The sequence below is a fragment of the Photorhabdus africana genome (genome assembly GCF_035181445.1).
GTDB lineage: Bacteria > Pseudomonadota > Gammaproteobacteria > Enterobacterales > Enterobacteriaceae > Photorhabdus > Photorhabdus laumondii.
The window spans coordinates 1-41,690 of record NZ_JAXBVE010000039.1; the positions used below are offsets into that span (position 1 = coordinate 1).

Genomic DNA, 41,690 nt, shown 5'->3' on the forward strand with positions numbered 1-41,690 from the left:
TGGCGCTTTAACCTTAAAAAAACATTCGAACAGCTTATTTATTCATGTATCCGGGCAGCACCTATACCTGAGTATTTACTCAAGCTAGCTGAGATTCGATGGTAATCAGGTTATATTTTACCTGCATTAAGTTACAAAAACGCTATCCATTTGTTATACATCGGCAATAAATTAATGTCATTAAAGATTACCAAGCGCTTGACAAGTTGTGGATAATTCCATCACCGGTATAAAAAAATGATTAACAACACTAACCCTATCAACGAGTCATACAAGTGGCATCCTCTTGGTGAGTGATGCGTCCGCGAATGACATCACGATAAAAGGAGAAATAAGAAGTCTCCACCACTTCCAGTTGAGGTTTAATCAGCTCATTCAGCTTTTTTACGTTGCACATCGGTACCCCCTGATGGAAATGATGTGCGGTATGAATATGGTTACCGTTGACGTACCAAGCAACGATTGGATTGGTTCGAATAGTACGGGTGTTGGCCATGACATCCGGCATGGTTTGGGTGTTAAGGCCGTAATGTTCCGGCATTTCGATCATGAAGTGAGCTCCTTCAGCAATGATTAGTGTCGGTAGCCACCATGCCAGCGCAAATAACCAAGTATCGAAATATACAGATGCCGCTATACTTAACAGAAATACCAACGCGTATAACAGATATTCTCGTTTAATCTGACGTTGTGTATGTTCCTTACTAACTCCACTAATTGGTTTACCGTTTAATGCAGAACCCAGAATGGTAAAAACTCGGCGGTAGCGATTGAGATCGAAAAAGGCGATAAAAAAGCCTTTCAATGAATCAAGATTGTTAAAGCGATAATCAAAATGCTCTAAATTACGTTCCGTACCGAGATAAGCATGATGGCGAAGGTGATCATAACGATAATGAGAATGCGAGCTGAACATAAACAAGCCGACCAGCACTCCGAACAGGCGATTTAGTTTTGCTGATTTGAATGCGTGAAAATGTAAACATTCATGCTGCAATTCGATCAGATGAGCGTAAATCAGCCCATTGAGCAGCATGCCCCCAGCTGCCGCCAACTGTCACGGGAGTCAACAGTGCATATCCTACGCTGCACCATCCTAGAGCGATTAACGTCATGGCAAAAACAAACTTGCTGACAAACAGAGCGGGTTTTTTGACGAAATACTTGCGCGGCAGACTGCGACGTAAATCCTTACCTTTGACCGGTGCGAGCTGAACATTAGTACTACCTTCCAGGTCGCCAGCCAATAAGTCGGGAACAATCATCTCATGTAAGCTCATAGTGTTTCCTTAATCCTTAAGGTCTAGTTGATAGTGCAGCTTAGTGCTATAGCGTGTTTGCCGAATATGTACACAATCAGGGTGCTTTCCTAGAAAGGGAAAACACCAAATGAAGGGTACATGAAGCTGCTGCACATTAAGACAGAGAGATAATGTCAAATGCAATCGAAGTTATTTAAGGAGCAAATTGCGCTCGTTTTGTGTGATTTGCTCCAATGTTTGCCTTTCACGAATCAGGCGATAATTATTTTTCGCGATGCGGCATACTTCTGCCGCTTCCGGGTAGGAGTTGAAGTTTTTCACGTTCATGCTGGAAGCATAACCACCTGTACGTTCCACGATCAGATAATCGTTAATTTCAGCACGAGCCAGCAACACCGGAGCAAAATCCTCGGTATTGTCGGCAGTTGGTGTTAGGTTGTCACCAGCAATGCAGCAATGACCACACACCATCTGTTCGCAAATGTCATGAGTTTCCGCTACTCCGCTTTGCTTAATCACCACCAGAGGATGTAACATACCATAGAAGGATGGGCGCATTATCTCGGTTAGGCCGCCGTCAATTTTAATAAAGCGGTAACCATCTGAACCGGTGCTAACAACGTCAATAACGCGTGTAATCAAGGAACCAGCTAGTGCTATCAAAAAAGTGCCAGGTTCGACTTCCAAATGTAGTTCTCGGCCTGTTTTGTCGTAAAATTTTTCTAGTGCAGTGCCAATACGGGCACCAACTGCGTGGTGATCGTAATACGGATCGCTGTTGAGAGCTGTTACCTTATAGCCACCCCCTAGATTCAAGTGAGTGACAGTAGGTACTTTAGTGCACAAATCTAGCGCATAATTAACTGTTTTTTCCAAGACTTCGGAATCGTGTCCAGACCCTATGTGTAAGTGAATACGTTTAATAGTAAGTGAATATCGTTCGGCTAAGGTAACAGCTTCGTCCAATTGTGAGTACCATAAACCAAAACTGGAATGGGCACCACCACTGGTCAGCTTTTTCACCAAGCCGGAGCCAAAACCTGGGTTAATACGTACAGAGACTTCGGTATCCGGAAATTTTTCACCATACATCTTCAATTGCTGGAGTGAACCGGCATCGAATTTCATTCCGGCTTCACACAATGTCTCCCATCCCGCAGAAATTTCTTGCGCGGTAAGCAGAATCTTTTTTGCATCAATGCCAGCATTAATGCAGCGATGGGCTTCCCAGACAGAGCTGACATCAAAGGAAGCACCCAGCTGATTGAAATACGCCAAAATAGCACGTGTTGGGTTGGCCTTGACTGAATATCGAACGGTAAGACCATAAGCATTAGGTATACTGCTAAAGTATTCGTAATTCTTTTTAATAGTGGAAAGGTCGTACACAAACAATGGTGTACCGTATTTTTTAGCCAGTACAGGGATTTCACTATATTCTAAAAATTTTAAATATTCTATTGTTTTCATCTATATTTATCTTTTATTAGTATATTAAATGCATTTTCTACAAAAATTTACACTAGCAATATGTTGTGAGATGGGCAATATAGATATGATAATTATTTAAATTTTTTAATGTATTTCATAAAACAAATTTGAGCCTGTACATAAGTTTGTGTAATTACTTGTTTTTGGTATGTTTGATCTATCAACTAAGATAGATGAAAAATAGTTGCAAATTTTGACTACTGAGTTGACCTCTCATCTGGGCCATGAAAACATCAGCCTAAATCTGGTTCTTAATTCCCTCAATATCATAAAACACTTTCTTAACATCAGCTTATCCCACAGTGATAACGCTTTGGCTTTCATATTTTTGCGCACATTCGAGATCAACTTGATTCCCTCCATAGCCAACTCTTCACATAGTGCCTATGATAGATAGCCTTTATCTCTATACACATGCCCACTCACTCCTTTCATTAACTGTTTGACCGGCTGACGCTCATCTGTATTACCGGATGTCAACTTGACCGTTAAAAGCTCCCCACAATTATTAATAACCAAATGAAGCTTAAAACCATAAAACCACCCTGTACTGGTTTTCCCTCGCTGTGTCATACCTTCAAATACCCGATGCAGGGGAATACCGAAGATTGTGACAAACCACAATTTTGGTTGAGTCAATAAAAGCGATCCCGGGAATTTTAGCCTTACGAGTGGAAAGAAAGGCACACAAAGGAATAAGAGCCCTTCTTTTCAATGTTAATATCCGTGTATAACTGACCAGTCTAGGAAAATCTTGATGGAGATATTTTTTAACCTATTGAAGATAAAACGTGTTGAAATCCCGATAGTGGCTCATATGAAATAAAATCAGGAGAGTCATTACTTCACTGAGTGAAAGGGAGACCTGGCGATGACGTTTAAGTAATCCGTTTTCAATTAACTGTTGATGCCAAAGCAGCATTAATTTTTGGCAAAAATCATCGACGCAACAGTAAAGTTCTTCTAAATTAATCATGCCTGAGACTCTCCACTATCGTGTTTTCTTTGTCAAAAACTTTGATTGTGCCTCAGTCACTTAGTTCCCTTCTTAAGCGAAGCTCTCGTTATTTACTGCCGATAAAGAAACGATTTGCCGATGTTAAGAGCATCGCAGGTACTGCTATGCCCATTTTCGGGGATTTAGTGCAAGTCTGGATGCAATGTCGGTTGGTCACAGCAGCCAAAAACGTGGGGTGGCAAAACATCTAATGTACTATTTAAAGGAATACGAATCTGTTTAATAGCTGAATAACGTATGTTCCACTTACTATACAAAATCGGGTATAAAAACAAATAATTGTGTTTTATGAATGTGTAAATTACTATTTTGATCACACAAATGTGAATTAATTGTTAATAAATCCTAAAGGATTGTATATTTTAACTGTCACTGCTTTTCGCCATTCTTGGTTTCCTTAATATTGGAGGAAACGAACATAAAAAATACAGGTTCAGAGAGCCGTTAATAAAATGGATCAGCTATGGAAAAACAAAAAAGTGGCTTAGTTTATTACATTGTACAAGGAAGCTTAGTTAAACAAATTTTGATAGGCTTCATTGCAGGGATACTGTTAGCGTGGTTGGCACCTTCGGTTGCCAAATCAGTCAGTTTGTTTGGAGCATTGTTTGTTGGTGCCCTGAAAGCAGTGGCTCCGGTATTAGTATGGATTCTGGTCATGTCTTCTATTGCTAACCACAAAGAAGGCCAGAAAACCAATATTCGTCCAATTCTTATACTTTATATTCTGGGTACTTTTTTTGCTGCGCTAGTTGCTGTAGTTGGTAGCTTTATATTTCCATCGCAGCTAGTACTAGTTGTCAATGATGTTCAAATGTCTTCTCATAAAAATATTATGGAGGTGATTAAAGGAGTACTGGTTAATGTTATCGCTAATCCAGTAAACGCGTTACTGAATGGTAACTATATCGGTATTCTTGCCTGGGCTATTGGTTAGGTATCGCACTGCGTTATGCAACGGATTCAACTAAGCTCCTGATTCAGGATATGTCTAAAGCGGTTACTCAGATTGTTCAAGTAGTTATTCGTTTTGCACCGATTGGTATTTTTGGTCTGGTGTCTGCAACAATTGCAGAAACGGGGTTTAATACCTTACTGGGATATGTCCAATTGTTGGTTGTATTACTGGGTTGTATGCTAGTTGTCGCACTTATTGTAAATCCTCTGATTGTTTACTGGAAAATTCGTCGTAATCCTTATCCACTGGTATTTGCCTGCCTGCGTGAAAGTGGCGTAACGGCATTTTTCACCCGCAGTTCAGCTGCAAATATTCCGGTGAATATGGCGATGTGCCGCCGTATGAATCTACATGAAGATACTTATTCAGTTTCTATTCCGTTGGGAGCGACAATCAATACGGGAGGGGCTGCTGTAACTATCACGGTATTGACTCTGGCTGCGGTCAATACACTTGGCATGTCGGTTGATCTACCTATGGCATTGTTACTGAGTGTGGTTTCTGCCATTTGTGCCTGTGGCGCTTCTGGTGTAGCTGGAGGTTCCTTACTGTTGATCCCTCTGGCATGTAGCGTATTTGGGATTTCTAATGAAATTGCTATGCAGGTTGTAGCAGTCGGTTTGATTATTGGTGTATTACAGGATTCTGCGGAAACAAGTCTGAACTCTTCTACCGATGTATTGTTCACTGCCGCTGTTTGTCAGGCTGAGGGTGACCGTCTGGCGTCAAATCAACTAGCTCAACGTAATTGATTAATTGAAGTATTTGGGTTTAAAAAACATAAATAGGTAAGAAAAAGTAAAATGCTCGCGCCAAGAATGGCGCGAGTTGAAGATTTATTAAGTCTTTGCGGGGTTGTTTGTGAACACCATTATCACCATCAAATTTTAAGGCCTAACCGTAAACCTCGATTAGTGGTCGGGCAAGATAATGATTGAAATTTAGATGGAATAAGGTTAATTAGAAAAAATGTCAAACGAATGTGATAAAGGTCATGCAATCAGACTCTGCCATAGCCATAGATTTGGAGTTCAAACGTTGCTGGCGTACTCCTTGTTGATTGATTGGTACTAAACACCTAGTACTACAACCGTACTTCTTTTTTTCAATAGAATTTTCAATAGAAAGAAATGCTCATAGGAAAGCTAAAATCATGCGGTTTCTCTGCATGTAAAAATCAGAAAAAACACGGATTTTGGGTTTCTACGGCTGTAGTACTAGGCTGTGCCCCACAATAGATTGAGATAGGATAATCACCTAGCTCAGACTTTCGGATAAATCATGTTATGGCTCGTTATGATCTGCCTGATGCAACATGGTAATTACTGTACCCTTAATTACCTTCTGAGCATGCTCAACAGGTGGGACATCCTTACGTTAAACACCGTCTGGTTATCAACGACATGTTTTGGGTTTTATGTTCCGGTTCCCCCCCCTTTGCGAAATTTACCCGAACGTTATGATTCCTAGAAAACCATCTACAACCATTTTAATCGGTGGTCAAAATCAGGAATAATTAATCTAATTTTCAATAAATTACTGTCGATTCTGGATGAGCAGGATTGAGTCGACTGATCAGCCATCTAACTGAATGGCAGCAACATTCGTACGGCTGGCGCTCAAAAAAACATCCCGATGTCGCCGGAGATAATGGCTTGGATCGCTCTCAAGGTGGTTACGGCTCCAAAATCCATCTGGCTGTCGGCAGAAAAGGACTCCCACTGAATCTGGAGCTCAGTGCAAATCAGTAGCAAGAGAGCCAATATGCATTACGCTTGCTGGATGGTCTTGGCATTCAGCGTAAACATGGTTTTATGAAACGTCGTTCAAAAGCGATTATTGCGGATAAAGGTTACTCCAGCCAATCATTACGTAACCTGTTAAAAAGCCAAGGAATAAAAGTGATAATTCCGTATAAATCAAACGAAAAAACCCGGTCAGATAATGGGGTCAAATTCGACCTATGAAACTTATCGAAGACAAAATGTTGTGGAAAAATGTTTTGGTCGACTGAAAAAGCATCGCCGCATTGCCACGCGTTATGAAAAAACAGCAAGAAACCTTATAGCGATGGTGAAATTAGGTATATTAGGTTGTATCCGTTTATTTCTTAAAATGATTATTTAATTGAGGAACACAACCTAGTCCCAACCAACAAGGAGTACATCAACAACTTTTGCATTCAGATTCTTTTCACTAACTCGATGAAAGAACCTGATTTCATGACCTTCATCACATTCATTTAACATTTTTTTCCCAATCAACCTTATTCCATCTAAATTTGAACCATCACTCATCCGACCACTTTGAGTTTTGACTGGTGGTTTAGGACACAATAATAATCTGGTTATGATTGACAAACACCCGATGGAGATTGCAATGAGCCATTATCCTCACCTGTTCACCCCTCTAGACTTAGGGTTCACTACATTGAAAAACCGCATTTTGATGGGATCAATGCACACTGGGCTGGAGGAACATCCCGATCGCGCCCAAAGGCTTGCCCGCTTTTACGCTGAACGGGCAGCCGGAGGCGTGGCATTGATTGTCACAGGCGGCATTTCGCCAAATAAACAAGGTGTTATAGGGAAAGGCACTGCATTTCTGGTAGATGAAAAAGATCTTATTCACCATAAAGTTATTACAGACGCAGTTCATCAGGCTGGTGGAAAAATTGCAATGCAAATCTTACATACCGGCCGTTACAGCTATCAACCTCACCTTGTCGCCCCCACAGCCATTCAAGCACCAATTAATCCATTCATGCCTCGTGAAATGACAGAAGAGGACATCCAGCAAACCATTGCTGACTTCGCTCATTGTGCACAACTGGCGCAACAAGCGGGTTATGATGGCGTAGAAATCATGGGTTCTGAAGGTTATCTGATTAACCAGTTCCTGACTACTCGCACCAACCACCGCCAAGATAAATGGGGCGGAAGTTTTGAAAATCGAATGCGCTTTGCCGTGGAGGTTGTTAAAGCTGTCCGTCAAGCAACTGGGCGAGAATTTATTCTAATCTACCGGCTTTCGATGTTGGATTTAGTCGAAGAGGGTTCTAATTGGCTGGAAATCGAGCAACTAGCCGTTGCTATTGAGCAAGCGGGGGCATCTATCATCAATACCGGTATCGGCTGGCATGAAGCTCGAATCCCAACGATTGCCACCATGGTTCCCCGTGCCGGATTCAGTTGGGTAACGCAAAAGCTGATGGGAAAAGTTTCTATCCCATTGATCACAACAAACAGAATTAATGATCCCAACATTGCAGAACAAGTGCTGGCTCAAGGTTGTGCCGATATGGTTTCTATGGCACGACCTTTTCTGGCTGATGCTGAATTCGTTATGAAAGCCCAACAGGGGCAAGCTGATGAGATTAACACTTGTATTGGCTGTAATCAGGCATGTCTGGATCAGATTTTTGTCGGTGAAATAGCCTCTTGTTTAGTTAATCCCCGCGCCTGTCACGAAACAGAAATGACTGCCGAACCAGCCACCACACCGAAAAAACTGGCGGTTGTCGGTGCCGGACCTGCCGGGTTGTCATTTGCAGTGACCGCTGCCCGTCGTGGTCATCATGTCACTCTGTTTGAACGTGACGGACAGATTGGCGGACAATTTAATATTGCCAAACAGATCCCAGGTAAAGAAGAATTCCATGAAACATTACGTTATTTTCAGCGCCAGTTAGCAATCCATCATGTTGATGTACGGTTGAACCAAACCGCAACACCAGAAGCACTTTCTGATTTTGATGAGGTGATTATCGCCAGCGGCATTGTGCCTCGCCAACTCACAATTGATGGTATTCATCATGAAAAGGTACTGAGCTACTTAGATGTATTAAGAGATAAGAAAAATGTCGGTCAACGTGTCGCTATCATTGGCGCAGGTGGTATCGGTTTTGATACCGCAGAATATCTGAGTCAACCAGGAAAAAGTACTAGCCTTGATAGCACCACTTTCAGCGAAAAATGGGGCATTGACCATAATCTGACACATCGTGGTGGTTTATCTCCTGAAGGCCCTAAGCCAAAACCTTCTCCCCGAAAAATTTATCTATTACAACGTAAACCGACAAAAGTTGGTGAAGGATTAGGTAAAACAACAGGTTGGGTACACCGAACCAATCTACACCTGCGTGGTGTGAAAATGCTCAACAATATGCAATATTTGAAAATAGATGATCAGGGATTACATATTAGCAGCAATGGGGAACAACGCTGTCTTGCCGTAGATAATATTGTTATTTGTGCCGGACAAGAGCCACTGAGAGAACTATATCAACCGCTACAGCAAGCGGGAAAAACCGTGCATCTTATTGGTGGAGCAGATGTTGCAACAGAATTGGATGCCCGACGGGCTATCGATCAAGGTACTCGGTTAGGTCTTAAAATTTGATGATAAATAATGACGGTCATAGACAGACCGTAAAACAGGGTAAATCCTCAAACCGCGCCATTGCTGGCGCGGATATTTTACTCTTTCTTACCTAATTTTATTAAACCAGAATACTTCAATTAATTACGTTGAGTTAACTGATCCGATGACAGACGGTCATCCTCAGCCTGACAAACAGCGGCAGTGAACAATACATCGGTAGAAGAGTTCAGACTGGTTTCCGCGGAATCCTGTAATACGCCAATAATCAAACCAACTGCTACAACTTGCATCGCAATCTCATTGGAAATCCCAAACATGCTACACGCTAAAGGGATCAACAATAACGATCCCCCAGCTACACCAGAAGCACCACAGGCACAAATGGCAGAAACCACGCTTAACAACAATGCTGTAGGCACGTCAACAGGTATCCCAAGCGTATTTACCGCAGCCAGAGTCAATACCGGGATAGTCACCGCAGCGCCTTCCATATTGATCGTTGCGCCTAATGGAATAGAAACTGAATAAGTATCTTCATGCAGATTCATACGACGGCACATCGCCATATTCACTGGAATATTTGCAGCCGAACTGCGAGTGAAAAATGCCGTTACGCCACTTTCACGCAGGCAAGCAAATACCAGTGGATAAGGATTACGACGAATTTTCCAGTAAACAATCAACGGATTTACAACAAGTGCCATAACCAACATACAACTCAGTAATACAACCAGTAGTTGGACATATCCCAGTAAGGCATGAAACCCCGTTTCTGCAATTGTTGCAGACACCAAACCGAAAATACCAACCGGTGCAAAACGAATGACCACCCGAACAACCTGAGTAACCGCCTCAGACATGTCATGAATTAGAGACTTAGTTGAATCCGTCGCATGACGCAGGGCGATACCCAAACCAATAGCCCAGGCAAGGATACCGATATAGTTACCGTTCAGTAATGCGTTCACTGGATTAGCAACAACATTAACCAGCACCCCTTTAATCACTGCCATAATGTTTTCAGGCGGAGACATCTGGGCATCATTGACAGCTAGCACCAGTTGTAACGGGAACATAAAGCTACCGACCACGGCAACCAGCGCAGCAAAAAATGTACCCAAGATATAGAGGATAAGGATTGGACGAATATTGGTTTTTTGGCCTTTTTTATGGTTAGCAATAGAAGACATGACCAGAACCCATACCAATATCGGGGCTACTGCTTTCAGGGCACCAACAAACAACGTCCCAAACAAACTGACTGATTTGGCAACCGAAGGCACCCACCACGCTAACAGTATCCCTGCAATTAAACCTACCAAAATTTGTTTAACCAGGCTCCCTTGCACAATGTAATGCACGAAGCCACGTTTTTGTTTTTCCATAGCTGATCCATTTTATTAACAGTTCTGTTAAACCTATATTTTTTGTGTTTGCTTCCTCAGTATAGGGAAACCAAGAGTAGAGAAAAGCAGCGATAGTTAAAATATACAACCTCGCCAGCACTTATTAACAACACATTCACATTTGTGTGATCAAAACGGCAATTTATACATTTACAAAATACAATTATTTGTTTTTATGTTTAACCATTTCGCAGCAATTTAAGACAAGAAGAAACCATATCTCCCCATTCAAAAAAGATATGGTTATCTGTTAAAAAATAGTTACCTAATTACTGGTTCTCTGTCGCTTTGTATTTATTTACCCAAACATTAATAATCATTGTTACTGCCAAAATACTTGCTACAGCGCCCAAAGACCCCCCTATAGGAATATGATAAAAATCCATTATCAGCATTTTAATACCGATAAATGCCAGAATGACTGATAAACCATATTTCAGCATTGTAAATTTCTCTGCTACCCCAGCCAGCAGAAAATACATCGCACGTAATCCTAAGATAGCGAAAAGATTAGAAGTCAAAACAATAAAAGGATCTGTAGTGACTGCAAAAATAGCAGGAATACTGTCTACCGCAAAAATAACGTCACTAATTTCAACCATAATCAGGACCAAGATGAGTGGCGTCGCATATAACAAACCCTTTTCTTTCACAAAGAAACGTTCTCCGTGAAGATTATCAGTGATACGAATATGCGCTCTTAGCCAACGGACAAAAGGTTTATCGCCTATTGGGGAATTATCCTCTTTCACCAACGCCATCTTAACGCCGGTAACCAGCAAAAAGAGGCCAAACAGATAGAGTATCCAACTGAATTGAGAAACCAGCCAGCTCCCTGCAAAGATCATCACGGTACGCAACACAATTGCGCCTAAGACACCGTAAATAAGCACCCGACGTTGTAAATTTGCCGGAATGGCAAAATAGCTAAATAACATCAGCCATACAAACACATTATCAACAGCAAGTGCTTTCTCAAGTAAATACCCGGTAAGAAAAGCCATTACCTGACTATTAGCAACAGCTCCCCCTACAGTTTCCGTACAATACCACCATAATCCTAATGCAAATAAGAGCGACAAACTTACCCAAATTACACTCCAGACAGCAGCTTGACAAAATGACATTGCTTGCTCTTTCTTACGCCCCTGTAAGGATAGATCCAGCAGCAACATAATCGTAATTAAAACAGCGAAACTTCCCCATAAGAGAGGACTACCCACAGAGTTCATTTTCTTTTTCTCATAAACAAAAACGGCTGAAGTCTCAGAAGACGCCAGCCGCTGCTATATTTTTTCCCCATATCGTGGATATGGATGTATTGCAAGCAACCCTCGCCTTCTGGCAAGGTCTCACTTACAACACAGAAAATGTACCATCAGGTATAAGTTCAAGGTTGCCCGGCTACCGGATGCTGTTGCATCGTAATGACGATAAACCGGCTAAGGAAGTTACTCCCCTTTGCTGCGATGAAAAATAAATCAAATTCAGACAAGAATCAATCTACCACTGAAAAAATATTGACTCATAGTCAGCGGTCAGTAAACCATAAGTGAATAAAATGGTAACAAAAACAGATTAAAATAGTAGGACAAATAGCAATTCATTTAAATGCAAGAAACCTAACAAGCCCGCCTCATAGACCCATTTCTTATCCTATTTTAATGAACGTTCAATTGATCACCAAAATTTTCTGTTTAGTCACCCCTGATTTTGTTACAGTGGCACAGGCTGCGTCATTTGCCTTTTTCAACGGTGAAAAGGCATGAAAACCAACCAAATAGCGTAAAATAGGATGTAATTTAATCGGTTTAGCCTCATGCTTTCAGGATGAACGAACAAAGGCATTTTAGGAACACCTGATGGAAATAGTAAAAGAACTTATATATGCACTTTGGTACCAGGATTATGAAACTCTGGCCAACCCATCCCTATTATGGGCCATTTACATCATGCTATTCTTGATTCTCTTCCTTGAAAATGGCCTCCTTCCTGCTGCATTTTTACCAGGAGATAGCCTGCTTATACTAGTTGGCGTATTGATTGCCAAAGGTGCAATGAGTTTCCCACTAACGATTGTAGTATTAACTGCCGGAGCAAGCTTAGGTTGTTGGATTGGTTATCTCCAGGGAAAATGGTTAGGAAATACTAAGACAGTACAAGGATGGCTCTCTCACCTTCCAGCTTATTATCATCAAAGAGCTTACAATCTTTTTCACCGCCACGGCCTATCAGCTTTACTTCTTGGCCGCTTCCTCGCATTTGTCAGAACCCTCTTACCAACACTTGCAGGACTGACAGGTCTACAAAACAGTCGTTTCCAGTTTTTTAACTGGCTCAGTGGCTTCCTGTGGGTCATTATCCTTACCTCTCTGGGTTATGCATTTGGTAAGACCCCCATTTTCCGTCAACATGAAGACTTGGTAATGAATTTCCTGATATTACTACCACTTGCTTTACTCATTATTGGTTTTAGCGGCAGTTTGTTAGTTGTATGGCGTAAAAAAACTTGCCAATCCCCTCAAAAAAAGTAATTAATTCCAATAAAATCTAATATCCCTCCCTGCTGCAGATAAAAGTATCGTTTGCAGCAGAATAGTGAAATAACACTAATGTTTTTTATTCACCTTCCAAAATATAAGCTATATTTAATGATAGTCTTTTCCGGCATCAGGAAAAGCAACTGACTAAGTCAAATACACACACCTTACATTGAGGAAGAATTTACATGTCAAAGATCAAAACTAATGAAGATCTACACGTTGAACTAAAATCACTCGCAGATACACTGGAAGAAGTGATCAAAAGCTCTGGTGATAAATCCAAAGTCGAGCTGGAAGAACTTCGCGGCAAAGTAGAGGAAGTCATCAAAGATACTCGTTCTAAACTCAGTAATGCCAGTGATATGGTTGTTAAGAAAACAAAAGATATGGCAGGCCGTGCTGATGTCTACGTTCACGATAAACCTTGGGTAAGCATCGGTATTGGTGCTGTTGTCGGTGCCGTATTAGGTGTAGTGTTAGCTAAACGCTAATATGATCAACTCATCCAAATCTCAAGGCCCCGGTAAAGGGGTCCTTGACATTCTCCAACGCATTGCCTCTGTTGTTATCGAGATAATAGAAACTCGTTTACAACTCATCGTTGTAGAGTTGGAAAAAGAAAAAGCCACTTTGATACAGCTGGTAGTCATAGCCAGCCTGACATTACTGCTCACCGCTTTCGGCCTCATGTGCTTACTTGTTATGATTTTTTGGGCTATCGATCCCAGTTGGCGTTTTACCGTATTAGCAAGTACCACTGGCACGCTACTCGTTCTGGCGCTTATTGGCCTGATATGGACCATTAGGAAAGCGCGAAATTCAACATTACTTAGTGCAACTCGCGAGCAATTAAAGATAGACAGAGAAATGTTGGAAGATCACAGTAATGAGTAAACAACGTCAGAAAAAAAAGCTGAAAGAACAGCAGTTAATGAGAAATATCCAACTACAACGCCTCGAACTCACCAACAATACACAGCTCTGGAAGAACCTCACTGAACCTTATGACAAAAGCTGGCAAAAGCTTTTGTCATTAAAACCCTATCTGCGGCCTGCAATCCATGCTATCTCTTTATATAGCCTCCATCATCCTGTGAAATTTTATCATCTGTCGCGTCATATCATTCGACTATTGAAATGGAAATAGTAATAATTCTTCATAATATCTCTCATTGATGATCACTCTAGTTGCTTACATTCAAAAACTTTGTATAAAATTGTTAATAATCCTTGCTTACAACTAAGTTCACCAACCTTTAGTATACATTCCATCCGTTAATGATTAGCAAATTGTGCTATTTCGAGTGAGTACAAGTTAATCATCAAACAAACTATTATTATTTTCCCTGTGTCTTAGGAGTTGTTAATGAAAAAATTTGAAGATAGTGCCCTGTTACTGGCTCGCATTTTGATGCCGATTCTATTTATCGTTGCAGGTTATGGAAAATTAGGTGATTCCTACGCGGGTACCCAGCAATATATGAATGCTATGGGCGTCCCTAGTTTTCTATTACCACTGACGATCTTACTTGAATTAGGTGGTGGTCTGGCAGTTCTGTTTGGTTTGTTAACCCGTACCACCGCGTTATTTACCTTTGGCTTCTGTATTTTGACTGCCATCCTCTTCCACAGCAATTTTGCTGAAGGCATGAACCAAACTATGTTTCTCAAGAACCTGACTATCGGTGGCGGTTATCTGTTACTGGCTATCATCGGCCCAGGTAAATTCAGTATCGACCGCCTGATAAAAAGAAACTGGTAATATCTTGCTATGGCTGTTCTGAATCTGAAAAATAACCGCTCACAGGTAAAAGGTGAAACGATCAAAAGCTCAAAGATTTTATCAGCCAACTATCCAATATTGAGTCTAAAGATAAATAGTAATCCGGGGGATCTAGAAGATCTTTCGGCTTACTTTAGCCAATAGATCCAACTTTTATTAAATCATAGTGACTTTGGTAAGATATACCCATTATCTTTCAAATTGCCTCTTTGTTGGCTGCGCTCGTTCACCCCGGTCACATAGTTTACTATTGCTCCCGGGGATTCGTTCCCTTGCCGTCGCGATACATCTTGAAATCTTTAGGGTATATATTGACATCAGGACAACCATTCTGACTTAGGGAAAAACCATTGGTGTTATTGATAAATTCGAAAGTCTCCCTGTTTTCATCACTGTCTGATACCCAAAAAATAGAACCATCAATACTCAGAGAATAGAAATCACAAAATTTAGGTTAAGACAAATTACACCTACCAATGATGTCAGCTCTGCTCAAAAAGATTAACATAGCCAACCAGACAGTCTGCTGTACTGGCTGGCGCCATTTACGAATGTTAGATTCGTTGTGCCATAATTTCATATTTCGCTAAGCAATCATCGAATCATGTTTTTTTACAGCCTGTCTTCTAATTTGATTGCTCACATCGCTTCTACTTACCGACTAACAAACAATTTAGGGATTTCCCGCAAACACCAAGATTTAGCTTCCCCCATACTGTCTCGTCGCCATGCCATAATGACATTTGTCTCATGGCTGTATTCAGAGCTAATCACCCGCAAACGCCCCTCAGTAATATCTTGTTCCACCATAGGATAAGGCATGGTAGCAACGCCCAACCCAGCCAAGAGAGCACGGCGTTTATCTTCCAGAGAACTTACTGTTAAACGCTGTTGCTTATCTAACAACTGAACCGTTAATACCGGGCGCTCCCTCGCTGTATCTGCCACAGCAATACCACGATACTTCACCCTCGTGACATCAGACAAAGGCTCCGGTTCTTGGTGTATAGGATGATCAGGGCTAGCGACATAGACATTGGTAATGCTGTAAAGCTGACGTGAATTAATTTCTGCCGATGCGCGAAAATGCATATCTGGTGCAATAACAATATCCGCCCGACCAGTTTCCAGCCTCTCCCATGCACCCGCCAAAACTTCTGTCAATAAAGAGAGCTGAGTGTTCGATTTTTGAGCAAGCTTTCCCACTAATGGGAATAATGAAGAAGCTGGAACCAACGCTTCACAAACAATCGTCAGGTGAGTTTCCCAACCTCTCGCCAATGCTTCTGCATCAGCCGTTAATTTATCAGCAGCTTCAAGCAATTGACGTCCACGCTCAAGCAACATACGACCAACATTGGTGAATTTAGTTCTGTGACCCGAACGGTCAAACAGCACTACATCCAGCTCCTCTTCTAATTTTTGCATCGTATAGCTAAGTGCAGAAGGAACACGACCAAGCTCATCAGCGGCCGCAGCAAAACTTCCCCGCCGGTCAATCGCATCCATGACCCGGAGAGATTCCAGTGTAAGCGCTCGTTCTTTGCTCATATTTTTCTCAATCAGGAAATTTGAATATGCTGACCAGATTAACTGGCTAACATTTCGCCGTCCAGATAATTACTATTGTTTGTGTGTGTTTTTGTAAGGTAACCGCCATTATGATTATAAATAGAACAGCAAAACAATGTGGGAAAGCTGACTATGGTTGGCTACAAGCTCGTTATACATTTTCATTTGGTCACTATTTTGACCCCAAGTTTTTAGGTTATGGCGCGCTACGTGTACTCAATCAGGAAGTCATCGCCCCCAAAGCCGCTTTCCAACCTAAATCCTATCCACATGTGGATATATTAAATATTATTCTACAAGGTGAAGCAGAATACCGTGACAGCGAAGGCAACTATATCAGAGCCCGTAAAGGAGAATGTTTACTATTTTCTACCCGTCAAGGTATCAGCTACAGTGAACATAATGCCAGTATTAATAAGCCACTGACGCGCTTGCAGCTTTGGCTGAATGCCTTTCCTCAGCAGGAAAGCTTACCATTGCAACGAATGGAGCTACCAGAACAACCATTGGCTATGCTAGCTTCTCCAACCGCAGAAGATGGCAGTATGCAATTACGTCAGCAAGTGTGGGTAAATCATATTTTCCTTAATAAAAATCAATCTCATCATCTGCAATTGAAAGGAAAAAATGCCTATCTGCAATCCCTAAACGGAAATATAAAAATAAGAGGCAATTCTAAAGATAACAATTTGATTAAATGCGGAGATGGCGCTTTTATTCATGAAGAAAGTCGTCTGGTTTTAAAAGCAGATACGGAATTCCAGGGGCTGTTAATTGATCTGGCTGCTTAAAAAAGTGAAAGCCCCGTCAGATTCCAATCTAACGGGGCTAAATTTGCGGAGTTGACCGATAAGCCGGGTTCTGTCGTGGACAATCATTCATCTAGGCCAGCACTTACGCACTGGCTCAAGCAGCCTACCCGGGTTCGATACGGGCCGTACCTAATGAACCCCTATTTGGCCTTGCTCCGGGTGGAGTTTACCGTGCCACGGACCGTTACCAGCCGTGCGGTGCGCTCTTACCGCACCCTTTCACCCTTACCTGATCCTACATTAAGTAAGCCATCGGCGGTTTGCTCTCTGTTGCACTGGTCGTGGGCTTTCACCCCCCAGACGTTATCTGGCACCCTGCCCTGTGGAGCCCGGACTTTCCTCTCCTCCATCTATCATCCAAAGGATTAATGATAAAGCAGCGACTGTCTAGTCAACTCCGCGGCGGATTATAAGAGGTTTACCCAATAATGTATAGGCATTTACCGATTATCTGCCCTAATTTAGCAATTGCTATTATTCTTCATTCTGTCCCAATCCATGACGATAAAGTGCATTTTTCTTCACACCATGAATCTCTGCTGCCAATGCAGCGGCTTTTTTCAAGGGCAGTTCTTGTTGAAGAAGCGCCAGCGTTCTTAATGCCTCTGGAGGTAAAACATCGTCATCCAGTTTTTTATAGCCTTCAACGATCAATACCATTTCACCACGGCGACGGGTTTCCTCTTCCTTCACCCACGCCAAAAGTTCACCTACTGGCATCCCTTGAATGGATTCCCAAGTCTTTGTCAATTCCCGCGCCAGAACGACGTAACGTTCAGTTCCCCACACCTCAACCATATTTTCTAAACTTTCGATCAGACGATGAGTGGATTCATAAAAAATTAATGTGCGTGGCTCCTGTTGCAAAGCCCGTAAAGTATCTGTCCGACTTTTACGCTTTGCGGGCAGAAATCCTTCATAACAGAAACGATCTGATGGCAGACCAGCAGCAGACAAGGCGGTTATCGCCGCACAAGGCCCTGGAAGTGGGACAACATGAATACCGGCTTCACGACAACGGCGAACCACATGATAACCAGGATCATTAATCAGCGGCGTTCCTGCATCAGAGACTAATGCAATACTTTGCCCTTGTTGGAGTTTTGTAATTAATTGATCTGCTTTCTGCTGTTCATTATGATCATGAAGTGCGAACATGCGTGCATTAATGGCAAAATGTTGAAGCAACAAGCCAGTATGTCGCGTATCTTCGGCTGCAATCAGATCGACATGCTCAAGAACTTCAAGCGCACGCTGAGTGATATCACCCAAGTTTCCAATGGGGGTTGGCACAACATATAGCGTGGATGTCGTAACCACTGCTCGATTAGGTTGATTCATTGTTTCATCCGAATGGCCGATTTAAAATTGAGCATCTTTGAAAAAAACATCGCTGGATACAGTATGCTTTCCTCAATTTTTGTGCGTATCAAAACTGGTTTAGTCTGTTCAGCTATGCTGGCAGTCATGATCATCGCAGGATGTACCGTACCTGACCAACAGGGACAACAACCTTCGCAAACTCAGGACAAAATCAGTACAGAAATCGCCCGTTATCAATCTATCATTGATGCCGCTCATGGCGAACCTTCTCTTGATGTCATCCGTGCTTATATCGCTCAGGAACCCCTTGTGAAAGAGAGTGCGGCTCATCAAAAAAATATTGATGATACTTGGCAAATACTGACCCGTCTTTCACCACAAGAGCGCCGTGGATTGGTCATCAACGCTGATGAAAATGTTCTGCAAGGCTGGCTGGACTTACTCAGTGCCTATCAGGATAACAAACAGGACTCCGACAAACTACAAGCAGCTATCCGTGACTGGAAAATTCGTTATCCACAAAACCCTGCCGCACAGTCACTCCCAACTCAGTTACAACAGGCGGCCATCCAACAGCAAGATACGAATATCCGTATTGCTCTGTTCCTGCCATTAAGTGGTCAAGCAAAAGTATTCGGTGAAGCCATTCGCCAAGGTTTTCTTGATGCTCAGGCCGGTTTACCAAGTCCATCATTGCCAACAGAAAACCCGGAAAATTTATCTATAGCAGACAGCGATAGTGCGTCAGATAGCGTGGTTTCTACCGATATGTCCCCTAATGAAGTGGCGATCATAGACTCAACAATACCAACCACTCAAACAACACCTGTCATAGCCAATACACCGATTAACACCCAACAGGTCAAAATCTATGACACAGCAAGTCAGCCATTGGAAAACCTATTCATTCAGGCTAAGCAGGATGGGGTAAATTTAGTTGTCGGGCCGTTACTTAAGCCAGATGTGGTTAAACTCGTTCAGATAAACACTGCATTAAACATGCTAGTACTAAACGAGTTGGACAATGCTCAACCACACTCTAACATCTGCTATTTTTCTTTGTCACCAGAAGATGAAGCGAAAAATGCTGCGGAACATATTTGGCAGCAACAGAAACAGAATCCTCTGATTTTGGTCCCCAGAGGAACTTTTGGTGATCGCATTGCCAAAGCCTTTGCACAGGAATGGCAAAAACAAGGGGGACATACTGTTCTGCAACAAACTTTTGGCTCTTCCGCCGAACTGAAACAATTAATTAATAGAGGTACCGGTATTCGCTTGACCGGAACAGCCATCAATGTCACAAACAATCAACCTACATCAATCGCTATTGGTGATCTGGAAATCCCCCAGATAAACACCGATGTCGTTCCTATTTCTACTGGCGGCTCAGTGGATGCGGTTTATATTGTTTCTACCCTGGATGAATTGACGCTAATTAAGACAATGATTGATATGGCAATCAGTTCCCGCGATAAGCCCGCCCTTTACGCAAGTTCCCGCAGTAATCAGGCTGGCGTCGGTCCCGATTTCCGCCTAGAGATGGAAGGAATGCAATTCAGTGACATTCCCTTAATCGCTGGTGCTAACTTGCCACTGATGCAGCAAGCAGCCAGTAAATTTACAAATGATTACTCTCTGATGCGCCTTTACGCTATGGGTATTGATGCCTGGTCATTAGCAAATCAATTCAGTCAAGTTCAGCTTCAAAGTGATTTCCATCTCAATGGTGCTTCCGGGATGCTGTCTGTTCAAGAAAACTGCACCATTTTCCGACAGCTCTCATGGATGCAATATCATCAAGGCCAAATCACTGCGATTTAATTAACTTGCCGCTTGTCACCAAGCGGCCTTTCAATTCAAATGACTCATTTCAGAATGAGAATAAAAAGTAGGATGAAAATAAAAAAGCTGACAAGTCATTTGCTGGGGCGCAACTATGAAGCGCAGGCAAAGTTGTTTTTACAAAAACAAGGATTATCTTTTATCGCCGCAAATGTGAAAGTTCACGGTGGTGAAATTGACCTGATTATGAAAGACAAGCAAACTTGGGTCTTTATTGAAGTCCGTTTTCGCAAATCAGGACAATATGGAGATGCATTGGCGACAATCACTCGTAGCAAGCGTAAAAAATTATTACACGCTGCCGCAGTTTGGCTGTTTCAACGAGGTGAATGTTTTGAAACCTCTTCTTGTCGCTTTGATATTTGTGCTATTACTGGTCAACAATTTGAATGGTTGCAAAATGCCTTCAATCAAAATGAGTTCACTCGTTAAAATGATACTGAGTAGGTTATAAACGTGCTGGATAGAATTAAAGTCTGTTTTACAGAAAGTATTCAAACTCAGATTGCAGCCGCAGAAGCATTACCTGATGCTATCTCGCGAGCGGCAATAATGATGGTTCAGTCATTACTGAATGGTAACAAAATCCTTTGCTGTGGTAATGGAGGCTCAGCAGCGACTGCCCAACGGTTTGCTGCCAATATGATTAACCGGTTTGAAACTGAGCGCCCAAGCCTGCCCGCATTGTCACTTAACGCAGACAATGTGGTCATCACTGCGATTTCAAGCAATAAACAGCATGATGAAATTTATGCTAAACAGGTACGGGCATTAGGTCAGCCAGGCGATGTGTTATTAGCGATTTCCACACATGGTAATAGCCGTGACATTGTCAAAGCCGTTGAAGCCGCCGTAACCCGCGATATGACAATTGTCGCCCTTACTGGCTATGACGGTGGTGAGCTTGCCGGCTTACTCGGGCCACAAGACGTAGAGATTCGTATTCCATCTCATCGCAGTACCAGAATTCAAGAAGTTCATATGCTAACAGTTAACTGCTTATGTGACTTAATCGATAATACACTCTTTCCCCATCAGGATGACTAAGGAGCCAATAATGCGATTTTTCTCCCTATTAGCTACGATTTGTACTGCTGTAATGTTACAAGGATGTATTGGTGCGGTCGTGGTCAGTTCTGCTGCCGTAGCGACTAAAACCGCAACCGATCCCCGCACTATTGGTCAACAGGTTGACGATGGTACTCTCGAAGCCCGTGTCAGTAATGCGCTTAACAAAGATAAGCAGCTCAAAGAGCAAACCCGTATTATTACCACTGCCTATCAAGGAAAAGTTTTACTGACAGGTCAGAGCCCAGACTCAAGCCTTTCAGACCGTGCTAAACAGATAGCATCACGTGTTGATGGAGCACACACCGTTTACAATGAAATTCGTCAGGGGAAACCTGTTGAATTAGGTACTGCTTCTAAAGATACCTGGGTTACAACTAAAGTACGCTCAAAAATCCTAGCTAGTGACTCGGTTAAGTCTTCTAACATAAAAGTCGTTACGGAAAACGGTGAAGTCTTTCTACTAGGCATTCTGACCAAACAAGAGGGTAACGCCGCAGCGAAAATTGCCAGCGAAACTAACGGTGTTAAGCGGGTAACAACCGCATTTACTTATTTAAATTAAATATATTGATTGAAAGTGATGACACGATAAATCTGTCAAACATTCAGGTATTAGGCCGCGTCATTTTTTGGCGCTGGCGTTTTACCCTTTTCATCATCCCTCGTCAAACTGAATACCCTCTCATTCTTCCTTCAATCATTTTTCATTAACCCATTTTTCTCAAGATAACTCACCCCGCCCAGCAAGCGCATTTGCCGCAAAATCCATTGCTGACGCTGTAAGACATAAGCCGAAGGTGAGTTAACTTTATAGCGGTGTGGATTAGGCAATACAGCTGCAAGTAAAGCCGCTTCTGATGCCGTCAATTTACTGGCTGATTTATGAAAATAGCGTTTAGCTGCCTCTTCAACACCAAAAATGCCATCACCAAATTCTGCTATGTTCAGGTAAACAGTCAGAATTCTACTTTTTGACCATCCCAGTTCAATAGCAAAGGTCATCCCGGCTTCCAACCCTTTTCTTAACCAGCTACGCCCGTCCCACAAAAATAAATTTTTGGCCGTTTGCTGAGAAATCGTTGAAGCCCCTCTAAGTCTTCCTGAGTTATTTTGATTACGCTCAAGTACATTTCCGATAGCATCAAAGTCAAATCCCCAATGCTGCGGGAATTTCTGATCTTCCGCCGCAATAACAGCCAATGCGATATTTGGCGATATTTGTCCTTGCCCTACCCAGTCAGAATGAGATACATAAGAAAAGTTAACTGATAACCAAGCGCTAATCTGGCGCTCAACCATAACCATGGAAAACGGCACTGGCAAAAATGAAAATGCAACAACAGAAACTATCCATAAGATAATAACTGAGATTACGATTTTTTTAAGCCAGTACCATAAAAATTGAAAAGGGTTTCGCATCCAGTTACTCAGTCATTTCCAATACTTTTCTGACAAGTTTATCAATTCCCTCTTCCGCCTGATAAATAGATTCAGCAAGCATGTAGGCTGGTGTCGTCACAATTTTGTTTTCTAAATCAACAACAACATCATTTACCCCACAAACGATATGAACTCCTCCCATTGCCTCTACTTGAGCAACCGTTTCAGGATCATTGCCGACTGTTAGTTTCACCGGTTTATTAAGTAATTTTGGCAACATAACAGGTGCAATGCACATAAATCCCATTGGTTTATGTTGCTTATGCATAGCCCTTACCAAACTTAATAAATCCTTATTTATTTCGCAATCAACTGTCTTAACAGCAAAGTCACATAAATTCTTCGCAACACCAAATCCCCCAGGAATTATCAGGGCATCAAATTCATCGGCATTTGCTTGTGATAAAGGCTTAATTTTTCCCCTTGAAATACGGGCAGATTCCTGTAGGACGTTACGTTCTTCGCCAGTTTCTTCACCGTTAATATGATTAATAACATGAAGTTGTGGTTCGTCAGGCGCAAGAAAGCTCGTTTTAACACCTAAACGGTCTAAAGAAAGCAGAGTTAATACTGACTCATGAATTTCGCTACCATCGAATACACCACATCCACTTAAGACAACCGCAACTGATTTCATACCTCACTCCATTTGTAGTAGATTATTGCTTAACCCTTTAGGGGGTTAAACACCAATCTTCATCACAGATTTTAATGAATCTTGTAACAAAAAATCTTATCTTTGCTATGTTGGTACTTGTATGATGTACGGAGAATTCCTCATTTACTCGCCGCAACCCAAGATATATTAGATAGGCGTGTAAAAAGTTTTCCCTGGTGTTGGCGCAGTATTCGCGCACCCCAACCTCGGTTGGGGTTATTTTTTTTCAGCGTCCGTCAACCATTCCCCCAAAATTTCCGTATCGTTTCTCCATTCTTGCTTTAACTCATCAACCCACTCCTGAACATTATCCCACCATGCAGGTAAATCAGGTGATTGAATCTGCTGAGCCAATTGTTGTAAATGACGCAATCCAACCGATCCCGCAGCACCTTTTATCTTATGCGCTTCCTCCGTAATGCCTTTCTGGTCTTTAGCTGTCATGTTTGAGTCCAGAACAGATAAGTAACCCGGCATCATCTTTTCAAACACACTCAGACTATTGCGAATCAATTGAGGCCCAACGAGCTCGATGTATTGGTTAAGCATTTCCGTATCAAGTAAATCTTCACCTTTTTTCATCAATCCTGACTCCTCTTCTTTCGGTTGCATATGATGCACAGACTGTTCCCCCCAATATTGTTCAATAATGGCGGTTAACGCATTCACAGAAAGCGGCTTACTCAACACACCATTCATACCTGCATCCAGATACTCTTTTTTGTCTTTTAAGACATTTGCTGTCAGTGCAATCAGTGGGGGCAGATCCTTTTTGGCATATCGCTGACTTAACTCCCGGGAGATATCTAACCCGGTCATATCGGGTAGCTGAATATCAAGCAGGACCAGATCGAACTCTCCTGGCTTAAACACTTCTAGCGCATCTTTACCATTCATAGCGACTTCTACGCTGTTACCCAACTTCTCCAATACCGAGCGAGCAACAATTACATTCAGCTCAATATCTTCTACCAATAAGATATGCAACGCTGGCAGTGGATAATCTTCTGTATCCTCTTTGCATAAAAGATTCTCCTCCATAGCAGGTGCAATGATAGACAGAGTAAATCGAGAACCTTGTCCCGGTTCACTTTCCACCACAATATCCCCTCCCATACTTTGAGCCAAACGTTTGGATACCGCCAATCCAATACCGGTTCCCGTTGCTGGACAACCACCATGACTGCCTTTCACTTGATAATACATCGCAAAAATCTTCTCCAGCTCATCATGTGGGATACCAATCCCCGTATCTGTGACTTCAAACAGCAAACGTTCTCCCTCTTCGTACCAGATTCGAACAGTAATCTCACCTTTTTGCGTAAATTTCACCGCATTACCAATCAAGTTCCACAGAATTTGGCGCAAGCGAGTACCATCTGTCATGATTCTGGCAGGCAGTGGCAGTTCTGGGCTCATTACAAATTTAATATCTTTCGGTTGCACCAGCAGCCCAGAGAGGTTTTCCAGATCGGACATAAAACCGGTAAAATCAATTGGCTGATTATCAATTTGCACTTTACGCCGTTCAATTTTATCCATTTCAATAATGTCATTGAAAATATTACCCAGCGTGATAGCACTGACATGAATCGTTTTCAGATAGTTATTTTGCTCAGACGTCAACTCAGTATCGAGCAAAATACGGCTCAAACCAACAATGCCATTTAAAGGCGTACGAAGCTCATGGCTAATCGTTGAGATAAAAGTGGTCTTATCCCTACTTGCATTCTCCAAAGCGTCCTGATAGCGCTTACGTTCCGTTATATCGCGCCCAAATCCCATAAGCCCATGTCTTTTTCCTACCCGATCATAAAAAGGGACTTTCCGAAGCTCAAAACAGGCTTTTCGACCATCGGGATAAACTAGCCATTGTTCATAAGTGAGTGCAACATTATGACGGAACACTTTTTCATCGGTTTTCATTACCTTGCGAGCAACCTCTTTGTCATAAACATCGTTTGGTGTCAGCCCGACAAGTTGTTTCTGGCTTTTACCCGTCAGCAATTCCATCGCCCGGTTACAACCAGAAAATTCATTATTTTCATTACGGTAATAGACCAAATCAGGAGAAGCATCGAGAAAAGATTTCAACAATACAGATTGTTGTTCCAATTCAATCTGCGTCTGCTCACGGTGTTTCATCTCTTCTTTGAGTTTATCCAATAATATCAGATGCGCCTGCTCAGCTTTTTCTCTTTCCGAGATCTCCTGATTAAGCTTAATAATGTTGTCTTTTAATTGCTGATTGAGCTCCCGATCACGCTGACGCATAACTTCCAACTTTTCAACTAATTTAGATAATCGCTGACGGGACTCTTCGAGCTGTTCAACAACAACCGAAAGAAAGTAGACAGCCCAAGGTGTAATCAACAAACCAAAAAAGATTGAGCGAACTAAATCAATACTTTGCACGCCTCCCTGAAGCAGAAAAGTGACTACCATCTGTACACCCATAGCAAGAATGACCAGTGCAGATGCAAGCAGTAATGAGAAGCGCACTAACCCCAATTTCATCATTAAATCAACATAATATTGGGCCAGGCCCCTGAGCAGCTTCATTTCATAAAAACTCCCGTTAAATATGACCATTCTGGATCATACCGTAAAAGACTGGCCACTTCGTTGAAGGAATAACAGAAATTGTTGACCTGGTAAAACAATAGTATTATTTAATAGTTTTAGTTATGACTTCCCAAACATTATTCTGGCTTTTTACTCCTGCCGGTCTTTTCGCACAATCCAAGCATGAATAAATAATCAAATACATTGATAAAATAAGCATAAAATTCTTTTCTACTCTTTTAATAACCCCAAAAAGATAAAACTTTATTCTTATAAAGAAACAAAAATACACATTAATTCTACAAAGTTAATCTTAGTAAGATTTTAAATCTAACAAATAAAAGTTTAACAGCATATACAAAACAAATATTACACTAATATTAGTGATATAAATCACATTAAAATCCTAACATGATCTATATCACACAACACTAATATTAATTTTTATACTTATAAATCAAAATATTAACTTTACTTATCACCTATCTTTATCTTATCCCGGTGATATTTGACCTGATTTATATTTCTAGTTAACTTGGAAAGTCACTGGAAATCATCTGTCAGATTCTCATCTGAACCATAATTATGCAGTGACACAATATCATTTAAGTCACCACCTGTTTATCACAAATAAACAAGTGGTGGTTGATTGAGGGCGCAATTCAGACGCCAGTAAAAAAGATTAATCTCACAAATGTCTGTGAGTTTCTGTGAGAGTCGGACAGAACCTCGGGAGGTTCACACTATGCTATATAACAAATCTCAAGAAAAAGATAACTGTGGCTTTGGACTGATAGCCCATATTGAAGGGGAGCCAAGCCACAAAGTAGTACGTACCGCTATCCATGCCCTGGCCAGAATGCAACATCGTGGGGCAATATTGGCAGATGGTAAAACCGGTGATGGTTGTGGTTTATTGTTGCAAAAACCTGACCGCTTTTTTCGGATGGTCGCACAGGAGCAAGAGTGGCATTTAGCCCGCAATTACGCCGTCGGTATGCTATTTCTCAGCCAAGATCCTCAGATTGCACAAAACTGCCGGACAATCATCGAACAAGAGCTACAAAATGAAACTCTAGCAGTCGTTGGCTGGCGTGAAGTCCCCATCAACAGTGATATTCTGGGCGAAATAGCCCTTTCAAGCCTCCCCCGTATCGAACAGATTTTTGTTAATGCTCCAGCAGGTTGGCGTGCACCTGATTTAGAACGCCGCTTGTTCGTCGCTCGCCGCCGAATAGAAAAACGCATCAACGACAGTGACTTTTATGTTTGCAGTTTGTCTAATCTGGTGACTATCTATAAAGGGCTGTGCATGGCGGCAGACTTGCCCCGTTTCTATCCCGATCTGGCTGATTTACGTTTAGAATCGGCAATTTGCCTATTTCATCAACGCTTCTCAACCAATACCGTCCCACGCTGGCCGTTGGCACAACCTTTCCGCTATCTTGCCCATAACGGTGAAATAAACACCATCACTGGTAACCGCCAGTGGGCACGAGCAAGAGCCTATAAATTCAAGACACCGCTTATTCCCGATCTGCACACGGCTGCCCCTTTTATCAATGAAACAGGGTCAGATTCCAGCTCGCTGGATAATATGCTGGAACTGTTTCTCAACGGCGGAATGGATTTAATCCGTGCTATGCGATTGCTGGTTCCTCCCGCATGGCAAAACAATCCTGATATGGATGAAGATCTGCGGGCTTTTTTTGATTTCAACTCCATGCATATGGAGCCGTGGGATGGCCCTGCGGGTATCGTTATGTCAGATGGACGCTACGCTGCCTGTAATCTGGATCGCAATGGCTTACGCCCAGCCCGCTATGTTATCACCAAAGATAAGTTAATCACCTGTGCTTCCGAAGTCGGTATCTGGGATTATCAACCGGATGAAGTGGTAGAAAAAGGGCGCGTTGGTCCCGGTGAACTTATCGTGATTGATACCCGCCAAGGCCGCATCCTTCATGCAGAAGAAACAGACAATGACTTGAAAAGCCGCCATCCCTATAAAGCATGGATGGATAAAAACGTCAAGCGTCTGACTCCATTCGAAGAATTACTGGAAGATCAAGCTGGTCATCGGGATCTGAACGATCAATCCTTAGCGGTCTATCATAAACAATTTGCCTACAGCAACGAAGAGCTAGATCAAATCATCCGAGTCTTGGGAGAGAATGGTCAGGAAGCGACCGGGTCAATGGGGGATGATACACCGTTTGCCGTCCTTTCCAGCCGCCCACGGATTATTTATGACTATTTCCGCCAGCAATTTGCTCAAGTCACTAATCCGCCAATCGACCCACTACGCGAAGCACATGTTATGTCGCTCACCACCTGCATCGGGCGGGAGATGAACGTATTTTGTGAAGCAGAGGGGCAGGCACACCGATTAAGTTTTAAATCTCCTATTCTGCTCTACTCTGACTTTCACCAATTAATCACGCAGCAAAGTCCACACTATCGCGCAGAACAATTAGACTTAACTTTCAATCCACAAGAAACCAATTTGCAAAATGCCCTGTTTGCATTGTGTGACCAAGCTGAACAACTCGCCAGAGATGGCGCGGTATTGTTGGTATTATCTGACCGCAACATTACGCCGAACAAATTACCTATACCTGCACCTATGGCTATTGGCGCTATTCAACACCGTTTGGTGGAAAAAAACCTACGCTGTGATACCAACCTGATAGTAGAAACAGCGAGTGCCCGTGATCCACACCATTTCACTGTACTACTGGGATTTGGTGCAACAGCGATCTATCCCTATCTGGCTTATGAATCTCTGGCCAAAATGGTCGATAATGGCACAATTAACAAACCTTATACTGATGTCATGCTTAACTACCGCAATGGTATCAATAAAGGGTTATATAAAATCATGTCGAAAATGGGCATCTCGACTATCGCCTCCTATCGCTGCTCTAAACTATTTGAAGCTGTCGGCTTACATTCCGAATTAACTGAATTCTGCTTCAATGGCGTCGTCAGCCGAATTGGCGGTGCTAATTTCAGCGATTTCGAGCAGGATCTGCGAAACTTATCTAAACGTGCATGGCTTGCTCGTCAACCACTCGATCAGGGCGGATTGCTGAAATATGTTCATAACGGCGAATATCACGCTTATAACCCGGATGTTGTCAGCACTTTACAGTCTGCGGTTCATAGTGGCGAATATAACGATTACTTGAAATATTCTCGTTTGGTTAATCAGCGTCCAATTACCACAATCCGTGATTTGCTGGCGATAAAAACAAAAGGTGAACCTCTACCTATTGAAGCAGTAGAACCTGCCGAAGAGCTATTTCAGCGCTTTGATACTGCTGCGATGTCGATCGGAGCATTAAGCCCGGAAGCACACGAAGCTCTGGCTGAAGCCATGAATACACTAGGTGGTTTTTCCAACTCCGGCGAAGGTGGAGAAGATCCCGCACGTTATGGAACAAAAAAGGTTTCCCGTATCAAACAAGTTGCTTCCGGTCGGTTTGGTGTGACGCCTGCTTATCTGGTCAACGCTGATGTGATTCAGATTAAAGTCGCGCAAGGTGCTAAACCCGGAGAAGGTGGGCAATTACCGGGTGATAAAGTAACACCGTATATTGCAAAACTGCGTTATTCCGTGCCCGGCGTAACACTTATTTCTCCACCACCACATCACGATATTTACTCTATTGAAGATTTGGCTCAGTTGATTTTCGATCTAAAACAGATCAACCCCAATGCGCTGATCTCAGTAAAATTGGTTTCAGAACCCGGTGTTGGTACTGTTGCCACGGGCGTTGCCAAAGCTTATGCCGATTTAATTACTATCGCAGGTTATGACGGCGGTACCGGTGCCAGTCCATTGTCATCGGTGAAATATGCCGGATGCCCGTGGGAATTGGGGCTGGTGGAAACCCAACAAGCGCTAGTTGCTAACGGATTACGTCATAAGATCCGCTTACAAGTTGACGGCGGGTTGAAAACAGGCGTAGATATTATCAAAGCGGCCATTCTTGGCGCTGAAAGTTTCGGTTTCGGTACTGGGCCAATGGTTGCCCTTGGATGCAAATATCTGCGTATTTGCCATCTCAATAATTGTGCAACCGGGGTTGCCACTCAGGATGAGAAATTACGTCGCGACCACTACCACGGATTACCTGAACGGGTAATGAATTATTTCCGCTTTATCGCCCGTGAAACCAGAGAAATCATGGCTATATTGGGTATCAAAAAGCTAACTGATTTAATCGGCCGAACTGACCTGTTGGAAGTACTGGAAGGTATTTCAGCAAAACAGAGCAAACTAAATCTTAATCCGCTCTTAGCAACAGCAGAACCCCATCAGGGCAAAACATTATATTGCACTGAAAGCAATCCACCATTTGATAATGGGGCACTGAATAAAAACTTACTGGCTCAAGCCGCTAACTATATTGAGAACCAACAAAGTAAAACTTTCTATTTTGATATCCGTAATACGGATCGTTCAGTGGCCGCTTCCCTTTCCGGTTTTATCGCTGCTCGATATGGTAATCAGGGGATCGCAGCGGCACCAATAAAAATTCATTTCAATGGTACTGCCGGTCAAAGTTTTGGCGTCTGGAATGCCGGCGGTCTGGAGCTGACACTCATCGGTGATGCCAATGATTATGTCGGTAAGGGTATGGCTGGCGGTCGCATTGTCATACACCCACCAGTGGGTTCTGCCTTCAAAAGCCATCAGGCAACCATCATTGGCAACACATGTCTCTACGGTGCAACCGGAGGCAAACTGTTTGCTGCCGGGCGAGCAGGAGAACGCTTCGCCGTTCGTAATTCAGGGGCGATTACGGTTGTCGAAGGTATCGGAGATAATGGCTGTGAATATATGACAGGAGGTATTGTCTGTATTCTCGGACGCACTGGCATCAATTTTGGTGCTGGAATGACCGGCGGCTTTGCTTATGTCCTGGATGAAAATGATGATTTCCGTAAACGGGTTAACCCAGAGTTGGTTGAAGTACTGGCAGTAGATGCCTTAGCCATCCACGAAGAACACTTGAGAGGACTTATCACTGAGCACGTCCTCCTGACCGGTTCCCAGCGCGGTGAAGATATTCTTGCTAACTGGCAACAGTGGCTGAGCAAATTCGCGCTGGTGAAACCAAAATCCAGTGATGTGAAAGCGCTATTGGGACATCGCAGTCGTTCTTCCGCAGAATTGCGAATTCAAGCGCAATAAGGAGCCAAGATGAGCCAGAATGTCTATCAGTTTATCGACTTACAACGCGTCGATCCGCCTAAAAAGCCGCTGAAAATCCGCAAAATAGAATTTGTGGAAATCTATGAGCCATTTTCAACAAATCAGGCACAGACACAGGCCGATCGCTGTCTTTCTTGCGGTAACCCTTATTGCGAATGGAAATGTCCCGTTCATAACTACATTCCCAACTGGCTTAAACTTGCCAATGAAGGACGTATTATGGAAGCGGCTGATTTATCCCATCAAACAAACAGCCTGCCGGAAGTTTGTGGTCGTGTTTGTCCACAGGATCGCCTTTGTGAAGGCGCTTGCACTCTGAATGATGAGTTCGGTGCAGTGACGATTGGTAATATTGAACGCTACATCAATGATAAAGCGATTGCTATGGGCTGGAAGCCCGATATGTCACACGTTCAGCCAACGGGCAAACAGGTTGCGATTATTGGTGCAGGCCCCGCGGGGCTCGCTTGTGCTGATGTATTGACCCGTAATGGCGTACAAGCCGTGGTTTTTGATCGTCACCCGGAAATCGGTGGATTACTCACCTTTGGCATACCGGCGTTTAAACTGGAAAAAGAGGTCATGATACGCCGCCATGAAATTTTCTCTGAGATGGGAATTGAATTCCGGCTCAATACTGAAATAGGCAAAGATATTGCCTTATCTGAACTGACTGAACAGTTTGATGCGATATTCCTTGGTGTAGGAACCTATCAGTCAATGCGTGGGGAGCTGGCAAATGAAGATGCTGATGGTGTTTATGATGCTCTGCCATTTCTGACTGCCAATACCCGGCATTTGATGGGTTATCCCGCCCTACAGCCGCAACCTTTCATCAATATGCAAGGTAAGCGGGTCGTAGTGCTTGGTGGCGGTGATACTGCAATGGATTGTGTCAGAACGGCTATTCGCCAAAAAGCGGCTTCGGTTACTTGTGCTTATCGTCGTGACGAAATCAACATGCCAGGCTCCCAGCGTGAAGTCAAAAATTCCAAGGAAGAAGGTGTAGAATTTCTGTTTAATCTGCAACCGGTCAGGATTGAAATCAACCATTCAGGTCAAGTTTGTGGCGTAAACATGGTACGGACTCAATTAGGCCAACCTGATGAGAATGGACGCCGCCAAGCTGAAATTATCGCAGGCTCGGAACACCTACTCGAAGCCGATGCAGTGATCATGGCATTTGGCTTTAAACCACATACCATGAACTGGCTAAGTGATCATCAAGTGGCCTTGGATAAACAAGGACGCATTGTCGCACCAGAGTACTCAGACATTCCCTTTCAAACCAGCAATCCACAAATATTTGCTGGTGGAGATGCTGTTCGTGGCTCAGATCTTGTTGTAACCGCAATTGCCGAGGGGCGTAAAGCCGCACAAGGCATTCTTGATTATCTCAACATCTAATCAACCAAGGGAGCTTTTCAGCTCCCATCTCTTTCTATCATCAGTTCAATACTTTATATTAATTGGATTACCCTTACACAAAAAAGTAAGTGAATTTAATGAACATTCCACACTTATTACTGTCATACATGATATTTTGGAATGTTTTTCTCATTAATATGAGTTTTAAATAAAATATTCCAATTAACCGACACAAATATCACGATACTTATTCAACTATAAATACTGGAAATATTAATGAAGCTAATAAAAATCTTAACTTTATTATCTCCAATGCTGTTTATCAGTCATACAGCACTTGCTTTATCATATCCCTTAACATCTGAAAATATTAATAAAGAAATTATGAATAGAGGTACCAATTCTGTCGTAGCAGAATTAGGTGAAATAGGAGCCAAACAAAAAATCACTCACAACATTTCTACTGGTGATAGTAAGTGGATAAAACTGGCTTTTAAATTAACGCAAAGCATGCACTTGGATTTTGCCAAAGAAGTTCGCTACGCATTATCCTTAGCATTAATTAATAATCCTGCTGAAGTCCTTGCTAACGTAGATAAAGAAAACAATATATCATTGGCTGATATCTGCACAATCCCACCAGAACTGGCAACCAGAGAGAATAAAATAGAATTTGTAGATAAGGTTAAAAAGAGCTTAAGCGCTATCACAGATTTCAAAGCTAAAAACAGAGCTGAAGATTGTTTTTGGGAATTAGAAAAAGCCTACAATACAGAATTCTAATCAATGAATTTGAAAAAAATAAGGAGGCAAACCCGCCCCCTCTTTTAACGCTTATTTTACTACCCGTAAAGCAGGACGCCCTCTCGTCGGTTTTGGTGGCTCATCATCAGGTGAAGTTCCACTATTATCTTCAGCATCGGGCAATGTATCCGTAACTAATACCAGATTATCTGTCGCAAATGCAGAGGTATCAGCCTTATCCTGATCTGAAGCGGATTTAAAAAGATATTCATCTTTATAAGCTGCTTCAGGCTCAAACATCATTCCCGCCCCATTTTCACGGCCATAAATCGCTATAACCGCCGCCATCGGTATATTAACCCGACGGGGAACACCACCAAAACGGGCATTGAAGCGTACTTCATCATTGGTTAACTCAAGATTACCAACAGCTCTCGGCGCTATATTCAGCACAATTTGCCCATCACGGGCATATTCCATTGGTACATTAACTCCACGTAAAGTCACGTCTATAACCAGATGTGGAGTCATATCATTATCGAGTAACCACTCGTAGTGAGCACGCAACAAATAAGGACGACGGGGAGACATTTGAGACAGCTCCATAAATCAGCTCCTGGATTGCAAGCGCATTTCACGTTCAGCTTCGGTTAATGAAGCTAAGAATGCATCACGCTCAAAGACACGCTGCATGTAAATTTGTAAATCTTTAGTACCAGAACTCGGTAATTCTATACCCAACACCGGCAAACGCCACAGCAAAGGAGCAAGATAGCAATCAACCAAACTGAATTCTTCGCTCATAAAGAATGGCATCTCTTTAAATATTGGCGCCACTGCTAGCAACTCTTCTGCTAATCGTTTACGGGCAGTATTGGCCTCTTGAGAATTGCCTTCCTCAATAGTATGCATCAGGGAATACCAGTCTTTTTCGATGCGGTGCATCATCAAACGGCTGGAACCACGGGCAACTGGATACACAGGCATTAATGGTGGATGAGGAAAGCGTTCATCCAGATACTCCATAATGATGCGGGAATCATATAGCGTCAGCTCACGATCAACCAAAGTCGGAACTGTCTGATAAGGGTTCAGATCGATAAGGTCCTGTGGCAGGTTACCTGCCTCAACCTGCTCAACTTCAACACTGACACCTTTTTCCGCCAATACAATTCGCACTTGATGGCTAAAAATGTCGGCCGGGCCTGAAAACAGAGTCATTACCGAACGTTTGTTGGCAGCGACAGCCATGAAAACCTCCAAGTTTATCTAAAAAGGGAATGAATAGCCCCACACGACCACGACTATTCTTACTCATTCATTCTCATCCCTTATGTTTCTGCGCCACAACGGTGAATACGGAATGTGCTACTCAACGCAATTTATCGTTTCAACGCAATTTATCGTTTCAACACAATTTACCGTTTCAACGTAATCATTACCGTTTCAACGTAATCATTACCGTTTCAACGTAATCATTACCGTTTCAACGTAATCATTACCGTTTCAACGCAATTACTACCGTTTAGATAGTAGGCAGACAAATGGATGAGGCAAAAATTGGCACTAGTTTACCAGATTTTGTACATTTTGGGGGAAGTGTGTGGATAATTAAGTAAAAAACCCGCCAAAAAGACGGGTTTGCACATTAAATAATTGCCATAAAGACAAAAAATTAACGTTTGGAGAACTGTGGACGACGACGTGCTTTACGCAGACCAACTTTCTTACGTTCAACTTCACGAGCATCGCGGGTAACGAAGCCAGCTTTACGAAGATCAGAACGCAGAGTTTCGTCATACGCCATCAGTGCGCGGGTGATACCGTGACGGATTGCACCTGCTTGACCAGAAATACCACCACCTTTAACAGTGATGTACAGATCCAGTTTACCCAACATATCAACCAACTCCAGCGGCTGACGAACAACCATGCGCGCTGTTTCACGGCCGAAGTAAACTTCAAGACTGCGTTTGTTGATGACGATATTACCGCTACCTGGCTTAATAAAGACACGTGCGGAAGAGCTTTTGCGGCGACCAGTGCCGTAGTATTGATTTTCAGCCATTGCCTATAATCCCGATTAAATGTCCAGAACTTGCGGTTGCTGTGCCGCATGGTTGTGCTCGCTACCTGCATAAACTTTCAGTTTACGGTACATTGCACGGCCCAGTGGCCCTTTTGGCAGCATGCCTTTAACCGCGATTTCAATTACACGCTCAGGACGGCGGGCAATCATCTCTTCAAAGGTCGCTTGCTTAATACCACCGATATGACCGGTGTGGTGATAGTAGATTTTATCAGAACGCTTGTTGCCGGTGACTGCCACTTTTTCTGCATTAACGATGATGATGTAATCACCGGTATCAACATGCGGAGTATATTCCGCTTTATGCTTGCCGCGCAGACGGCGAGCCACTTCAGTTGCAAGACGGCCTAAAGTTTTGCCATCTGCGTCAACAACATACCAGTCGCGTTTTACGGTTTCTGGTTTAGCTGTAAAAGTTTTCATTAAAGCTTACCCAATAATAAGTTACACGTTGGTGAACACTCAAGGTTCAGAAACTTGCCGAGGTTCACACGACTCTTGTCCAGCAAACCTACCCCTTCGAATAGCCTATGCTGGCACTATATGCAAGTTTTTTGGGAAAAAAAACATTGCTGTAACGTGGGGTCGCAAGATTATAGAGAAGTCAAAAATAAAAATCGACCCCCATTTGAATATTTAAAAGCAGTTTTCCGTCTGAAATAGATAAGTGAACTCAAACTTAAGGTAAATGAGGTAATTTCAAATACTCTTCACTTTGCATCTCTTGCAAACGGGATAAGCAACGCTGGTATTCGAAAACCAACAACACCCCTTGGTAAATTTGCTCCATCGGCACCGCCGCATTAATTATCAATTTTACCCGGCGTTCGTAAAATTCATCAACCAGCGCCAAGAAACGACGAGCAGCATTTTCATTACCCGGCATTATCGCTGGAACCTGATATAACAAAACCGTGTGATAAAGTTTTGATAAAACAATGTAATCCATCTGACTACGCGCATCTTCACATAAGACGTTAAATCCAATTGCCAATACACCATCAGCGTCACGAATTGCCGGCATCCGCCGATGGTTAATTTCCAATATAGAAGCTTGTTCACCGCGATTACCGGCCAAAAGAATAAACATTCGATCCATCGCTCGTTCATTATCTTCATTCAGCGGTGTGAAATAGAGATGAGCTTGAGTCAACGTGCGCAACCGATAGTCAATACCCGAATCCACATTCATAACGTCACAATATTTTTTGATCTGCTCAATAGCAGGCAAAAAGCGAGCTCTCTGTAAACCATTACGATAGAGTTCATCAGGAGGAATATTTGACGTTGCAATCAAGGTAATCCCCCTGACAAACAGCGCTTCCAACAATGTACCAAGAATCATAGCATCAGTAATATCGGAGACGAAAAATTCATCAAAGCAAAGTACATCTGTTTCCGTTTTAAAACCATCCGCCACAATATCCAGCGGATTTTCATGCCCTTGTAATACCGTTAATTCTTCATGTACCCGCAGCATAAAACGATGGAAATGCAAACGTAATTTTCTTTCACCGGGTAAACTCTGGTAAAACATATCCATTAACCAAGTTTTCCCTCTACCAACGCCGCCCCACATATAAAGCCCTTGAACAGGCGCACAGCTCATTGACGTCGTTTTTCCTAACAGTTTACTCAGACGCCCTTTCAAGCTTTGTCGCCTCACGGGATTGCCGGGAGAAACATTAATCAGAGCATGGTGAATGGTATCCAATTGAGCTACAACTTGACGCTGAACATCATCTGGTTGGTATTTGCCCTCAGAAAGGGCTTTTTGATAACATGATGAAGGGGTAATCAATGATGGCATGACAATAACAATCCTTAAAATAATCGCCCGTTTTTTATCGTTTTTATGATTCAGATTGACCTTATTACCGGATCACTTGTCTACAATAAGATCTATACCCTATGGATTTCAAGATGCATCGCGGCGGCAAAGGAATGAATCCCTGGGAGCATAGCAAACTATGTGACCGAGGTGAGCGAGTGCAGCCAACAAAGAGACAATTTGAAAGATGACGGGTATATACCCTATGGATTTCAAGATGCATCGCGGCGGCAAGGGAGTGAATCCCCGGGAGCATAGCAAACTATGTGACCGGGGTGAACGAGTGCAGCCAACAAAGAGGCAATTTGAAAGATGACGGGTATACAAGCAAATGTAAATCGTGATCAATATTCCACTCTAACTAGATTAACGGTTATAGTGACGATAATTAAGTGAAACATTCTGCGGAATAACGATGTCGATGAAGGAGTAGCTATGACTTGGGAGTATGCACTGATTGGATTGGTGGTTGGTTTTGCTATCGGAGCGCTAGTTATGCGTTTTGGTAACACTAAACTGCGCCAGCAGAAAGCCTTACAAACTGAACTGGAGAATAATAAATCAGAACTGGAAGAGTACCGTAAAGAATTAGTTGGTCATTTTGCCCGGAGTGCGGAATTACTCGACAATATGGCTCGCGATTATCGTCAGTTATATCAGCATATGGCTAAAAGCTCTCATGAACTGATGCCGAATATGCCAGCACAAGAGAATCCATTTAATTATCGATTAACTGAGTCAGAAGCGGATAATGATCAATCTCCGGTTAAAATGCCACCAAGAGATTATTCCGATAGTGCTTCCGGCCTGTTTCGTCCGATGAATGAAAAAAACCAGTAAATACCCTGCCGTGGCACATGATGTGCCACGGCATTAATTCAAATGTAAAATCTATTATCTACCTACAAGTTTTGTTTTTTTGTTTTTCAATCATGTAAATACCTGTAAAGAATCATGCTAAATCTGTTTGTTCGATGAACTTTATTTAATAATTAACAGTCATAGAATAACCATGGCAGCTTGCCAGAATTAACTCAATTAGCCTTCTGGCTTAGGTATACAAGAGAACAAAATTAGATGAAAAGAAAACACTTATTCCTTAGTGCATTAGCAATCAGTATCGGGTTGTCTGCAATTTCTGTCCCTACGATCAGCAATGCTGCTTTGCCTGCTGTTATCGCCGATCAGGCGTTGCCAAGCCTCGCACCGATGCTTGAAAAAGTCCTGCCAGCCGTTGTCAGCGTGCATGTTTCTGGTACGCAGGTACAACAGGAACAGAGTATACCTGAAGAATTCAGATTCTTCTTTGGTCCAAATCTACCAATGGGCCGTGAAAGTACCCGCCCATTCCAAGGGCTTGGTTCAGGTGTCATCATTGACGCTGCCAAAGGTTATATATTAACCAACAATCACGTTATTGAGAATGCGGATAAAATCCGTGTGCAATTGAATGATGGACGTGAATATGAAGCCAAATTATTAGGCCGCGATCCTCAGACAGATATTGCCTTGCTGCAACTGAAAGATGCTAAGAATTTAACTGCAATTACTATGGCCGATTCCGATAAGCTCCGAGTTGGTGATTTTGCTGTTGCCGTTGGTAATCCATTCGGCCTTGGTCAAACTGCAACCTCCGGCATTATCTCTGCGTTAGGGCGTAGCGGTCTGAATCTGGAAGGATTAGAAAATTTTATCCAAACGGATGCCTCTATTAACCGTGGCAACTCCGGTGGTGCACTGGTTAATTTGAATGGTGAATTAATCGGTATCAATACCGCTATTCTAGCCCCGGGTGGTGGTAACATCGGAATCGGCTTTGCTATCCCAAGTAATATGGCAAAAACCCTGAGTGAACAGCTTATCGCGCATGGTGAAGTAAAACGCGGTATTCTCGGTATTAAAGGTACTGAAATGAATTCCGATATCGCTAAGGCATTCAATATTGATGCCCAGCGCGGAGCATTTGTCAGTGAAGTATTACCAAAATCCGCAGCAGCGAAAGCAGGTATTAAATCCGGCGATATTCTTATTTCCGTTGATGGTAAGAAGATTAGTAGCTTTGCTGAACTAAAAGCCAAAATCGGCACAACGGTACCAGGTAAAGAAATTAAAATTGGCTTATTACGCAAAGGTAAACCAATAGAAGTTTCTGTTACGTTAGAAAACAGTGAAGGTCAAACAACCAAAGCCGGGAATCTAACCCTTGCCCTGCAAGGTGCAACCCTAAGCAATGGTGAAGTGAAAGGGACTTACGGTGTGAAAATCGATAGTGTTGCTCAAAACTCACCGGCGGCGTTATCTGGCTTACAGAAAAATGACCTGATTGTTGGGATCAATAATGAACGGATACAGAATATTAATGAACTGCGCAAAGTTATTGATTCTAAACCGCCAGTTATAGCGCTGAACATTCTTCGCGGAGAAGAGAGTATTTATCTGTTGCTAAGAAATTAATACTTTTAGTAAAAATTCTATTTAAGGCACAGCGTAATGCTGTGTCTTAAATCACTGATATCCCTCTCGCGGGTGGTCTTGTAAATCAGTTTTTCTGGAGGACTCAATATGAGAACCGTAGTAATATTCAAAAGCGGCAATAACCGAGCTGTAAGTTTACCTCGCGACCTCGATTTCAAGGGAGTGAACGAATTGGAGATTATTCGTGAAGGCGATATCATTATTCTGCGACCGATTAAACCCAGTTGGAATTCCTTTTTACAACAAGAAAAAACTGACTCTGACTTTTTAACCAAACGACTGGATATTGTGGAAGAAGGACGCGTTAAGTTATGAAAAAATATATACCCGTCATCTTTCAAGTTGCCTCTTTGTTGGCTGCACTCGCTCACCCCAGTCACATCGTTATCTATGCTCCCGGGGATTCGCTCCTTTGCCGCCGCGATGCATCTTGAAATCCATTGGGTATATAAGCCACCACCCTTTATTTTTCGTATAAATTATGCCAGTAAATAACCTGATGATGTTAAAGATACCCCTTTATATTTTTTCAGATAATAAACTCTCTGTTTAGAAGTTAAATCCTACCACATTAACCGTTTTACCCTTCTTTTTATTGCGTTATATTTATAACTTACTTAATAAAACAATGGTGAGAAAACTATTTAACATCAACCTATTTTGGTAAAATATTTTCATGTTCTTATTTTTTCAATTTTCTATTAATGGTTAATTGGATTCGATTAAATAAAATTAACTGTCTTTATAAAAAACGTATCTATTGAGTTAAATCCGACTTTTCCTTTTATATAAAACCTCTAACTCTGTATTCTTGTTTTTAAACGATTATGCAAGGAATAGATCATTTTCAGTCACTCTGTACTTTTAAAAAACTGGTATTAATGAGATACCTACTTTTTTAATCCTCAGATGAATTAATTATCGATAAAAAAGCACTTGCTATCACTAAAAACTGGAAATTCAAGTAAAAAGAGAAAGTTAACCATATTAAAAAGATGGAACCTGTAAAACGATTCTCGTTTCTAGAGTTTTCCCATTTTTTTTAATCAAAAATGCATCCAATAGATGGTTTTCATTAGGCAGTTTTTATAAACCTAATATTTTTTCGTTTCCTGATCCGTATTTAACTTCCCCATACTCATTAAACTGATGTTTAAGTTTTCTCTTTTTCCTGTATTTAATTTTTTAACTTTAAAACCAGAACAGATAACAGACATGCTAATAATATTTAATCTTCAATGCCTACTTATTTAAGCATTTTTAATACTGCTAATCTAGTCAACCTAAAGGTTTATCAATCTTATTTAATGATTGCCCATAATTTTCGTAAACTTCTTACAGACCATGTAAAATCTCTTATTTAAGCAAATTATTTTAATACGATTAATCCTGTTAAATGTTTTTACTCTTATTATTGGATTAACGCTGTCATTTGGTTAATCAATTCAGAGCCAGTTTTTCCTGATTTTTTCGCTTCCAATATCAGTATAGCATCAAATTTTTTACTCGTTTTTAAAAAATTTTAATCACTTACTTTTACCTTTAATGATTAAAGTTTTTACCTGTTTTTTCATAATATACTTACTATTTTTTCCAGACTTTAAAACCACACTGACAGACCATAAACGGATCTTTTAACTACTGTTTTATCATATGCAGAAAAAGCGTATCTCATCTTACCTAAATGAGTGAAAATCCCTGTCACTCCTGACTTTCAGACAGGGCGGGATTCCACTTTGTATTTAATTTAATCAAAAATAAGTTGACTACGGAATTCCCCTGACCAAATGGCTCTTCGACGTTTAGCTGCCTGACTGTCTTTTATGCTG

34 protein-coding genes, 1 other RNA gene and 4 pseudogenes are annotated in these 41,690 nt (G+C 42.1%); 21 read left to right on the top strand and 18 right to left on the bottom strand.

The annotated features are described in order from the left end of the window. A pseudogene (locus SLS51_RS18250) lies at positions 1 to 105 on the top strand (IS1595 family transposase); the annotation flags it as partial. Positions 106 to 259: 154 nt separating this feature from the next. On the opposite strand, the gene SLS51_RS18255 reads toward SLS51_RS18250, so the two are convergent. The 4 genes and pseudogenes from SLS51_RS18255 to SLS51_RS24720 form a co-directional block, all read right to left on the bottom strand. Then, entirely contained in the window at positions 260 to 1,036 is a 777-nt protein-coding gene (locus SLS51_RS18255; protein WP_323840056.1) for a fatty acid desaturase, read from the bottom strand. Further along, positions 987 to 1,280, bottom strand: coding sequence for a hypothetical protein (locus SLS51_RS18260; protein WP_323840057.1), 294 nt, complete (start codon positions 1,278 to 1,280; stop codon positions 987 to 989). Before SLS51_RS18260 ends, SLS51_RS18255 begins: the two co-directional genes overlap by 50 nt. A 171-nt stretch (positions 1,281 to 1,451) precedes the next feature. Further along, the gene (locus tag SLS51_RS18265) at positions 1,452 to 2,732 is read right to left on the bottom strand and encodes a type III PLP-dependent enzyme domain-containing protein (protein WP_323840058.1); all 1,281 of its coding nucleotides are present in this window, start codon (positions 2,730 to 2,732) and stop codon (positions 1,452 to 1,454) included. 285 nt (positions 2,733 to 3,017) lie between these two features. Continuing rightward, a pseudogene (locus SLS51_RS24720) lies at positions 3,018 to 3,729 on the bottom strand (IS982 family transposase); the annotation flags it as partial. 505 nt (positions 3,730 to 4,234) lie between these two features. Between SLS51_RS24720 and sstT (SLS51_RS18275) the strand changes: the two are divergent. Both sstT (SLS51_RS18275) and SLS51_RS18280 read left to right on the top strand, forming a co-directional pair. After that, positions 4,235 to 5,481 (top strand): annotated as a pseudogene (sstT, locus tag SLS51_RS18275) (serine/threonine transporter SstT). A 534-nt stretch (positions 5,482 to 6,015) separates the two neighbouring features. Then, positions 6,016 to 6,856 (top strand): annotated as a pseudogene (locus SLS51_RS18280) (IS5 family transposase). 14 nt (positions 6,857 to 6,870) lie between these two features. Here SLS51_RS18280 and SLS51_RS18285 read toward each other — a convergent pair. Next, the gene (locus tag SLS51_RS18285; RefSeq protein ID WP_323840059.1) at positions 6,871 to 7,026 is read right to left on the bottom strand and encodes a hypothetical protein; all 156 of its coding nucleotides are present in this window, start codon (positions 7,024 to 7,026) and stop codon (positions 6,871 to 6,873) included. Between the two features lie 82 nt (positions 7,027 to 7,108). Here SLS51_RS18285 and SLS51_RS18290 point away from each other — a divergent pair, with 82 nt between their 5' ends. Continuing rightward, entirely contained in the window at positions 7,109 to 9,130 is a 2,022-nt protein-coding gene (locus SLS51_RS18290) for an oxidoreductase (protein WP_323840060.1), read from the top strand. Positions 9,131 to 9,249: 119 nt separating this feature from the next. On the opposite strand, the gene sstT (SLS51_RS18295) is transcribed toward SLS51_RS18290, so the two are convergent. Next, positions 9,250 to 10,497 (bottom strand): serine/threonine transporter SstT, encoded by a 1,248-nt coding sequence (sstT, locus tag SLS51_RS18295; RefSeq protein ID WP_323840061.1) that lies wholly within the window; start codon positions 10,495 to 10,497, stop codon positions 9,250 to 9,252. Between the two features lie 290 nt (positions 10,498 to 10,787). Next, positions 10,788 to 11,750, bottom strand: a complete 963-nt coding sequence (locus tag SLS51_RS18300; protein WP_323840062.1) for a TerC family protein — start codon at positions 11,748 to 11,750, stop codon at positions 10,788 to 10,790. A gap of 630 nt (positions 11,751 to 12,380) precedes the next feature. On the opposite strand from SLS51_RS18300, the gene SLS51_RS18305 reads away from it, so the two are divergent. The 5 genes from SLS51_RS18305 to SLS51_RS18325 all read left to right on the top strand — a co-directional run bounded on the left by SLS51_RS18305 (position 12,381) and on the right by SLS51_RS18325 (position 14,823). Beyond that, complete coding sequence (locus SLS51_RS18305; protein WP_323840063.1) at positions 12,381 to 13,052, top strand: DedA family protein; 672 nt, start codon at positions 12,381 to 12,383, stop codon at positions 13,050 to 13,052. A 194-nt stretch (positions 13,053 to 13,246) separates the two neighbouring features. Next, positions 13,247 to 13,552: an ElaB/YgaM/YqjD family protein gene (locus SLS51_RS18310; RefSeq protein ID WP_323840064.1), complete on the top strand. Its 306-nt coding sequence runs from the start codon at positions 13,247 to 13,249 to the stop codon at positions 13,550 to 13,552. A 1-nt stretch (position 13,553) separates the two neighbouring features. Then, the gene (locus SLS51_RS18315) at positions 13,554 to 13,955 is read left to right on the top strand and encodes a phage holin family protein (protein WP_011148127.1); all 402 of its coding nucleotides are present in this window, start codon (positions 13,554 to 13,556) and stop codon (positions 13,953 to 13,955) included. Then, a complete protein-coding gene (locus tag SLS51_RS18320; RefSeq protein ID WP_323840065.1) occupies positions 13,948 to 14,208 on the top strand; it encodes a YqjK-like family protein in 261 nt (86 codons plus the stop codon). The genes SLS51_RS18315 and SLS51_RS18320 overlap by 8 nt, the downstream gene beginning before the upstream one ends. Before the next feature lie 219 nt (positions 14,209 to 14,427). Beyond that, positions 14,428 to 14,823 carry a DoxX family protein gene (locus SLS51_RS18325; protein WP_323840066.1) on the top strand — a complete coding sequence of 132 codons (396 nt, stop codon included), beginning with the start codon at positions 14,428 to 14,430 and terminating at the stop codon, positions 14,821 to 14,823. Positions 14,824 to 15,498: 675 nt separating this feature from the next. On the opposite strand, the gene SLS51_RS18330 is transcribed toward SLS51_RS18325, so the two are convergent. Beyond that, positions 15,499 to 16,395, bottom strand: coding sequence for a LysR family transcriptional regulator (locus SLS51_RS18330; RefSeq protein ID WP_011148130.1), 897 nt, complete (start codon positions 16,393 to 16,395; stop codon positions 15,499 to 15,501). A 110-nt stretch (positions 16,396 to 16,505) separates the two neighbouring features. Between SLS51_RS18330 and SLS51_RS18335 the strand changes: the two genes are divergently transcribed. Further along, positions 16,506 to 17,207, top strand: a complete 702-nt coding sequence (locus SLS51_RS18335) for a pirin family protein (RefSeq protein WP_323840067.1) — start codon at positions 16,506 to 16,508, stop codon at positions 17,205 to 17,207. 43 nt (positions 17,208 to 17,250) lie between these two features. Here SLS51_RS18335 and rnpB read toward each other — a convergent pair. Continuing rightward, positions 17,251 to 17,627, bottom strand: an RNA gene (gene rnpB, locus SLS51_RS18340) — RNase P RNA component class A. Between the two features lie 75 nt (positions 17,628 to 17,702). Next, positions 17,703 to 18,569, bottom strand: a complete 867-nt coding sequence (gene rsmI, locus SLS51_RS18345) for a 16S rRNA (cytidine(1402)-2'-O)-methyltransferase (protein WP_323840068.1) — start codon at positions 18,567 to 18,569, stop codon at positions 17,703 to 17,705. 63 nt (positions 18,570 to 18,632) lie between these two features. On the opposite strand from rsmI, the gene SLS51_RS18350 reads away from it, so the two are divergent. The 4 genes from SLS51_RS18350 (at position 18,633) to dolP (ending at position 22,029) form a co-directional block, all read left to right on the top strand. Then, a complete protein-coding gene (locus SLS51_RS18350; protein ID WP_323840069.1) occupies positions 18,633 to 20,375 on the top strand; it encodes a penicillin-binding protein activator in 1,743 nt (580 codons plus the stop codon). Between the two features lie 72 nt (positions 20,376 to 20,447). Then, complete coding sequence (locus SLS51_RS18355; protein ID WP_323840070.1) at positions 20,448 to 20,828, top strand: YraN family protein; 381 nt, start codon at positions 20,448 to 20,450, stop codon at positions 20,826 to 20,828. Positions 20,829 to 20,852: 24 nt separating this feature from the next. Further along, positions 20,853 to 21,443: a DnaA initiator-associating protein DiaA gene (gene diaA / locus SLS51_RS18360; RefSeq protein ID WP_011148136.1), complete on the top strand. Its 591-nt coding sequence runs from the start codon at positions 20,853 to 20,855 to the stop codon at positions 21,441 to 21,443. A 10-nt stretch (positions 21,444 to 21,453) separates the two neighbouring features. Further along, positions 21,454 to 22,029 carry a division/outer membrane stress-associated lipid-binding lipoprotein gene (dolP, locus tag SLS51_RS18365; protein WP_323840071.1) on the top strand — a complete coding sequence of 192 codons (576 nt, stop codon included), beginning with the start codon at positions 21,454 to 21,456 and terminating at the stop codon, positions 22,027 to 22,029. Positions 22,030 to 22,160: 131 nt separating this feature from the next. On the opposite strand, the gene mtgA is transcribed toward dolP, so the two are convergent. The 3 genes from mtgA to arcB form a co-directional block, all read right to left on the bottom strand. After that, positions 22,161 to 22,886, bottom strand: coding sequence for a monofunctional biosynthetic peptidoglycan transglycosylase (gene mtgA, locus SLS51_RS18370; protein ID WP_323840072.1), 726 nt, complete (start codon positions 22,884 to 22,886; stop codon positions 22,161 to 22,163). A 4-nt stretch (positions 22,887 to 22,890) separates the two neighbouring features. Further along, a complete protein-coding gene (gene elbB / locus SLS51_RS18375) occupies positions 22,891 to 23,544 on the bottom strand; it encodes an isoprenoid biosynthesis glyoxalase ElbB (RefSeq protein WP_323840073.1) in 654 nt (217 codons plus the stop codon). A gap of 237 nt (positions 23,545 to 23,781) precedes the next feature. Beyond that, the gene (arcB, locus tag SLS51_RS18380) at positions 23,782 to 26,127 is read right to left on the bottom strand and encodes an aerobic respiration two-component sensor histidine kinase ArcB (protein ID WP_323840074.1); all 2,346 of its coding nucleotides are present in this window, start codon (positions 26,125 to 26,127) and stop codon (positions 23,782 to 23,784) included. A gap of 748 nt (positions 26,128 to 26,875) precedes the next feature. Here arcB and gltB point away from each other — a divergent pair. The 3 genes from gltB (at position 26,876) to SLS51_RS18395 (ending at position 33,505) form a co-directional block, all read left to right on the top strand. Beyond that, a complete protein-coding gene (gene gltB / locus SLS51_RS18385) occupies positions 26,876 to 31,333 on the top strand; it encodes a glutamate synthase large subunit (protein WP_323840075.1) in 4,458 nt (1,485 codons plus the stop codon). 9 nt (positions 31,334 to 31,342) lie between these two features. Beyond that, entirely contained in the window at positions 31,343 to 32,761 is a 1,419-nt protein-coding gene (locus SLS51_RS18390) for a glutamate synthase small subunit (protein WP_323840076.1), read from the top strand. Between the two features lie 237 nt (positions 32,762 to 32,998). Beyond that, entirely contained in the window at positions 32,999 to 33,505 is a 507-nt protein-coding gene (locus SLS51_RS18395; protein WP_323840077.1) for a hypothetical protein, read from the top strand. Positions 33,506 to 33,556: 51 nt separating this feature from the next. On the opposite strand, the gene sspB is transcribed toward SLS51_RS18395, so the two are convergent. The 5 genes from sspB to zapE form a co-directional block, all read right to left on the bottom strand. Further along, positions 33,557 to 34,072, bottom strand: coding sequence for a ClpXP protease specificity-enhancing factor (sspB, locus tag SLS51_RS18400; RefSeq protein ID WP_323840078.1), 516 nt, complete (start codon positions 34,070 to 34,072; stop codon positions 33,557 to 33,559). A 3-nt stretch (positions 34,073 to 34,075) separates the two neighbouring features. Next, entirely contained in the window at positions 34,076 to 34,717 is a 642-nt protein-coding gene (gene sspA, locus SLS51_RS18405) for a stringent starvation protein SspA (protein WP_058589205.1), read from the bottom strand. 424 nt (positions 34,718 to 35,141) lie between these two features. After that, a complete protein-coding gene (gene rpsI / locus SLS51_RS18410) occupies positions 35,142 to 35,534 on the bottom strand; it encodes a 30S ribosomal protein S9 (RefSeq protein WP_011148146.1) in 393 nt (130 codons plus the stop codon). Positions 35,535 to 35,549: 15 nt separating this feature from the next. Next, entirely contained in the window at positions 35,550 to 35,978 is a 429-nt protein-coding gene (rplM, locus tag SLS51_RS18415) for a 50S ribosomal protein L13 (protein WP_011148147.1), read from the bottom strand. A gap of 256 nt (positions 35,979 to 36,234) precedes the next feature. Beyond that, the gene (zapE, locus tag SLS51_RS18420) at positions 36,235 to 37,365 is read right to left on the bottom strand and encodes a cell division protein ZapE (protein WP_323840079.1); all 1,131 of its coding nucleotides are present in this window, start codon (positions 37,363 to 37,365) and stop codon (positions 36,235 to 36,237) included. A 456-nt stretch (positions 37,366 to 37,821) separates the two neighbouring features. Between zapE and zapG the strand changes: the two genes are divergently transcribed. The 4 genes from zapG (at position 37,822) to SLS51_RS18440 (ending at position 40,295) form a co-directional block, all read left to right on the top strand. Further along, positions 37,822 to 38,226, top strand: a complete 405-nt coding sequence (gene zapG / locus SLS51_RS18425; protein ID WP_113043966.1) for a Z-ring associated protein ZapG — start codon at positions 37,822 to 37,824, stop codon at positions 38,224 to 38,226. A gap of 237 nt (positions 38,227 to 38,463) precedes the next feature. Next, positions 38,464 to 39,840 (top strand): serine endoprotease DegQ, encoded by a 1,377-nt coding sequence (gene degQ / locus SLS51_RS18430; protein ID WP_323840080.1) that lies wholly within the window; start codon positions 38,464 to 38,466, stop codon positions 39,838 to 39,840. A gap of 108 nt (positions 39,841 to 39,948) precedes the next feature. Then, a complete protein-coding gene (vapB, locus tag SLS51_RS18435) occupies positions 39,949 to 40,176 on the top strand; it encodes a type II toxin-antitoxin system VapB family antitoxin (protein ID WP_323840081.1) in 228 nt (75 codons plus the stop codon). Next, positions 40,173 to 40,295: a hypothetical protein gene (locus tag SLS51_RS18440; RefSeq protein ID WP_323840082.1), complete on the top strand. Its 123-nt coding sequence runs from the start codon at positions 40,173 to 40,175 to the stop codon at positions 40,293 to 40,295. The genes vapB and SLS51_RS18440 overlap by 4 nt, the downstream gene beginning before the upstream one ends. The last annotated feature ends 1,395 nt before the right edge of the window (positions 40,296 to 41,690 follow it).

Coding starts and splice junctions, on each gene's coding strand:
- SLS51_RS18390 (WP_323840076.1), top strand. CDS start 31,343: ATGAGCCAGAATGTCTATCAGTTTATCGACTTACAACGCGTCGATCCG.
- rplM (WP_011148147.1), bottom strand. CDS start 35,978: ATGAAAACTTTTACAGCTAAACCAGAAACCGTAAAACGCGACTGGTAT.
- SLS51_RS18300 (WP_323840062.1), bottom strand. CDS start 11,750: ATGAACTCTGTGGGTAGTCCTCTCTTATGGGGAAGTTTCGCTGTTTTA.
- gltB (WP_323840075.1), top strand. CDS start 26,876: ATGCTATATAACAAATCTCAAGAAAAAGATAACTGTGGCTTTGGACTG.
- zapG (WP_113043966.1), top strand. CDS start 37,822: ATGACTTGGGAGTATGCACTGATTGGATTGGTGGTTGGTTTTGCTATC.
- SLS51_RS18320 (WP_323840065.1), top strand. CDS start 13,948: ATGAGTAAACAACGTCAGAAAAAAAAGCTGAAAGAACAGCAGTTAATG.
- zapE (WP_323840079.1), bottom strand. CDS start 37,365: ATGCCATCATTGATTACCCCTTCATCATGTTATCAAAAAGCCCTTTCT.
- SLS51_RS18440 (WP_323840082.1), top strand. CDS start 40,173: ATGAAAAAATATATACCCGTCATCTTTCAAGTTGCCTCTTTGTTGGCT.
- SLS51_RS18290 (WP_323840060.1), top strand. CDS start 7,109: ATGAGCCATTATCCTCACCTGTTCACCCCTCTAGACTTAGGGTTCACT.
- SLS51_RS18310 (WP_323840064.1), top strand. CDS start 13,247: ATGTCAAAGATCAAAACTAATGAAGATCTACACGTTGAACTAAAATCA.
- SLS51_RS18330 (WP_011148130.1), bottom strand. CDS start 16,395: ATGAGCAAAGAACGAGCGCTTACACTGGAATCTCTCCGGGTCATGGAT.
- dolP (WP_323840071.1), top strand. CDS start 21,454: ATGCGATTTTTCTCCCTATTAGCTACGATTTGTACTGCTGTAATGTTA.
- mtgA (WP_323840072.1), bottom strand. CDS start 22,886: ATGCGAAACCCTTTTCAATTTTTATGGTACTGGCTTAAAAAAATCGTA.
- SLS51_RS18285 (WP_323840059.1), bottom strand. CDS start 7,026: ATGAGTGATGGTTCAAATTTAGATGGAATAAGGTTGATTGGGAAAAAA.
- vapB (WP_323840081.1), top strand. CDS start 39,949: ATGAGAACCGTAGTAATATTCAAAAGCGGCAATAACCGAGCTGTAAGT.
- SLS51_RS18305 (WP_323840063.1), top strand. CDS start 12,381: ATGGAAATAGTAAAAGAACTTATATATGCACTTTGGTACCAGGATTAT.
- sstT (WP_323840061.1), bottom strand. CDS start 10,497: ATGGAAAAACAAAAACGTGGCTTCGTGCATTACATTGTGCAAGGGAGC.
- SLS51_RS18325 (WP_323840066.1), top strand. CDS start 14,428: ATGAAAAAATTTGAAGATAGTGCCCTGTTACTGGCTCGCATTTTGATG.
- SLS51_RS18395 (WP_323840077.1), top strand. CDS start 32,999: ATGAAGCTAATAAAAATCTTAACTTTATTATCTCCAATGCTGTTTATC.
- sspA (WP_058589205.1), bottom strand. CDS start 34,717: ATGGCTGTCGCTGCCAACAAACGTTCGGTAATGACTCTGTTTTCAGGC.
- SLS51_RS18265 (WP_323840058.1), bottom strand. CDS start 2,732: ATGAAAACAATAGAATATTTAAAATTTTTAGAATATAGTGAAATCCCT.
- degQ (WP_323840080.1), top strand. CDS start 38,464: ATGAAAAGAAAACACTTATTCCTTAGTGCATTAGCAATCAGTATCGGG.
- arcB (WP_323840074.1), bottom strand. CDS start 26,127: ATGAAGCTGCTCAGGGGCCTGGCCCAATATTATGTTGATTTAATGATG.
- rpsI (WP_011148146.1), bottom strand. CDS start 35,534: ATGGCTGAAAATCAATACTACGGCACTGGTCGCCGCAAAAGCTCTTCC.
- SLS51_RS18355 (WP_323840070.1), top strand. CDS start 20,448: ATGAAAATAAAAAAGCTGACAAGTCATTTGCTGGGGCGCAACTATGAA.
- SLS51_RS18315 (WP_011148127.1), top strand. CDS start 13,554: ATGATCAACTCATCCAAATCTCAAGGCCCCGGTAAAGGGGTCCTTGAC.
- SLS51_RS18260 (WP_323840057.1), bottom strand. CDS start 1,280: ATGAGCTTACATGAGATGATTGTTCCCGACTTATTGGCTGGCGACCTG.
- sspB (WP_323840078.1), bottom strand. CDS start 34,072: ATGGAGCTGTCTCAAATGTCTCCCCGTCGTCCTTATTTGTTGCGTGCT.
- SLS51_RS18255 (WP_323840056.1), bottom strand. CDS start 1,036: ATGCTGCTCAATGGGCTGATTTACGCTCATCTGATCGAATTGCAGCAT.
- SLS51_RS18335 (WP_323840067.1), top strand. CDS start 16,506: ATGATTATAAATAGAACAGCAAAACAATGTGGGAAAGCTGACTATGGT.
- rsmI (WP_323840068.1), bottom strand. CDS start 18,569: ATGAATCAACCTAATCGAGCAGTGGTTACGACATCCACGCTATATGTT.
- elbB (WP_323840073.1), bottom strand. CDS start 23,544: ATGAAATCAGTTGCGGTTGTCTTAAGTGGATGTGGTGTATTCGATGGT.
- SLS51_RS18350 (WP_323840069.1), top strand. CDS start 18,633: ATGCTTTCCTCAATTTTTGTGCGTATCAAAACTGGTTTAGTCTGTTCA.